This window comes from Microcoleus sp. B9-D4 (assembly GCF_036705105.1).
In the GTDB taxonomy this organism is placed as follows: domain Bacteria; phylum Cyanobacteriota; class Cyanobacteriia; order Cyanobacteriales; family Microcoleaceae; genus Microcoleus.
Window position 1 is genome coordinate 1 of sequence record NZ_JAUBTS010000047.1, and the last position, 57,671, is coordinate 57,671.

Here is a 57,671-nt window from a genome sequence, read left to right on the forward strand (position 1 = left end):
CCTGAAGTTTGTTCGCCATATTGGATTTCCTCTACTTTTACCCTATATTTTAGTGTACCTTCATAGTGAATTGGTATACTAAAGACGAGTATGTGAAGGTCAAAGGCGAAAAAAGCCCCTACGACGGTGATATAGCTTACTGGGCTGCAAGAACTGGAGAGCATCCTGAGTTGCCTAAACGGAAATCAATTCTGCTCAAGCAACAAAGACAAAGATGTATTCATTGTGGGTTATACATCACCGATGTACTGGATACGGAAGTCCACCATAAGGACAAAAATCACAAAAACAATTCATGGGTAAACCTTGAACTTGTACACACAATCTGTCACGACCAGATACACGGTAACTACACATATGAAAGAAATCACGCTGAAGGGAAACAACGGCAGGTTGGAATCTACGGAGTATTGATAGATGAATTTCCGTTCTATATCTAGCCCCCAAAGAGGAGATAGGCAAACGCCACACTCCCCCCTAAACCTGAATAACGGCAAGAGGCTTGCTATGACAAAGCGTCCACAGTTGAGGAGCCGTGTGAAAGGAAATCTTTCAAGCACGGTTTTGAAGACCAGCGGGGGAGGTGACAAACCCGCTGAGTTCAACCCATCTCGTCACCGTACCAAAACCCAGATTCACAAAGGTTTCCAAACAGGCGATATCGTTAAAGCGACCGTTACCTCTGGGAAAAAAATAGGCTTTTACGTTGGGCGGGTTCTTTGTCGAGCAAGTGGTAGTTTCGATATCGCTACGGCGACCGGAAGAGTTGCGGGCATTAGTCACAAATACTGCACACATATTCACAAAAAAGATGGTTATAGCTATAGCTATTGATTTGGTAATTAAAGGGGTATTGAACCCCCTTAATTACCACTCCTATCCCTCCCCATGTCTAAAGCCAGGGGCTTCTCGGAGGTTCTGGTGAGAGTGTTGCACTGGCAAGAAATTTACTGAGATTTGCGAGAGTTTGTAGCATCACAATTGAGATCACCCGATTAATTTCGCGACTCGCAAAGCAGAGGTAATGGCTCCTTCGTGCAAACCATCCCCCAAATAAGCTCCCGCATGATAAGTGTTGTTCTCGCCATTAGTCTCTATAACTTCATCTCGATATCCAAAAGACTCGACAGTGTACAGCGGCGTGTGATGTTTCTGAATGTGAATAATGTGCTGTTGGGCGATCGACTCCTCCAATTGAAATGCTAAACTGTACTCTGGTGGCGATGAGATGCCGCAAAGCTGATTCAAGCTCGCATTATATCCCCATCCCTTGTCCGTCTCGAAAAAATCAAATTCTGATAACTTGCGGATACCGTAGCGATCGTACATTGATGTATCCGAATGCAGTACAGTGGTTGCATAATTGGCTTTCCACGCCGAAAACCGCTTCGTTTCCGCCTCCGTCGGGTCAGACAATAGCCTCATCACTTGGTCTGGTGGCATCGCAAAAACCACCTTATCAAATTCCTGGATTTCCCCATCAGAAAGCACAATTTTTACAGCATCCGCACTTCTAAAAATATTGGCAATTTCCACATTTAGCCGTATATCCCCCTTAAACCGCTCCAAAATCTTTTCAATGTAAGAATACACCCCGCCTTTAATTCTCACCCAGTTGACCGAGCCATATTCGCGTAGAACAGGCATCGCTAATTCTGCCGGGAAATTGTCGAGCAATTCAAACGGTATCGAGTAGCTGTACATCGTCAGCAACTTCAGCCAATAATTGCGGACGCACGAGCTTTTCAAAGACTCAGAAAGCGGCACATCGTAGAAATCATGCTGTTTAGCAAACCGCATTTTTAAAATAAATCCCGCCGAACGAGCGTAGAGACTATCAAGTCGCAAATACTCGATCAGGCGTTGGATTCCGGTGAAATTCTTTTGGATAGATACCGCCGACAAAAAGTGGGTGCCATCTTTAAAAAACAGCGCGGAACCAATCTGCACTGGTTCTAATTCAACGCCTAGCTCCTGCATAAAAGCCGCGAAATTGTAAAACACAGTGGGAAATTCCAGCACGCCATTTTCTAATATTTCATTGCACTCCGATTGATTGGGTACAACATTTTTGTTCAGCGTCCGAATGTGTCCGCCTAAAATCGGCTGACTTTCCAACACAGTGACGTGATGCCCCTGTTTATCGAGCCAGTAGGCTGCTGCCATACCACTGGCTCCGCCCCCAACAATTGCAATTCTCATAGTTCACTCCTAGATTGATAGAATGGAACATTAATCATCGAATGCTTAAGAGCTGTTGGAGAAACGATCCGATCCCCCCTAACCCCCCTTCTTAAGGGGGGGACAAGAACCTTTTTCTAGCTTTCTCTCGTTGCCAGGTTGGATGTGATGCCCTTTTTATTTTTTAGTCTGCGGAGGCAGACTTCGTTTCTGTAGTAGCGATTTCAATCGCCGAGTAACCAATTCCTCCTAGCCTAAAATCGCATCGCCGGATAAACGTTGATAAAGCAGCGCCCCCGTCCAAAATGTCGGTGCAAAGCCTGGATAGCCCGAAGAGGCGTTGCAGAAATAGAAATTGTTGAGGGATGTTTCATGATTTAGTCGAGCGACCCCCATGTTGCGCGGCGTCAGACTGGAACCGTAGGAATTACCGTTAGGACACCAACAGAAGCGCTCGTTAGTCGTCGGACTTCCGGTAACATGAAAGACCATGTGTTTGCGGAAATTCGGAACATAGTGTTTTTCAACTACATCTAAAATCGAGTCCAGAATCTCTTGTTTCTTCTGTCTGTAAGCTTTGCGATCCGTCTCCCAAAGCTGTTTAAAATAGCTGTAATTAGCAACAGTCAGAAATTCGACAATTTGACAATCTTCTGGACAATCCCGCCGCGCTTGGGTCAGTAAAGTTGGCGTTGTAATTGCAAAGCTCGGACGAGAAAAATCATTTTGCTCATACATTTGAGCAAAAGCTTCATTTAGATCCAAGTGTTCCGAATGAAACGTATTCCACTTGCCAAATCCATAGTCTCGGAGATCGATATCTTTGACAACGCAGTACACCATGTAGTTAGAGGCAGAATACTCATAGTTGAGTTTCCGCCGCACTTTTTTAGAGAACAGTTCCTCTCCAATCATCTTGGCTGCTCTTTTCGGGTCTAGGTTGCAAATTACGTTTTCCCCCGTGAATTCATGGGTTTGATGCGTGGTCAAATCCATCGCTTCAACTCCCGTTACTGTTCTGTTTGTTAGCCTAAAGTTCGTGACTTCATGGTTTAGTAGAACTTTTCCCCCGTTGGATTCAATGACATTAACTAAAGAATTGATGACATCTTCAAAATGCTGCGTCGGGTAAAATGCGCCTTCTTGATAGCCTCTAAACAAGGCAATCCAAGCATAGAAAGAAAGCTGATTTGGAGGCAGCAAAAAGTCCGGCCATTGCAGGGCTAATAAGGTTTGGGCGGCTTGCGGGAGTTGGAACTTGTCGAAAACGTCCTGAAGTGTACTATTGAGGTGTTGGACAGCACAGAATACGTCACCGAAATTTTTGAGCAATTCAATTGGTTTGACCGGAGGAGCGAGTTTTCTGAGTCCGTTGCCGGTTTTCTCGACTTCGTTGACGAATTGGCGAATTCTCTCGCCCGCTTCGGGAAACAGCGCCGACAATCTGCGGATCAGTTCCTCTGGTTCCGAGGGAATATCGAGCGCATACCCAGGCATCCTCATGTGGTCGAAGCCATTCGGATCGTACCGTTCAAAGGTGACATCTCGATCGAGACCGAGTTTTTTGAGAACTCGATTGACTGTATGTCCTTCGCCGCAGTCCCAAACGTAGTGGAATTGGGCATTAAACGTGTATTTGTTGGCCATCGTAAAGGTGTGACCAAAACCTCCCGGATGTTCGTGAGCTTCGAGGATGTGTACGGTTTTGCCGGAGTTGGCCATCAAAGCTCCGAAAACCAGTGCTGATAAACCACTGCCGACGATGAGGTAATCTGTTTTCATGGTAAATTTCCTCGATCGATTGAATCGGGCGATCGTTGTCTATTTAAACTAACTCTCAATTCTGAGAAAATTCTGAAGTCCAGCAACAATTTTTTGAGGCGCGCTGGTTTTATGATTGTATTAAAGTCTGATTGCGGTTGCTGTTAAGCTTAATTAACCTGTTGTGGATAGAACTTATAGCTGCGGAGGCGGACTGGAAATCCCGCCCCACAAGAGAAGAAACCGGGTTTATACCTTTGTTGGTAACTCTTAAGGCATAGAGTAGCCTACCTAATTAGGACGATTTTAATTAGAGGCGCGCTCGCTTATTTGTGAGGCACAATCACATCAAAAAAAGCATCTTCCAAATCATAACCAAACATCTGCGACATCGCCATCAACTTCGATTTACTGGGGATTCCCTGCTGATTCAACCAATCAGTCAACACAAAAATTTTGTTCATCAAAAACATTTCCAAAGCTTCAGGATTGTACTGAATACCTTGGGTGCGGTGGAACTGGTGCGGCACCAACATCGCGGCATAGCGCGCCAATTCTCCTGCTTTCCAATCCAGCAAAAATGGCAGCCAAGGATAACAAGCATCCAAGCGAATAAACCACAGCCGCACTTCCGGAATTTCCGAAATTTCTCGCGGATCTAACTCTTCGCGCGGATACTCAATTTCAAATTGTAGCTGTTGTTCGTTTTGGGCGATCGCTCCTGCGGCCAGCCACTTTTCAATCGCAGTCCGCACCGGAGACAAATCTAAACTGTTTATGCGATCGGCATCTATCGCTATCATAATACTCATAAAATGTCAACCCATTTTAATTTTTAGATTAATCCCACAGATGAATCCGGGAGGCCAGTACCCAATTGCTTGATTGTCAACTGTCTACCATTTAGTTATCATACCACCAGCTATAAATATTTTAGCTCACTCATGACTACCAACTAATGACTAATGACTAATGACTAATGACTAATCACCCATTTTTCCCAAACTTACTATCTTGCAAAGAATTACCAATCCCCTGGATAATTCCCCGCCCGATCAAACCAATTCCCCGCCCTATAACCTGAGTCAAAAAGTAAACAACCCCAGCACCCAACAGCGAAATAACCGCGCGAACTCTAGGTGCGATCGCATCCCTGGTTTCCAGCAGCAAAGTCAAGGCTAACTGCCACCCAGACAACTGTGCTAGCTCCAGATTTCTCGGAGCATAAATAGAAATTTTCTTAATTCCAGAATCGCCCAAAACAAACAGCCAAAACCTGCTTTCAAAAATAGCTTTCGGTTCTACAAAATAGCTATCCCAGCGATATCTCCACGACAAATTATTCCGAAACCGCTCAATTTCTCGTGTCGAAATCAACTTACCATCGTAAAAAATTTGCTTGATTTCTTCAATATTCGCCAAATTATTTAGTAGAGGCTGTACCACTCCGCTAGCAACTTGAATTGCCAAATTTTCTAACAAAGCTTCAGCTCGCTGCATTGCTTCCGGGCTGCCAGCAATACAAGAAATATTGTCAACTGTTAGAGGAATTTCAAATAGCAAATGTGCCAAAAAATCAACTGTCATCGGTATTTTATCAAGGATTTCTGCTGCAACTACATCAGCATCTGCCAGCAGTATCGGCACAACTTCTACGCTACTGCCTGCCAAGAGATAAGCAGCGCTTCCCTGTTGACTTTCTGCCACTTTCAAGATTGTTTTACTGCCATCTAAAACCTGATTTTCTCCTGTTTGCAGTGTATAGTATCTGCCAAAAAAATCTATGATTGTCGCCAGCCACAAATCCCGTAAAATAGCAGGCATTTTTTGCGACAATTGAGTTTGCTGCACTTGCGAAAAGCGCAATTCCTCCAGCAAATCCTTTAACTTCCGCAGGATGGAACTCATCAATTCACGCTTTTTTGGCGATCGCAAAATATCGATTTCCAAAGGCAAGCCAGTCAAATTCACCAAATCAAACTGCAATTTAGCCGCCACCGAATCAAACAAGCTACCTTGCCAATTAGTTGCAACCACCAAAGATTCAGTGGAAACTTGGAAATTCGCTAATTGCGATGGAGAATTATTTAACAAATTCTCGCCTCTAATTTCTGCTTTCTCCCCTCTGCCTTCTCCCCTCTGCTTTCTGCCTTCTGCTTTCTCCCCTGTTCCTTCTTCCTTCTTCCTTCTTCCTTCTTCCTTCTTCCTTCTTCCTTCTTCCTTCTCCCCTTTTCCTTCAAATAATAACTGACTGACAATCCAGCGAGCAGCCAGCAATTCTCTGCGGCGTCCGCTGAGTACAACCCCATCTAAAATAGATGGCAAATCTGTGGGTTCTGCGGCTCTGATATCTTGTAAATCAGCTTGAACAACCGCCAAAGTTGCATCTATTTCCCGTAGTCCAGAAAGACAAAAATAAGCCAGCATTTTTTTGTGTACTGGCGTATCAACAGTCGAATTATCTGCATTTTTATCTGCATTTTTATCTGCAATTGCTGCGGAGTTTTCTCCTGTTTGAACCACCGCTGCATTATTTAGTTCTATTTCCCCGTTAGTTGCTGTATCTGTCGGGCAATAAGTGCCACCAGATGCCACCGCGCGAATAGCTTCGATTGTCAGGGAAATATCTCTACCTTTAGGACAATAGCCATTCGCGCCCGCCGCCTGTACCTTGGCCAACAGATCCGGTGTCAGCGGCCCGCCTAGCAGCAACAGAGGCAGATTGGGGTACAAAGTTTTGAGTTCGCGACAAAATCCCAGCGCCTCTATTTGACCCGATCGCAAATTTAGGGTTTCAACAGCCAAAATTACCAAATCTGCGGGCTTCTTGGCTGCTCCAGAGTCGATCAAGCGAGCTTCTAGAACTCGCAAACCCTCGGTTGCCGTTGAAACCTCTGCAACAACTTGCAAGTCTGGATACTGCTCGCAAGCGACTCGCAGCCCCAGCCGGAAAATGGGGTCGCCCTCGATCGTCAGCACTTGGAAATTACTCACTTGATTTTAGATTTGAGATTTTAGAGACCGATCGCGCGAAAACCCAATTACTCGGGGATCAAATTAGCATCAGGAGGCCCAGCCGATTCAGGAATCGAGGGCGGCGCGGGTTCTGGAGCCGGAGCCGGAGGAGGAGGTTCCGGAGCCGGAGCCGGGGCCTCTTCTCTAGCGGGCGGATAGTAAGGTTCCGGCTCTCTAGCGGGCGGATAGTAAGGTTCCGGTTCCGGCTCCCTCGCGGGCGGATAGTAAGGTTCCGGCTCGGGAGCAGGCGGATTGTAAGGTTCGGGAGCCGGGGCCTCTTCTCTCGCAGGCGGATAGTAAGGCTCTGGCTCTGGCGCGTACTCCTCCTGGCGAGGAGCTGGCGCGTACTCCTCCTGGCGAGGAGCTGGCGCGTACTCCTCCTGGCGAGGAGCTGGCGCGTACTCCTCTGCTGGAGCCGGCGCGTACTCGCGAGCGGGTTCCGGCGGCGGCGCACTGTTTGCTCTGAGTTCAGCACTCCAGCGCCCGATCGCCCCTGCTGCCTCTGAATACAGCGCCCTACCGTAACCGATTTGGGAAGCCGTATCGATCGCCGCTCCTAGACTGCCTTGAGATGCCAATTCCGCAGCGCGATCGAGAATCGGTCGGTCTTGAGCCACTTGCAGTTCGCTCACCCACTGATAGACATTATCCTGAGCTTTCGCGTACAAAGTCCTACCGCTCTTAATTTGCGAAGCTTTTTCAATAGCCGCACTAAGTTTTCCTTGCTTCGCCAGGGCGATCGCTTCATCCAAAAAAGGCTGATCTTGAATAACTTCTATGCGTTTCGTCCACTGAGCCAGCAGAGTTTGCGCTTCTATCCTGCGGGGGCGGTTTTGAGCGATCAGGAGTAGCTGAGCCATACCGCCCTTGAGTCCTTCCACCGTCTGCGCTTGGGCCAACTGCTTCGCCAGAGTCAGAAAAGATTGGTCTTCTATCCGCTCAATTTCCCGGCGCCAAGAAGCCACTAAAGTTTGAGCGTGAATCCGCCGCGGCTGCTTAAGTCCGATAGTTTGCGCTTGCTCGATCGCGAGTCCAAACGTCCCTATCTGACCGAAACTAGCGATCGTGCTCGCCACTTGCAGCCGCAGCAAATCTTGAAACTGCACCTGCAAATTTTCAATTTGAACTTGAGCTTGCTTGTACAGAGGGCGACCAGGAGCTATTTGGCTAGCAGCCCCCTGCCCTTCAAGCAAGCTAAAAATGTGTTGTGGCAGCGGAGTTGATATCGACTGGTTCCAAGTCACTGCCTGAGCTCTACCCAACTGCATCAAATCTTGAGCTTCCGCAAATAGTAGCGAATCCTGTGGCACAACTGAAGCAGCCTCGATCGCCCCCGGCAGGTCTTTCGCCCCCAACCGCTTAGTAGCCATTGCCAGCAAAGTCCGGCTCCAGCCCTCAATTTCCTTCTCAGCTTTAGCGCGGGCAAAAAGCTGCGAGTCTATTTTGCGAGCCAGGACGATCGCCTCAGCGAACTTTTGCGGAGTTCCGTCCTTCGCCAAATCTCTAGCCTCTTGCAAGCGTTGCCAGCCGTTTCTTTCCAAAGAAATCTGCTGGATCAGCTCGTTGTACCGCTTCTGACTCCAGAAAACATTTTCCAGCTTGAACAAAGCTTGAGCATAATCCCAAGCCTTCCTTAAATCCTCACTTTTCAAAGCTTCTAGGGCTGTATCGTAGAGTTTTTGGCCCTCCTGCCAATTTTTTTCCCAAGCAGTCACAGCCTCCTCTACCTCTGGGTAAGACGGACTGGTTTTCGGAATTTTCGCCACAATCTCCAGAGCGCCTTTCAAATCGCCCAGTTCAATTTTTGCCCTGGCAAATCCCAGAATGGCTTTCGACCATTCCCCTATCAAATGTTGACCTTGCGAGTATAGCGGATGTTCTTTCGGCCAAGCCTGCACCAATGCCATTGCCGATTCTAGCTGTTCTAGCTTGCCCGACTTAGCAGCTTGTTGAGCGCAGTAAAGTCGCTCTCCGTCCGCCGCCAGCGGCGACAGTTGCTGGCAATTCGGCGGTGGCGGCATCGTCAGCAACCACAGAAATGCAGCGGCACCGGTTACTCCAAATCCCACCAGGAGACTCAGCCAGATAAGCTGCCACTGCCAAAAAGTTCTTTTTCCCTCGGTCGGCCCGGCCGTTACGAAGGAACTCGCATCGCCTGTCGCCTCTGCACTGAACTGTGCCGTCGGTTTAGGGGATGGGTTGTATTGCGGTGGTGTGTGGAATTGGTCAGATTGTCGTCTCGCCATTACTTCAGCCTGTCCTGTAATGCGCACTCTTCACGTGACACTCCCACATCAAATCATAGATTGTGATGTCGGCTTCTAACTCCTGTTAAGGAGATCGAGAACTTCCTTCAAGGTACTGGCCATCTTTCCCTCTACGGCGTTTTATAGTGAGGTTTGTGTCTGGCCCCACTGGTTGCTTCCGAGTATTTTAGGCTCTTGAGGCACGTAAATCATACCAGTTATCAAACAGTTATTGACAGATTCCGGGGCCGTTTAGCAGAAAAAACAGTATAAAGCCCCCGTCAGTCCATCAATTTTAGATTTTAGATTTTAGATTTTAGATTTGACTCCGCAGATGAATTGGGGTAAGGATTAACTACCAGCCGGGAAGTCCCGGGCGTATATTTAGAGGGGATTAATCTGAGCGCTCGGCCCCGTACCCCGTTGGGAATTACGCCCGCGTGATGAAAGGCTCGTCGGGTTTCGGTACCCAAACCGACAATTATTCTTTTATACCCCAAGATGCTCGGGAAATACTCTGATACTATATTAGCAAGTGGGGGTGGAACTACCTCACTATAAAAAGCATGAGAAAAAAAGGAAAAAGAAGCCTGCGGTCTAACTGTACTCAGTTGACCGTCAGGTTTGTTCACACTAAGGTCTTATATTAAATCCGGGTCAGAAATTTCCTTATCAGACTCAGCATTTGAAACCGCCACTACACCAACTTTCGTCTCCTCCAAGCCGATTAAAAATAAAGGGGCACTACAGCCGGATTTGGTCTACACTTTACGTGTAGCGGGTAGAAATGATTTTTTGGGTATAGTCGTAAATTTTATTCTCGATCGCCAAACTTGTCGATCGAGTTTCATTTTTATGTTTTCATTTTTTTTCTACTGTGCCGAATTCCGGCGCGCTACGGCAAAAAAACCGATCGAACCCAGCAAAATACTTAAATCATTTATACCACCGATCGGCCCAGCACAAAGATCGGTTTTGCTTCCAACAGCCGCTGCTTTATCCGTTACGAAGCCTTTGGCGTATCGCTGACACTCGATGCTTGGGTGGCGGACTCGGCCGATCGATATCCGTAGAAATCTATCCGGTAGTCTACAATTTTGACACCCGTTTGCTCTTGGATTAGCTCGATCAAGTCGATCGGCAATTCCACATGAACGTCCAGAATCTGAGCCGTATCAAGACAATTGACGTGAGAGTGAGAGTCGCTGACATTGCCGTACAAGCGTCCCTCGGAGCGTTCTATGCACTCAATAATCCCTGCTCTCGACAAAGCTTCTAGATTTTGATACACAGAAGTATGCCCGATCGAATGCGCTTGTTTGTTGAGGCGATCGTAAATTTCGCGAGCCGAGAGGTGTTCTTTTGCCTCCCACAAAAGTTCTAGAATAAATCGACGCTGGCGGCTCAAGCGCATTCCCATCGCCTGACAGCGGTTTAAAGCATCTTCTAATGAACGAATTGGTTTCACAGCTACCGCCTTCTAAAGCCTGCTCGATTTTTAATTCTGGTACAATATTGCACGCCTACATATCCACTAATTCTAACGCAGGCTTGCCCAACAGTAGAAGGTAGAGGGCAAAAATATCGAGTGAGTGAATTTTTTCGAGTTGCTGCTCAACTCCGGCTGCCAGCACCCCCAGACAATTATCCGCCTCACAAATATTGCTTTGATTCTATCTTCTACTGCAACACCTCCTAGTTCGAGGATTTGATGGCGTTAACCAGTAACTTGGCGATTTCCGAGAGTTGCTTTTTGTTGAAAGTTTTGAGCAAAAGCTTGACTACGGCCTTCGGTTCGGCGGGAAGTGCGACTTGCTTCGACGCTGCGGCTGGGGCTGCTGGGGCGCTTGGCTCTGCAGGTTTTGGGCTTGCTGCCAAAAGTAGCAAATTTTTACTCGGAACGATCGTCTTGACTTTCCCCACTTGTACTAAATCGCCAGCTTCCTTGAGTTCTTTGATAATCAGCGGAGCTAAGACTTTATAAGAGTTTTTGGGATTAACGATCGCCGCTCTAGCTGTTTTAACTAAATTTTGCCAAGTCTCAATTTTACCTCCCAACTTATAGAGGCGAACGCACACAGCAGTCAACTCAGAGCGACTAGCAGCCGATTCTTTCTGCTTGAACACCTGCAACATTTCTTTGAGTAAAGTCATCACTTCAACAGCAAAATTCGCCGGCACAGCGCCCGCTGTTGGAGCGACGGGCGTACCAGACCCAGCAGCAGCCTGCACTTTGCCCGACGCCAATTTATCGAGATGAGTTTCCAGTTGAGCAAAAACAGGCATCACCTGCTGCACGAGTTTTTCTCCCTCCTCATTCCTCAAGCCGAAAGGCCCCTCCAGTCGCCCCAGCAAGTCCTTAAGCGTATCAACTCCCTTTAAAAATAGGGATTCTGCCGTTTGGTCAACCTGCTTGACGGGCCCGTCCTTGAGCACCTTAAAACAATCTTCCAAGCGGTGAGCGGTTGTTTTAATACTATCTAAGCCAAGCATAGCCGCCCCTCCTTTCACGGAATGGGCGGCTCGAAACATCTCTTGGACGCTTTCGGGGTCTTTCATCGTGGACTTTAAATCCACTAAACCATTTTCTAGAGTATCGAGGTGCTCCTTAGCCTCCTCTATAAACAAACGCATAATTCGGTCTTGCTGATCTGACACGACAGTCCTCCTAACAATCTGTGCACCCTCCAGAAAGCACCCTCTTCGCGGGAGAAAACACGACTCCTGCCAAAAGTCGGAAGCTCCCATGCAAAACATTCTAGCCTGCCTCAGCTAGCAGACTCAAAATACTGGTGTCAGGGCAATCTTAGCTCTAAAACTGGTGCGGTGGAGATTGAGCCTAGAGTTCTGAGGGAGTATCTGGAGCGACTTCAATACCCATTCCTTGTTTCATCATCTGCTGAGCCGTAATCAAGTCGCTTAACTCCTTGACTTCGACGCCGATGTCTTGGCAAGCCTTTTTCAATTCCCGCTCGAAGGTGTTGAGGTCGCTTCCGTAGCCGCAGAGCTTCGCGGCTGTGGCGATTCCTTGTTGGGCGTTAGCTTTGGCGCAGTCGATCAATTCAATGCCTTTGAGCGGTTGGGAGGATGCCATAATTTCAAGCCACAATTTATCTTTTCTCCCACTGTACCTAGAACGTTGAGGTCGATCGATCTATCGAAAGGCATGAAAAATTCTGCCTGTGCTGCGTGTTGCCAATTCATAGTTAATTTTTGGGATTGCCTGCCAAGATAGCAGTAGTTTAGATTTTCTAACCCTGACTGTGCCTAAATTACAGTAGATTATTGTGAAAAATGTTTCCCAATCTAAAATGCACTGGGTCTGGAGCGTCCGGCACCGCGTGTTTGTGTCTTTTCTCTTTGCTATGGCAGTTGCTGTGTTGCTGCCACCTGACTATCTCCCCCTGACTCGGACGCTGTGCATTTGGAACGCGGGCGCGGTCAGTTTTCTGATTTTGACTTGGATGCTGATGCTGCAAGGCACTCCCGAAATGATGCGCCACCACGCTCAGCAGTTGGATGCTGGCCGCTTAACAATCTTAAGTACGATCGTGGCCGCGGCTTGTGCTAGCTTGTTAGCCATCTTCTTCCTGCTGCGCGATACCAAAGGCTTGTCCCCGAATTTGCTATTTCTGCACTTGGGGCTTTCTGTCCTCACAATTGTTGGGTCTTGGATGCAGGTACACACTATCTTCACGATGCACTATGCCCGCAGCTACTACAAAAACCGCAGCAAGCAGCACGGCAGTTACTTGCAGGCGGGGGGTTTGGATTTTCCGGGCGACGAGGAACCTGACTACAAAGATTTTTTATATTTCTCTTTTGGTATTGGCATGACTTGCCAAGTTGCAGACGTGCAGATCACTTCTCGTTCCACGAGGTATCTCGTGCTTTTTCACAGCGTGCTGTCGTTCTTTTTTAACACCGCTATTCTGGCTATGAGCGTCAATATTATTGCGGGATTGAGTTGAGATGATTCTGTCGCAGCGGAAAGTTTCACGCTAATAATAGTTCGACTGCTTAGATTAGATCGGGGCGGTCTATCCAAGTTATCTGTCCGAGTTGAGTATTTTAATAAAGTCCTGCTATCATTGGGATGGAGAACTAAGTATCATGGTTTAGGTGAGTTTTACAGTGAGTAAGAAGAAACGGAAGAAAGAGAAAACCTCTGCCCAAGCCAATAATAAAAACCAGTCTAAAGGTTTTGCCACTTGTCGCGTCGAAAAAGAATTTACTGGATTCACTTATCACAAGATGTCATCACCGTTGGAGGGAATGACTGAAGACGAAAGAGTTGAATTTATTAAGAAATTAGGTGAAAACTTCGAGCAACAATTTGAGACCTCTTTTGAAACATTGCAAAAACAAATTTTTCAGGTTGAGCCTTGTTCTTTACTATCGTTTTTTGCCTACTACGATTTAACTACTTCACCCGGTATAAATCGTGAATGGACTGAAAAAAATCCAATCCTTCAACATCATGTAGAATTTCTACAAGGTCTTCTTCTTCAGCATTCACAAGATTCATTTGATTTCAGACCAGCTCTACCACAAGACTTTGTTGAATTTCGCCAACTGGTTCAGGATGTCACACGGGGATTTAACATGAAATCTTTATCCATAGCAGATCCATCGACAACCATAGAGCAGCATCAGAAGCTTATCACAGTAGAAGGGATCAGGGCAGATACTCAAGCTGTACGTAACTGGGGATATCCGCAACAAGTTAAGCGGATTGTTTCGGATTTATTCTCAAGCCTGGATGATACGATCGAGCAAAGAATTGGAGTTCGAGTTGGTTGTTTAGTTGAAATGTGGTTCCAAATACTCGATATTGTTGAGTACAGAATTAATCAGCATCGGAATTTAACTCTGCCTTCACTCCGAGCCAAAAGTATCAAAATTGCTATCAAAAAATATTATCAAGCTTTTCCCGATCTTACTTCATCTCCAGAAGACCTCTCAGCCTATGTTCAAGAGGAAGGTTTAACTCTTGACGGCTTAAGAGCTATTATTTTCAGTCAAAGTGATCTACGACTAAAACATATTTACACATTAACACTCGATACGTTTGTAGATGCTTACCCAAAAGCTGTTAATCCAGAAGCATTAAAAGATGTCCTGAATGCCTGGTCGCTATCTTTCGGAGATTTATCAGACTGGAATCCAGAACATTTATTTCTTGGCAATCCTGTTTGGCAGAAACCTCTCATCAAGCTTGAGGTTGGAACTTATTTCTGCCCAGTAATAACACTATTCTCCAATTATTTCATAGATATTATGGAAGCTATTATTAAACCTCATGCTGAAATTTATAAAAAATATGAAGAGCGTAGGGGAAAATTTTTGGAGCAAGAGATTTATCAGCTTTTCCAAAAAGCTTTCCCATCTGCCAAGGTTTATCAAGGTAGCGAATGGTTCGATCCTACAACCAAGCAGACTTTTGAAACTGACCTTCTGGTTTTACTCGACTCTTATTTGCTAGTTGTGGAGGCTAAATCAGGTAGAGTGACTGAAGCGACAAAGCGTGGGGCATTTGAGAGCCTAAAGAAGATTGTCAAAAAATTAATGGTAGAACCATCCATTCAATCGAAAAGATTTTGTGATTACCTGATAAAAAATCCAGGTTTGCATCAGTTGAAGAATCGCAAAGGCGAATTAAATGAAGTTGACTGTTCCCAAGTACGTGAGGTGGTTCGATTGAGTATTACTTTAGAGTCATTAGGTACTCTTTTTTGTCGTTCAACCGATCTGAAACAAGCGGGTTTAATTGCATCTGATCTTGAAATGTCTCCAACTATGTCTCTTGCTGATCTCGAAATTATCTTGGAAATTTTGGAGGGAAGTTGTGAGAAACTACACTACTTAGTGCGGCGAGCCGAATTTGAGAAAAATGCTGATTATAATGGCGATGAGATTGATTTGCTTGCGTTCTATCTTGATACAGGGTTTAATATCTTAAATACTGAGTTCGCTCAACAGCGTCTTCGCTTACGTGGACTGTCAAACATTTTTAATCCATTTTTTCTGAGAGAATTACCTAAAAGTGAAACTCCTAAACCGAAGCCTAAATTAACACATTGGTGGAGAAGCATTATCCAGCATATTGAAGCACAGCAGCCTGAGCGTTGGACTGAAATTGGTTGTGTACTTCTCAATTTTACTCATGATGAGCAAATAAAGTTTGAAGAACAGTTCAAACGAATTAAAAAAATTGTCAATAAGTTTTGGCAACTACCCGATCACAATAATACTTGTATATTCATTAGTGAAGCAAGTCCCGATCGCGCCGTAGTGGCTGGCTTCGCCTATAAGCGTATTGATGAAGAAAAAATAAATCACATAATGAGAAATACTCTGGATGAAGCTAGGAGCATTTCTCCTGTCAGCCGAGTTGTGGTTATTGGGGTAGATGTTGAGCAAAATGATTATCCATACAGTGTAGCTGCCTGGGATCTCAGTGAAGATGAGAATGCTTTTTAGTAAATGGACAATTGACAAGGGAAAATATAGTTTGAAAGCTCGAAACTTGAAAAGTGTAGACCGCAATCGAAGAATCCCGCCACAACGAACGGTTGAGCGATTTTGGTGTGGATGCAGAGTTTAGTAGTCGCTGAACGCAATCATTATTCCGTTATCAGCAATATTGGCTTCAAGGGTTGTTGCTGATTTCGACGATCGCCTCTCCTTGACGCAATCGTTCTATTGCATCAGGTAAAGTGGCAGTTAACAATTGTCGCAGGTTACGGTTTGTTACATTGCCACAGGTCAACCACAAAATTTGAGGGGGCGCTCCTAATCGACATACCAAATCGATGAAGTCGCTGTCTTTGGTCATAATCACAGCTTTTTCGGCTTGTGCTGATTCAAAAATTTCGGTATCTTGGGCATCTCGCAGTTGAATATCTCGCAACGCAACCGCTTCTAAATTAAAGTTATCTGTCAGCCAATTTGCGAGAGTTGGTGGCAGTTGAGCATCGATCCATATCTTCATGCCGTCAGTCTTGGGAAATCGGTACGTCGTGCAGCAAACACTAAGCAAGCTTGAATATCTGCAAGCTCCAAGTCAGGGAAATCTTCTAAAATCTCAGTAACGCTGACGTTCTCAGCCAGCATTTCTAGGATGTCCGTGACTCGAATTCGCATTCCTCGAATGCAGGGACGACCACCACACTGACCGGGGGTTTGGGTAATGCGAGTTAACAAGCCAGTCGTTGAGTTCATCAGGGGTTGCCTGTAAGTTGCTTTGTTCGTCTCCATCTTACTGAGTAATCATCTCGAAAGCAGGTTTTTGCGTAAGTCCTCATATTTATTGACAAAGCGAAGTCATTACGAGTATGATTAAGCAATAAGCAAAACAGACCAACGCCATGAGGATCGAAGAAATACCCCTCAACCAGATTCGCCGCCCCCTGCCGCGAGTCAACGACCAAACTAAAGTCGCCGCCCTCATGGAATCCATCCGCGAGGTAGGTTTAAACGAACCCATCGACGTGCTAGAAGTAGATGGTCAGTATTACGGATTTTCCGGTTGCCATCGGTACGAAGCTTGCCAGCGTCTCGGTTTAGAAACTATCCGCTGTAAAATACGCCGAGCTCCCCGTGCGGTGTTGCAGATGCACCTAGCCTGAGCCTCTCAACAGAAATTCATGACAGGCAAATATTCGATCGACCATCACTAATAACAAGCTAAAAACCTATGACTACCAACAACCACAAACAACATCTTTACCCCACCCGCATCGATATGTCAGCCGCCACCCGCTCTCAAGTAGTGGGGCTGCTCAACGCCACGCTAGCAACGACTCTGGACTTAAAAACTCAAGTCAAGCAAGCTCACTGGAACGTCAAAGGCATGGACTTCTACCAGTTGCACTTGCTATTTGACGAAATGGCAACAGAACTCGAAGAATACATCGATTTGGTTGCCGAACGGGTCACAGCTTTGGGCGGTTTGGCTGTAGGAACAGCCCGCACAGCCGCCGCAGATTCGATCCTGCCAGAATTTCCTTTCGACATTTTAGATGGGAAAGAGTACGTGACGGCTTTGGCCGATCGCTACGCACCCTACGCCCAACACCTGCGAGTCGCCATCGACAAAGCAGACGAACTCGGCGATGCCGATACAGCGGATCTTTACACCGAAATTTCGCGGACAATTGACAAGCGTTTGTGGTTCCTAGAAGCGCATTTGCAAGGTTCTGCGACAACTGCAACAGCCACCGCTGCAAAAGTTGCCGTCAAATAGCCACAAAAAAATTGTGGGGTAGGCGCAGGAACCCGCCCCACAGATGTATTTCCTTAAGGCTCGTGACAGTTTACGATCGAGAATATGTCCATTTATTAATTTGGATGAGTTTTTCGTGACTGCCAATATTCCAGATTATGCTCCTCAACTGCAACGCCTGATGGAACAGGCGGGGCTTTCGAGCGATCGAGAACTCAGCCAAAAAGCAGGAGTTTCCGAGATCCAGCTAAGTCGCCTGCGTCGCGGCTTAGCCCTCCAAACCAGAGCCGACATCCTGCTCAAAATTAGTCAAGCTTTGCAAATTTCCTTAACCGAACTGCTCACAACCTTGACGCCAAACTATGTAGAGTTAGAAAAGGCACCACCGACAGCCCTAGAACAAGAATATCAGCGCCTGCAAGCTTCGATCGAACAGCAGCGAGAATCTTTGATGCAGGAATTCCAGCTATCTAGCGTGCAAATTTTAGAATCTTGGATGTTGCAGTGGCCGACTGCTGCGAGCAAAGCTCAGGAAAATCACAACTTGCGGGCTCAGAAACTACTGCCCTTGCTGCGGCCAGTCGAGCAGTTATTGGAGCATTGGGGGATAGAGTCGATCGCCCCAGTCGGAGCCGAGATTCCCTACAACCCCCAACAGCACCAGCTCATGGAAGGAACAGCCGAGCCCGGAGAACCCGTCAAAGTCCGCTACACAGGGTACAGACAAGGCGACAAACTGCTCTACCGCGCCAAAGTTAGCTCAGTTTGATTAATACCAGAAGGCATTCGGCAGAACAAAGATTGTCCCTCTCTCAAAATTCACTCCAGGCGAAGCGCTGCGACTGCGATCGGCGTTACGATCCGCGACGAGCACCATCTTTTGCACTCAAAACTATTCTCCCGCTCTCAGGCTTTGGCGCTTTCCCCTCCCTTATATCGTTTCCGGTTGCATCGGAATCATAAAATCGAGTCAACAGTTAATACTCAACCATTGAGTTTTTCCACCCCTCCTTCAACAGTCAACAGTCAACAGTCAACAGTCAACAGTCAACAGTCAACAGTCAACAATCACGGACGATGCCAGCGGAATTGATATTATTTGGATCGGAGTCCATCTCGCAGCTATACTAGCGTAGTCTGGTTAGTAATTCTGATATTCCCACCGCAAAATATGAGTCCTGTAGTTAAAATTATTCAGCCCTCTGGCATTTTAGACGGCACCAAGGCAAGTCAATTCCGCCAAGAGATTAGCGACCTAGTGGAAGCGGGAGCCGATGTGGTATTGATAGACTTCACTGATGTGACATTTATGGATAGTTCTGGTTTAGGCGCTTTAGTATTGGCGCTCAAAACAGTCCGGGCCGCTGGGAGTCAATTAGTTGTCTGTTCTATCAACGAGCAAATCCGCATCTTATTTGAACTCACCAGCATGGATCGAGTTTTCGAGATATTTCAAACCCGCGATGCTTTTAATAGCAAAATTCTCTCAACTAACTAAATCTTTGGGCTGCTGCCTTCTTGCTATTTGGTCGCAGATGCAATGCAAGAAGTCAGCTAGCCAAAGTTTACCTTGAGTAAAGACCAATCATCATCAAAAACTGCTTTAGCGTTCAACTTTTGAATGTAGTTCAAAACCAGCTCTAACTGGTCGGCACTTGCACCGTTGTAAGCTGCTAACAGGTCGATGAAAGGGTCAAGCCCCCAGATATTGCCGTCAGGTTGGTGAATCTCGTATACCCCGTCGCTAAAGATGTAGAGAGTGCTCAAATCCTCGACATCGCAGCAATTATCGACATAGGGGGCGTCGGGGAACATCCCGACCGGCATTCCGGGGGTTTTTAATCGCTGGATTTTAGCAGTGCTCGCAGGCGACTGGGAAATCAACACGGCTGGTGGATGGCCGGCGCTGGCATAAACTAGCTGGCGAGAAATGCGGTTGTAAACGCCGTACCAGATGGTGAAATACTTGTCATTTTGGTAGCTCATCTGGAAGGTGGTGTTCAGGGCGCGCAAAACGTCGCTGGGTTTGTAGTAGTCTATGTTGGGGAGCGTGCGCGATCGCAGCAAATTCAGCACGGCCACCGAAGGCAGCGCCGCCCGCAAACCGTGACCGGCTACGTCGAGCAAGTAAATCGCCAAATAATCGGCATCTAGCCAGTTGTAGTCGAAGCAATCTCCCCCCAACTGCCGGGAGGGAATGAATTTTGCTTCGATGCTGAAAGGTTCCTTCATCGGATCTGGCAGCAGCGATTGCACGTACTCGGCGGCCTCGGCTAATTCTGCTTCCAGACTTTGCTTGGCTATTTTCAAATCTCGGCTGAGTTGGTGCAGCCTCAATCCTGCGCGTACTCTTGCCTGTAATTCGTTGAGTTCGATCGGCTTTGAGATAAAATCGTCGGCACCGGCGTCGAGGCCTTTGACTCGATCGGCGATCGAACCCAAAGAAGTCAACAAAAAGAATTGTGTAGTTGACAGATCCGGATCTGCCTTAACTCGACGGCAGACATCGATGCCGGTCAAGCGCGGCATGATCCAATCGCAAATTATCAAGGCCGGACGCAATTTTTGCGCCTGGGCTACACCGTCTTCGCCATTGCTTGCTACTGTTACTTCGTAACCCTGTTTTTTCAGGGTTCTTCTCAGCAGTTCTTGAACAGCCGTATCATCGTCAATAACCAGAATTTGAAACATGGGCACTTAGGTACTACAAGTTTTTCAAGGTCTGGGGGTCATTTAAAATATATCCTGTCAGCGCCCTTGTCTGAGATTGAGTATAGTTGATTGACATCGCTTTCGAGGTAATTGCTTTTGAGGGCGGGTCGTTGAGTTCAATTTACGTTAAAATTTGATAGAAATTTGGCGCGATCGAACTTCACTCAGTTTATACTCAGAATATAAATTTTTATAGACTTTTATTTGCTACAGGCGCTGGTTGACATGAAAGTGCTATTTATGGTATAGTGGCTAACCGATTAGTGGATTAGACATCGATCGACGGCCCACCAAAGCTAGTATCCTCAAACTACCATTGAATTTTGCCGCCGTTATACTTTGTCTCGTTGTATTTTATCTGGTTGTATTTTGTCTCGTTGTATTTTGCCCACCGGCCGATGAAGAACTTGTGTGGTGAGCGTGATTGAATTAAAGGGTTCCGAAAAGTTGCCGATGCTAAAAAAAGCGGATCTTCAAGTCAATACAGGTCTGAATGGATTAAGCTGGGTTTTGTCGTGGTTTGCACAATTGTACGACTCGCGAATTCCTACAAGTGTGTGGATCAGGTGTCAGTTGGCTTTGGCTGAGGGCTTTACGAATGCGGTGCGTCACGCCCACAAGGGCAAACCAGCGGATTTGCCTGTTGACATTCAGGTGGCGGTATTCGCTGAATCTTTAGAGATTAAAATTTGGGACTCGGGCGATCCGTTTGATTTAGAGAAAAAAATCAAAGATATTTCGGAAAAAGTCGATGTTCACTCTCCGGGCGGGCGGGGCCTAAAATTGATCAAAGACATCGCAGACAGTATTAGTTACGAGAGAATGGCTGATGGACGGAACTGTTTGTCGATGGTCAAAAATTATTCGCCCTGTATCGACGATCGAAAATAACACTAAAATTTTTGGCGTTGCACATTTAGGGTATGCTCAAAATATCTAGTCAACTAACAAAACGTATGATTTGTCCCGACTGTCAGTCCACCAATATCAATAAAAATGGCTTAAAAGTAGGTAAACAAAACCATATTTGTTCAGATTGCCCTCGGCAATTTAATAGATGTTTATTCTGACGCCCGGTTATCCTCAAGAGGGAAAAAAGCAGTGTCTCCATATCTACCTAGAAGCAAATGGGTTTCGGCGGATAGAACGTCTGACTGGGGTTTCTCATAATACACTACTTATTAATTGGGTTAAAGAGGCCCGAAACAGCTTATCAACCGAACCCGATTAGGATGAAATTCCCGAAATAGCCCAGATAGATGAATTACAGACTTACGCCGGTAAAAAAAAATGCATAGGGCTGTGGACAGTTGTAAACAAAGCAATAGCTGGGATTATCGATTGGGTAATTGGTTCCCGAAGTGCAGAAACATTTAAACCGTTATGGCAGATTGTTAAAGGGTGGAAGTGTGTTTTTATGTAACAGATGGCTATGTAGTTGCTCCCCAGTTTATTGAGGATGCTGACCATATAGTAACCAAAACATATATGACACGAATCTAAGGAGAAAATACCATATTGAGACATGATCTAGCTTGTTTACATAGAAAAACTTTATGTTACTCCCAATCAGTAGAAATGTTAAACCTATCGGTGAGGCTGGTTGTTTACTATCTAAAACAGAAAACTGTACCCCTAACTTTCTGTATCATACCATAAATGTGCAACGCCATTAAATTTACCTTCGAGCGTGCTACTTAATGTTTTGTTACATACTTATGAATTTTCCCACCGACTTACTTAATGGCTAATGGCTAATAGCTAATGGCTCGCTAAAAAAATGCTATATTACCGCTCAGAGCGCTGTTCGCAATTAGCTATTAGCAAGCTCGCAACGCCCAATATAAGTAGCAACTTGCGTTATTTATGTCCGCATACTTATGTTTAAGGCAACTTTAAGTTTAATTCTTGCAAAGTCTCAGATTGGGCGTTAATCGTAATTGTATTAGGGACAGATTTACCGTTGACTTTTAACTCATAAGTTCCTTGTCGCAACTGTTCTAGATAGTAAACCCCAGCACTATTAGTAACAGATATAACGGATGACTTAGATGTGGTAGAAATGGATTCTACCCGTGCGCCAGCAAGCGGTTTTCCTTCTGCATCCGTAACGACTCCACCAACAGTATAAGAGGGTTGAAGCGGAATTATAATGGGTGTGTAGCTTCCTGCAACGGCTTCAACGGCAAAAGCATTAACCGAAGGTTGAAAGTCAGGAGGAAACCCGGCGGGTTCTAATTCTACACGATAAGTTCCAGGGGGAAGACGCAGGACAAATCCATCCTTCTTAATATCGAGTTCCCCAGGTTTCACGACCTCGTTGTTGACAATGAGAAACTCCGAGTTATCTGTATATATTTCTTCATTTCTATCCCGTTTTCCATTGCTGTTGCGATCGTAAAAAGGTCGAACTAACAAACCCCCTTCAGTGCGTAGGCGTTCCAATCGGCGATCGCCTGGACTAATTCCCTGTTGAAAACCCAGACTAGAAACCAATTGAATACTGAAACGACCTTGATCCGAAGTCAGGGAAACTCCCTCATAACGTGCCTGTAACAAAATACCCGGTAAAATACTCGTTCCCGTCGTCGCATAAATTCCCGATCCTCGAGAACCCATTCTATACCCTAATTCCGTTTGCCAAAGATTCTCCCCGTACCTAGTGCGAGTTGGCGATCTATAACTCCAGTAAGCCGTTAGCAAATTAGCATTGTTCGAGGAACTGAGAGTTTGGTAATTTAGAAATAAAGATTGGTAACGATTAAGTTGGTATGATAACTGAGAGAAAGTGCTGACAGTATTTCCTCGGTGGGTAAAGTATAACTTATCTAAACTTTGAGCCAGACTCCAACTCAACTGACGATCTGTATTAACACTCACTATGGCAAGGGTTGAGGAATTAGCACCACCAGCCGAGTATTGAATATTAAAATTTGCACCTTGGTCTGAAGTGCCATTAGTTAAAAATCTAAACTGAGGTGAGATTTGCCAATCAAGGTTATAGCGAATCGAATTTAAATCGCTACTCACTCTGGCATAAAAATTTGGATAATCATCCCAGATTGCATCGACATTAACATCTATGTTATTTCCGATTAAGCCAGAAAAAACCGCTCTGAAAGGAGAACCACTAGGCTGATAAAATATCTCTCCCAAACCATTAAACGATGAGTCATAAACACCACCCACACCAACAGTTAAATCTTGGGTCAGTCCCCACCTTTGCACTATTCCTGCGTTAAATTGCCTAAACTCGCCCAGAAAATCATTCGTATCTAATCGACGTTGCCATCCGCCAGAAATAACCCGTGCGGATGTTCCTGCGGGCAATTGTTCCGGTAATATCCTAAAGCGAGCGTCTTCAATTCGCGGTTGGGCACTCAGGAGTCCACCCGGATACAGTAACACTTGGTAGTTTGTGCCAATTTGTCTGCCGACGGGAACATTATCAAAGCGGTAAGTTCCTGAAGCATCAACTAACTGCTCGGCAATTACGTCTCTACTATAGATATTGCTCACCAGACGCGCTAAAGTTCCTGGTTCAGCACGACCTATAACGGTGGCGGCGATCCCCTCTGGTTGTAAGCGCTGGGTCGGATTTGCACCGCCACTCCCATAGATGGGGAAAGGAGAAAACCCCTGACGTTGAATGGTGGTAAATCCCCAAAAGTCATTCCCACTTCGACTGCGCCAAAAAGTCGGTTGAGAACCGAAATAATAATCACTCTTATCTGTTTGTCTAAGAATTTGTAGTTCTGATAATTGCCAAGTTTGATTATCTGTTAAGTTGGGTTGATTAATCCCCACAAACCAGCTACTATCCAATATTGTACCAACAGCCGATAAAGTTCCCTGATTCGTCAAATTAGAGCCTTCTGTCCTACTCCGGCTGTCTGTCCCGCTCAGATTTACGCGCTGTTCTACCTGACTCACTGTTAAATTTGGGGCAGAGATTTTGGGCAAACCTTCTAATATTACAGGTTGTCGCTCTCTCCGGTTAGTAGTTGAATTTCTTACTTCCGGTACATCAAAAACAATAGCATATTCACGGCTGTCAAATTTCGCTTCTATTCCGAAAATATCTTTAATCTCTTTAATGGAAAGCACTAAACCCAATTCGGGATCGTTGCGAATTTGATTGAGGTTGAGCCGAACAATTTTAAATGGTGATCGCAACTCAACTTCATTATCAGATATAACTTTAGAGGTAAATTTTAAGGCTTCCAGGACAGCCTCATAAGGAATTAGCCAATTTTTAAAATCGATCGCTTCCGTATCCGTGACTTTTCCTCGCACTAAACTCCCCGGATTGACATTGCGATTTCCGACATTTAATCCGATAATAAAAGTCGTAGAATCTGTTAAATTGTTTGAGGCAGGCTTTGTTTCAGGTGATGGGGTTAGGACTGGCTCTGGTTGGATATTTTCCGGGGGTGCAATGGTTGGAGTTGATGTTATTTGGTCTTTTTGTGGTTGCGGATATTCTTGAGTTGAAGGAGTTTCATTTGGCGTTGTAGTCGGGGCTATTTCTGCTAAAATTAAGCTAGCCTTGAAGCCAGCATCACTCATTAAAATGAGGAGAACTAAATTCAGAAAGTAGAATATTTTGAGAGGTACTTTCAGCATGGCAGGATTGGGGTCTATTGATGCGATAACTGCTATTTTTGCTAAATTAGATGCACCCTTTAACATCTATACCCGCGTGCTATTGAGTCAGGCAGAAAATTTTGATGCCTGACGCATGACCCCCCACACGGGTAATCTATTCAATTGCTAATTGTTGTAAGTAATAGTCTCTAGTTGAGTGTCCATCGAGTGATACCAGAAACCCTGGTTCTCGGGCTTCTCAATAAAATTAGGGTTTTCTCTATCCAAGAAACCCGCTTTCTTCCCTCGGCTCTCTAGGAGCGTTTATGGAACAGTAAACTTCACACTAAAAGGAATTTTATTAGTGCGGTTGACCCCCCATCCCAAATTCCCAGACAGTTGATATTCTCCCGGTTCTAATTTATTAGCATAATCAACAGTCAGATAACGCTCCGCTTCAGTAATGACAGTGCTATCTATGCCTCTGCCCTTGTAAATCTCTTGCTCTCCCTTTTTAATCGTCCACTCGCCCTCAAGAATGGCACTGGCTTTTCCGGTGTTGCGAACCAAGAGTTGAACTTGATTGGATTGAGGATTATATCTAGCACTAATTACACTCAGATTGTGGGAAATGTTGCCCTTGCGAACATAGACAGCAACTCCCACCTGGGGAACAATTGCCGTTCTGAAGGTGACACCAGTCGTTGTATTTGTTTCTTCCTGCATTATCGCTTCTAAATTTTCTGTGAACAGCATGGCGCGATATTCACCATCAGGTAAACTGGGAGGAAAGCGCACAACAAAGCGGATTCTGCGCTCATCCGAACCAGGGACTTGCAGTTCTCTGGGCGAAAATTGCAGATAGGGAGTCAAATCTTGAGGACTGGATTCTAAAAGTTGAAACCCTTTTTCTGCATCGTAGGTAAAGGGGGCGCTATAAACACGGGCGCGAAATTCTTTGGCATCTCCATTCCGAACCGTAATTGTTCCTTGGGCTTGACCCCGTTGAACTTGAGTTTCAATTACCTGTGGGGAAATACCAATGTCGGCTCTAGCAGCAGTTCCCCATAATAAAAAGCTAGATAGCAAAATACTCCTCAAGGAGGATAGGGCGATAAACCCGGTTTTTTCGGATATCTTTAACTGTGAAAACCACGATTTTCCAGTAAAGCCTGGTCTGTTTGTGTAACTGCTCATAGGGGATAAAATAAAGTTCTTTGAAGCAAGTTTCATGCTTGATTTGTCTAATAGACTTCTCCTAACAAGCAGGTTTTGAACAGGCATCCTGCCTGTTCCACAATAATTATGGGAGATGTCTAACACACGCTGATTTGAAATATCCTGGGAAAAGGATTGGAGCTGGAAGCAAAGCATCCAATCCTGTCCCAAAAATTAAGATAACTAGCTTTGAGAATCCTGACTTGATTCAGAAGGTAGGCTTCTTATTCACTCGGCTCTAGTTAGGAGTAGCGGTGAGAGTGACGCGATACGTATAAGTTCCAGTAGGCACTGCTCCGGCGCCAGCGCTATTAAGACCAGTAATCATACCGACTCTCAAAACACGGTTGGTATTAGCAGGAATCGTTAAAGCAGTAGTTGGTTTGAGCCAGCCACTATTATTGAAAGGAGCACCAGCGGATGATGTGAAGGCGTTGGCGGTTGCATCGTAAACAACAGCCTGCTTAGCAGTGTCAACAAAGGTAGGAGGTGCCGCTAACCGAACAGGGGCAGCTACAGATAGAGCGCCACCAGAAGTACAGTTCACTGTTGTTTGACCCGCAGTACCAGTAGTACCAATAGTAGTGCCAGTACTGGCTTCAACCCAGGGGTTGTTGGGTATAGCAGCCAAAGTACCGGGTGTAGTACCAGTAAACGTACAAGTCCCTGTAATATTACCGCCGAATTGAACATCCTGTGGTACTGCTTGGGCTCCGGCTTGGGAGGCGAAAGCCACCGCACTGAGAACCGCTAGACCGCTAACTAAAGCAAGACGACGTATCATCATTTTTGAACTCCAGGGTTGGTTTTATTGTGTTCTATTAGTTAGACGTTTCCCGAAGGCGATTTGTGAATTTTTCAGTCTTTAGATAGATAAAATCTCTAACCTTTGAGGGATGACGCGGTTCGAGGGAGGATTTGACCAATTCCTGCTACGCAGTCCATCTCTTCCTGAAAATCTAGATTGGCGAAACCAGGGATGCCGAATTTTTCCATGCCAAATTCCGCCTAGCGCCATATCGCGCCCAGCGCCAGTCATAGAGAAAGCGGGAATATAGGGGATTGCAGCTCGCGGCAGCATTAATGCCGCCTGCACGCCAATAGCTTTTGGTTTCCCAAGACTCAGAAAGCAATCGGCTGTAAAAACTGATTTAAAGCGATTTTCTGCCTGCCTATTTTTCAGATGGAAGAAAGCCAGCCGCCACTGTCTGCCCATATCCTCCTGTACAGTAGAAAAGGCGATGCAGAAGACGCACCGTTGCGCGATATGCCTCCTGCACCCTGGCGCGATCGCATTTCGCGCGATCGAACATCGATCGAGTATGGGTTTTCTCTGTTGAGAAACTGGGAATACAGCCGATTGCAGTCGCTGATGGTACAACAGCCCTGTGCGGGCTGCATTAATGATGCCTGCACACCAAGAGCTTTTTGGCTTTCCCAAGACTCAGAAAGCAATCGGCTGTAGGCGTTAGGCGCGATCGCTTTTTCGCTGTCATTCCCCAGACTATTAGCCAATATCCGTAGGGGCGAATAATCCTTCGCGCTTAGATGCAAAACACACACCGCCGCTTCTTGCTTTTCCTCACGGGCAACAATTTCTCTTTCTTTTATCTCCCCATCCGATTTAGGATTCACTAAAACCGGCTCTTGAACTTCCCCATCGGCAACAATTTCTCTTTCTTCTATCTCCTCTGTAACAGGTTTTTTTTCAACAAAATTCTGAGACTTTTTCCCTTTTGCAGACTGAGGAGAAACCCTGGACTTAGGATTAGACAAATCAGAGTCAGTCCCATCTTCCCCGAAATTTTCATTGAACCGCTGACGCAAAATTGCCCGCGCCTGGGAAATGCGCTTGCGGACGTTATCGTAGGATATAGCAAGCTGTTCTGCAATATCTGGATAAGATAGCCCTGATTCAAAATGGAGAATAAAAGTCTCGCGCAATCTATCTGGCAACTCATCTATTGCCCCACGAAAAAATAATTTTAGTTCGCGCTGCATAGCAGCGCGAACTGGTGTTTCTTCTTGGCTAATTAATTCGGTTTGGTTTCCTATAGCAATGGTGTCTAAACTGTCAACTCCTAGTGCACCCCTGTTGCGCTCTTGATGGATATCGGCGCAGAGGTTATAAGTCAGTTTGGTTAACCAAGCCTTAAAGTTTTTGATATCATCCGTACAATCTCTTAGTTTCTCCCAAGCTTTCAGCATCGCGCGACTGAGGGCATCTTCAGCATCGGTTGGATTGCCCATCCACTTGCGAGAGCAACGGTAAAGATAATCTTGATTATCCTGCCATAATTTCCAAAAAGCTGAATCTATATCTTGAGTGCATGAGGAAGGGATTGATGCAGAATTACAACTTAACATCTCTGGAGCCTGAAACTCTAGGGGGACAAACAACTTGCGATTAATTTAGGCGGTAATTTACCTAGCCTCGGATGCACCTATCACTATGTTGACTCATCACTCAGGCTAAAGTAAAGTCGGAAAAGTCGGATCTTTCAAGTCGGAAAAGTCGGAAAAGTCGGATCATCGCCGCTATGAGTGCATAGCTAAGACATCCCTTGGCAGTTTTAGGACTTACGCCAACGGATTTTTAACACTATCGGTAGCGCTAAAGGGAAACCTAAGCACTACAGATAGAGTTTATGCGTCATTTGTAAATTTAATATCGCCAAGCTAAAATCTGAACTTTAAGATTTGAAATCTTTTGACAGAGGATTAAGCCACAGCAGAATTGTCCGTTTTAATTCATTTAATTCTCGATACACTTCTTGTTTGACCCATTGCCCGATCGCGTCGAAGGGCGTAAAAATTTGACCCACAGGCCAGCTAACATCTTGACCCAAGGGCGTTTGATGGTTGCCCGCCAGAGTCTGAACTGTAATCATGTCGGGAAATCGTGCTTTTAGCAGTTTGGTCAACAGCAGGGTTTGGTCGATGTTGTCGCCGTTAAATTTGACTAAAAGATTGCGCCGGATTTGATAGCTATCTTGGACGAGGCGATTAGTCTCTTGCGGGGAGGGGGTAAACTCAACGTTAAAGACGGGGGAAATTTGCTCGACGATCGGGATTGCTTCGGATGCCGCATAATTGTTGAAAGAAATCAGAATATTGCCTGCCCTTTCTATGTCAAATACAGAACCGATCAGCAAGTGCAGTTTGCATCCCATGCTGTGTCCCATCCCGTAAACGGGGAGATAGGAAGATTTGAGCAATTTAGTGGCCCGCAGGCGATCGAGGGCATTTTCAAATTTGTTGAGGACATCGCGGGCGATCGCAATATGATCCAAAGTATTGACAAACGGCGTTGCTACTACAACATATCCTTGATTCCCCAAAGCTTCTAACAGCCAGGGATAGGTGAGTTGGGGTGCTGTCGCCACAAATGCGCCGCCGAGAAAATGCACGATCGCGATCGGTCTTGAAGGAATTAATACCCAATTGCCAGAAATTTCTTGCCAGTCCATAAATTCAATCTAATTCCCAATAAAAAGGCGATCGTCCTCTGAAGGTAGAAGGCCGAATGTTTTATAAATTTTTGCTTTTATTTTCGGCCTCAAAAAGGGGTTTGCTACCCATTTTTTTATTCCAAAAACTTTCCTTTTTACTTATACATTATTTATTCTAACTGTTGTGGGGGCAAATAGCACGGCTGGCGATCGCTGCTATTTTCGCCCTGTATAGGGTTGAAGCTGGCGGCCGAATAACTCAAGGCTGACATCCGATCGCGACTTTCACAAATTTTTATATTGTGTCCCATCGCACGGCTGCAAGCCGCTGTAGCTGGTATTGCCGGTAATTGACCCGACAGGATATTAACAGTCAAATACGGCTCAAAACCCCTATATTGCGTATTAATCAGCCCCTGGGCGATCGGCTTCGATTCGGCTTTATTGGCAGCACCTAATTTCTTGACTAAACCCGCATACAACTATAAGATCGTTTAGGACAGCCCCCCGATTTCAGACGATCGCTGGGGGTTTAATTCTGCCGAAGTACCAATACCTTCTGCGGTTTGATGACTCAACTTTTCCTGAGTCTTCATCCATTTCCACTTGTGCACAGTAGCTTGAGGATTGAGCACTGTGGTAGCCACGCCGTAAACAATAGTAGGCAAAACCTCCCGATTTAACCAACTTTGTCCCAGCTTTCTCATGTAGTGCAGTGCCAAAACTTCTCGAAATTTGTTCAGCCTTTGCAAAAGTGGCAAATTCTTAAAACATAACTCTTCGTACTCGTGGAGCGATAACTCTTTTTCTCCCCGCAAGCGCCGCAGTTGGTTTTCTTTGACACAATCAGAAGCTATGCGCTTTTTGAACCAGTGCTTATCTGTGAGAGAGTTCCCTCTAATCCGATAATTTCCCAAAGGTTCTGTCGCCGCTAGCAAGCCATACTTTTGAGCAAGTTTGGTAAATAACTCTGTATCTTCTCCTACCTGCCAATCTTCTGCAAACCCGCCTTCTTTGAGAAGAATGGAACGATGGACTACAACAGAAGAGGGGAAAACCCAAGGACTTTCGCCTGTCTCCTTAATCGCCTGCATTTCTGCTTTAGTTGTAGGATAGGTGGGAATGTAACTCAACTTATTGCCACGCTTGTCTAAATACCGCAAAGCGTGAGCCACAGCTTTGACTTCGGGATTGTCTGCGAGCATCTTCAAACAAACTTCTAACTTATTGGGTTCCCAGGTATCGTCGCTGTCGATAAACGCTACATACTCACATGTGGCGCGATATATCATTAAATTTCTCGACTTAGAAACCCCGTAATTTTGGGGATTCCTGAAGTATTGAATTCTCGAATCTTGCTCGACCAGCTTAGCAGCAACTTTGTCAGTAGCGTCAGTAGAGCAGTCATCAACAATTAAAATTTCTAGATTATTGTGGGTACCATTGAGGACGGAGGCAACTGTCTCGGCCAGAGTGTCGGCAGCATTGAATGCAGGAATGATTACACTGACTTTTTGGCTGTTCATAACTTGCATTAAGGTGTGGTTTGGTAGTTATTCGCCGAAGTATAGTATCGAAGCAGACACTCTGACTCATTTACGTGCAAGTACCTGTAGTCAGAAAACTTGCCTAGGTACTGCCAATATAACAGGTTTACCGACCTCAGTGGTATCTACCATAAGGAGGGGACAGCCGTTAGCAGCCGGAGTGCAGACTATTATTTGGCGGGCAATTTTTCTGACACAAAGGCTACGGGTGCGAGGGATTGAGGGTTTTTTTCGGGGACTGGAGTTGTCATAAATTCGATCGCATCTTTTTGCTTTAATAGGACTTAGCCAGAAAAACCCTGTCTCACGCAAAATGATTGTTTTGATAACTATACAGATCCCCAAAAAACGGCTTTCTGACTCAGTTTGATTCGGGTTGATCGCTGAGCATAATAAGGTTTTTAGTGAGTCCGGGGCGGGCTAGTCTTAACTCAAATTCCTGAATAAAAAACCTCATCACAATTATTTAATAAAATTTGCTAGCAAGAGTGAATAAATCCTCTTTTATTGATTAACTACCCGTCTAAAAAAAGTCAAAAAACGGCTCTAATAATTCTGCAATAGCAATCGTCGCATCATTTGTAAATTTCTTACTCCCTCCCCTTGGGTTCGGGGAGGGCTGGGGTGGGGTCAAAAATTTACGACTCCTGCAAGGATTGCTATATGTGTTGCATTACCATAGCCATCACCTAAAATACTGATTATTTTGCTGTTGCTTAATCAGGCTCTGAAACAAAAATAATTTGAAAATTCAGAAGCTTTGTGAATCCGGGTTTATATGATTTGCATTTTGAGTTTTTCCTACCATAAATCAGCAACGGCGTTTTTCTATGTTTATCAGCTTTTTTGACATCGGTATTTTATCAAAAAAGATGCTTTTTCAAACGTGTTTAATTATTAAATGGCCATAAGCTGTCCCTCATTTCTCTCTTCCTTTTGTACCGCGAGAGCCTCCCAGGGTCAAATCGTTTTCCCGTCTGCCCTAACAGGTAATTTATCTGCGGTTGAACTCAGTAGCGTTAGGTCTTAGCGAAGACGATCGTAGAATTATACTATAAAAAATCCTCGCCTCACCCGTAAAAAATGTTGCCAAATTTCTTGAGTAAAGTGCGAATTTATAGTTGTTACCTCACAGTCTTGGTGTTGGGTGGCTGCCAGCAGCAGCTACAGCCAAAGTTGCAGCAACAGCGCAGCAAACAGGGGATGGCAGTTTCAGCTCACCCCCTGGCGAGCGCTGCGGGGCTGGCCGTGCTGCAACAGGGCGGCAATGCAGTGGATGCCGCGGCTGCTACGGCTTTGGCGATTTCGGTCGTGGAGCCTTTTTCGGCGGGTATCGGTGGCGGGGGTTTTTTGCTGCTGCGGCGGGCCCAAACGGGTACTGTGCAAGCGCTGGATTTCCGGGAACGAGCTCCGAAACGGGCGGCGCGGGATATGTACCTCGACAAGCAAGGCAAGGTGCGCCAAAGGGCAAGTCTGGACGGGCATTTGGCGGCGGGTATTCCGGGTACTGTTGCTGGACTTTATACGGTGCACCGCGAGTATGGTAAGTTGCCTTGGGCTGCGGTGGTGGCGCCGGCGATCGCCCTGGCTGAAAATGGCTTTCCGGTAAGTTCGCGGTTTACCACGGCTACCGGGCGACGACAGGATGTGCTCAAAAAAAACCGGGCGGCGCGGGAGGTTTTTACTCGTGGTGGCATTTTATACCAGCCGGGTGAGCTTTTGGTGCAGCGGGATTTGGCGCGGACTTTGCGGCAGATTGCTGAAAACCCGCAGAGTTTTTATACCGGGGACATTGCGCGGGCGATCGCCGCCGACATGGCTAAAAATGGCGGCATTATCACTCTCGAAGATTTGAAAAACTATACGCCGATTTGGCGAAATCCGATTTGTGGCAACTTTCGCACTTACGAAATTTGCGCGATGTCGCCTCCTTCTTCCGGCGGCGTTCATTTGTTGCAAATCTTAAATATTCTGGGAGATTCGGATCTCAAGAGGTTGGGGAGGCAAAGTCCAGATACTTTGCACTTGCTGGCGGAGAGCATGAGGATTGCTTATGCCGATCGGGCTGAGTATTTGGGCGACCCGGATTTTGTGAGTGTACCGGTCAAAGCTCTGACTAGCAGCAATTATGCCAAATTGAGACGATCGCAAATCCAAATGTCAAAAGCCAGACCCTCCAGCGAGGTAAAGGCTGTTGACGCTGAAACTTTGAACCGTCTCCTGTGGGAGTCTCCCGAAACTACCCACCTAACGGTAGTTGACAAAGAGCGCAATGTGGTATCTTTGACGTTTACAGTGAATGGCGGTTTTGGGGCTGGAGTCGTGGCCGCGGGTACGGGAATTTTGCTCAACAACGAGATGGATGATTTTGCAGCGGCGCCGGGAGTGCCGAACTTGTTTGGTTTGGTGGGATCAGAGGCAAATTCCATCGCCCCAGGGAAAACTCCTTTATCGAGCATGACGCCTGTTATCGTGACAGAAAATGGCAAATTTCGCCTCGCTGCGGGGGCTCCCGGAGGCAGCACGATTATTACTACGGTGTTGCAAATTGTGCTGAACGTGTTGGTTTACGACATGAATGTCGGCGAGGCTGTGTCTGCACCTAGAATTCATCACCAATGGCAGCCCGATCGCCTGATGGTGGAACGGGGAGGTTTTGAGGCTGCGACGCTTTCGGAGTTGTGGCGGCGGGGACACCAGATTGTCCAAGGTGACGGCTGGGGCAATGCCAATGCGATCGTCCTGACTGCGGATGGTTGGTTGGAAGGGGCTGCCGATCGGCGCGGGGAAGGAGAAGCAAGGGGGTTTTAGTCATCAGTCAGTCGATTAGAGATTTTAGATTTTAGACTTCGGCGAGCCGTCGATTCGCGCGATCGTCGAACGATTTTAGATTTACTCCACAGATGAATCTGGGATATTGAACTAGTGTCAAAAATTTTGATGTCTCTACGACAGGAATCGGGGGCTTGTATAGGTTTTTTGGGGGAGGTCATGAGTCATGAGTCCTTAGTCATTAGCTATTAGTCATTAGTCCTTAGTCATTAGCTATTAGTCATTAGTCCTTAGTCATTTTGGAGAGCGCCAACGGTATCAAAACCAGGTTTTTTGGGCTGACCTTGCGTAAGTCATGAAATTATTAGTCTGTGTACGTGTATTTTTGCATCCGTATTTTGGCGCTGAGGTTTATAGGCTGACTAATTGCCAAGAACTACCAAAAAGAATAACCACAGAAAGCGTATATACACTTATGTGTAAAGTTATTGTAAAGGCACTAGACATTGATACTTATATAATGTAAAAATTAAGTTGTGCAGAGAATCAGGTTTGTATCTTCCAGGAAAAATTTATGATAATTACTCACAAAATTGCTGCCTTAACAGCTACATTAACTACTGCTCTGAGTTTGTTGGCAGCGCCAGCAATGGCATTTTCGGTAGGGGCAACTAATAACACTGAGACTTTAAAAAATAATTTATTGGGGGCTAATACAGCCGGGTTGAGTAATTTCTCTGTTTCAATTAGGGGTAATTCGGCTGCTTTTGGTACTTTCACTAATGACCCCTTCGGTTTGACATCAGGTGTTGTTCTGAGCACTGGTAAAGTCGCCGATATACCGGGTCAGAATCGGAAAGATAACTTCACGATCAAAAACAGCGATTTAAGCACGGACTTTGGGCCTGAAGGTGAACAGGGGGATGTGACTCAGCTAAACCTCAGCTTTTTTGCTGATAGCACGGTTCAAAAGTTGTTCTTTGAATATGTATTTGCTTCTGAGGAGTTTCCTGAGTTCGGCGCTTATGAAGAATATAATGACGATTTTGAACTGCTGCTGAACGGCATTAATTTGGCAAAATTGAGCGACGGAAAAACAGTTACGATTAATAATCTTGTTCCAGATCCATATAATCGCTCTACATATCACCCAGACTATATTGACAACCCAAGTTGGACAGGTATTGCTGCTAATATCGTTAAGCTCGACGGTTTTACTAAAGTTTTAGGTTTTGAGGGTTTGCTCAAGCAAAATCAGACGAATGTTCTCAGCATCCGCATTAAAGATGTGGGCGATGGCTATTTAGATTCTGCTGTATTTATTAAAGGCGGTTCTGTGGGGACGGTTCAACCTGAGCCGGTTCCCGAACCGATGACTGTGGGGGGTTTGATGGCGGGAGGCGCTATGCTGGCTGCTGGACGAAAGTTACGCAATCGCCGTGGCGGAAGTAATTAATAAGGGAGGGAAGAGGGAAGAGGGAAGAAGGAAGAGGGAAGAGGGAAGAGGGAAGAGGGAAGAAGGAAAAACAGAACAGGAACCATTTTGGCGGTTGCTGTAATATGAATCTCGATTAGCCGTGTTGGAGACAGAAAGGGGGTTTGATGAAGGAAAAGACCTCGTTGCAGTTCAAGAACCGGGTAAAAAAACTGGGTTTGTGCGATCGCGATCGCGTAATATCATGTCAAGTAATTTAAGCATTATGGGTACGCAGCGAGGAATGCAAGTCCTCATAGAATTCTGACGACGAATGTCCTCACTACGAACCAATTTTATTGCGGTTGTTCTAGCGGACAGAATATAAGTTTTTATCCCAAATTCGCAAAGGGCGGATTTTTTTGTATTTGGAGTTGCAGCAAATATTGCGGGTAAAACCCGCGTCTACAACCACTGACTAAAAACTCAATAATTTAGCTATGAACAGTACCATCGGGTAAGATTGTACCTGTTAATGTAGTCCGGGTAAGTTTGACCATAACTCGATCGCCGTAACCGATTTTCGCTCCTGTTAAGTCAGCACCGCTCAAGTCAGCGCCGCTCAAATCCGCTCCGATTAAGTTGCTTTCTCTCAAGTTGGCATTGATCAAACAAGCTCCTAACAAATTAGCCCGGAACAAGTTTGCTTGGTGCAAATTCGCGCCTGTGAGATTGACGTTGTGTAGAAAAGCATCACTTAAGTCGGCTTCACTCAGGTTTGCATTGCTCAAGTTTCTTCCTGAAAAATCCTTTTCTTTTAAGGAAGCTCCTTTGAAGTTGGAACCGCTCAAATCGGGAGCTTGCGGCCCAGCTTGGCGGTAAGACTGAGATGGCGGTGGCTGCGATTGGTAGCGGGACGCCTCTGAATAGGGCCCAGCAGGGTTTCCCCCATAGTTTCCCGCATAATTTCCAGGATATTTTCCTGAAGAGGGTTCAGAAGAGTACCGGGGTTCTTTTGGGTTGGCCGGTGGTGGCTGGGTGTTTTGGTGCTGGGTGTTTGGATACTGAGTATTTCTGTACGGATTGTTTGGGTACTGAGTGTTTTGGTACTGAGTATTGGGTTGCTGAGTGTTTTGGTACTGAGTATTGGGTTGCTGAGCGTTTTGGTACTGAGTGTTTTGGTACTGAGTATTGGGTTGCTGAGCGTTTTGGTACTGAGTGTTTTGTTGCTGAGTGTTTCTGTACTGAGTATTTTGTTGCTGGGTATTTTGTTGCTGAGCGTTTTGTTGCTGGGTAGTTTGTTGCTGAGTGTTTCTGTACTGAGCGTTTTGTTGCTGAGTATTTTGTTGCTGAGTATTTCTGTACTGAGCGTTTTGTTGCTGGGTGTTTTGTTGCTGAGTGTTTCTGTACTGAGCGTTTTGTTGCTGGGTGTTTTGGTGCTGGGTGTGTTTGTGCTGGGTGTTTTGTTGCTGGGTGTGTTTGTGCTGAGTATGTTTGTGCTGAACGTTCTGATTCTGACCTCTTGGTTGAATCGATCGCAATTGTTCGCGAGCTTGATTAATTTCCTTAATCTTCTCTTCAGCTTTCTGTAGTAGTCTGGGATTGTCTTTGGGGATGCGATCGGGGTGCCAAATGAACGCTAAATCCTTGTAGGCTTGGCTAATTTCTTCTCTGGAAGCTCCCGGCAACAGTCCCAGCACTTTATAGTATTGGTCGAGGTCGTTCATTGTACCACCTTTCGCTTTAAGAAATTAGAAATTAAAAATTAAGATCGGAGCAAAAGCCGTTCTCAAAGCTTGCTTGTCCGATCGTACATTAGATGAACAATAACTCAGCTAAGCCGCTGCTGGCAAAAATTCTCGAATTCGCTGCAAGTATGTTGCGGCATCCTCCAGCATCGGAAAGTGAGCCGTATTCGGAATTATAACAAATTCTACTTTTTTGCTGAGGGAGGCTGCTTGCTCTCCCATGACGGCGGGGATAATTTGGTCAAATTCTCCGGCCACAAGCAGTGTGGGAACACTCAGCCGCGCAAATTCTTGGGGCATTTCCTCGGCTGCTCTTTTGCTGACGGCCGTCACCATTGTACCTATAGCAGCTTCCTCGTCTGCCATTAAAAAATCCTTGAGAAACGCCAGACTTACCTCTGTGGGCAGGGAACGGCGCAAAAACCTGGCCATAAATAGCCGATCGGCAAAAGGGATGGATGCCAGCCAAGATGGTCTAAATTTTACCACATAGCCACCGAATTTGTGAAAAGTTGTAAAGGCTTTTTCATCGTATTCAAAAATCCCGCTGCAAGTTAGAATTGCTTTTTCTACTTTTTCGGGGTAAAGGTTGAGAAATAAAGTAGCAATTGATGCTCCTGTGGAGTGAGCATTGAGAAAGACGCGGCTTAAATTCAGAGATTCTAATAATTCAGCTAAGTCGCGGGCGTAGGTTTCGAGTTCGTAGCTGGACTCAGGAGGCTCTTTTGGCAAGGGCGATCGACCAAAACCTCTCATATCGTAGAGCAAACAATCAAAATCATCAGCAATAGCCCGTGCCGTGCTTTCCCAGTAGCGCGCTGAACCCGCCCAGCCGTGCAGGAATACCATCACTGGTTTGCCGCTGGGTTGGGTACTGTTATCTGCCGTTATCCACTCGTAATAATGTTCTACACCGCGAATTGAAATGAAAGACATGATATTGATTTGGGTTTCTTAGATTTTAGATTTTAGATTTTAACTCATAATTGTTCACTAAATACCCAAATTCCCGACTTCTTAAAGAAGTCAGGAATCTCAAGACTACATCTATCAAAAAATCTGCGTTAATCTGCGTCAATCCGCCGACATCTGCGGTCGAAAATTACCAACATAGGAACCAATCATAAATCTTAAGCCGCAGAAGCAGCCAGCCAAAATAAGCCGTCTACTAAAAGCGTGCTTAACACCGCGCCGCTAAACGCGCGCCAGTGCAGTTGCGTGCCGCGCAAACTCAGCAAACCTACGGTTAGCAACACAGCGATTAGAACTAAAGCACAGCCTATGCCCCAAGGAGTTTCGATTTGACCGATCGCACTTTGAAAAATCGGCATAGCTAATTCCGGTTCCGCGTGCATAACTTGGCGCCAGTAGGGCATCAAGCCTGTTAAATAAAAATATAAATCGGTAATAGCAGTACCCAATAGGGAACCTAAATAAAAATAGCCGCCAACTTTTCCCCAAGATTTGCCCAAGCACCAAATAGCAAAAGGCAAGCCAATTGCTTCTATAGGTAGATGTAAAATTGGTTCCCATCTAAACCAGCCCCAATAGATAGAACCTGCCAGCCAACATCCGGCAAATCCTAATAATAAATCTCCCCAAAGTTGTGTTTTGGGGCGGAAAATGAGGATTAAACTCAGAACGAACCAGGGGATAGTTGATAGCAAACTGATGGTTGGATATAAACGCACTAACGGTGCTTGCACGAAGACTGGAATTGAGACTAAAAATGCTGAGGCACTAAAGATTAACCACTGTTTGAGGCTGTTTGTTGTGCCTGAAGTGACAGAATTGTCGAGGCGGGCGATGGTTGCAATAGGTGCGATCGCTGAGGATACTAAATTTAGATTAAACAACTGATTGGACTCCGTATTTTTTCAATAGGTGGACTAAGAATTTTGCTGCGGTTGTGGGTGCGACAGTCTCAATCCCGGCGGCGGTGTGGCTGACGTGCCAGCCTTTTGCCGTTTGGGGATCTCGCCATAAATCCAAATGTTCGATCGCGGGATCTGCATAAAAGCTTTCTCCACCGCCACCGAGAATTGCCGAACTCCAGTGCGTAAAGCGATCGTGGCTGATGCGGTGGATGGGAAAATTGCCCACCAGGGGTACTCCCCAACCGTCTAAGGCAAAAAATGCCCCGACTTTGCCGCCGATTTGCTGCCACATCCAAGCCGCCCCGATCGCCCCAGCTACTCCTGCCGAAAAGCTGACAAATACTAGACTTTCTCCTGCTAACTCTTGGCTGCACAAAAAGTGCAATATGTCAAGAGCTGAAAAAGGCGGATGTTTATGAGCGGGGAAAATCTTAACAGGGTAGGATGTTTGGGTATTTTGCCGGGGTTCTGCGTCTCCCCAAACTTCCGAAAGTCCCTCTAGGAAGCGATCGGTTAGTTTTGGGTCATGGACTCCGGGGCAAATTACCAGTCTCATCGTGCTTCAAGAAAATTAATTATGAGCTTAACATAACTTTACTTTATTGTACACCATAATTAATTATATGCTATGCAGGGGGATAGGATGTTAAACTAATAACAGAGTCGTGTTTGAAGGATATCCCCCCAAAATAAACGCTGGGAACGCTCCGAGACACCGAAACCGGAGGCAAGGTGAGAAAGTCTTAAGAAAACATAAAACTTAACGCCCTTTGTCCCAGACCCTGCGGCGTATTCTCTTGCCTTTCCTATCAGATTCCGATCCCCCCCAGCCCCCCTTAAGAAGGGGGGAGAAAGAGTCTCAAAGTCCCCCTTCTTAAGGGGGATTTAGGGGGATCTCCGGGGAGTCTAGAAACCGGGTTTCTGTTCGCAATTCTGATTCATCCTTCCTGCGACTCTGAAAATCATTGAAATTGAGGAATACAAAGTGGTTGCTTCTCCAGAAAAAATCGATTTCAAAACATCTGCAGCACCCGCAAGTAACGATCGGGTTGCTGTATTGCTGATGGGTTACGGCGAAGTCGAAAGCTACGACGATTTTGCCAACTACAACGAACAAGCTTTAAATTTGCTTACGGCAAAGTTTGCGCCAGTACCGCTTTGGATTTATCCGCCGCTGGCGAAGATTTTAGCAATCTTTGACTTGCACGAGTGGAGTCACCAACACGGTCAATTCGTTTCGCCGCACAATGCAATTTTTGAACAGCAGCGCGCCGGGATTGAAAAGAATTTACAGGAGAAATGGGGCGATAAAGTAAAAGTGTTCAAAGCTTTTAACTTTTGCGCGCCGTTTTTGCCGGAACAAGTAATCCCTCAAATTAAAGCAGAAGGATTTGACAAAATTCTGATTTATCCGCTGTTGGTAGTTGATTCTGTTTTCACCAGCGGCATTGCAGTCGAACAGGTGAATAAAGCTTTAGCACAAACCTTTGATGGTAAGGAACATTGGGTAAAAGGACAGCGCTACATTCCTTCTTTTTACGATGAACCTGCTTACATCCAGCTAATGGCGGATTTGGTAGAAGAGGAAATTAAGAACGATTTAGCTGTAGCGCATTTGCCTTCTCAGATTGGGATTGTGCTGATGAATCACGGTTGTCCGCACAAAGCGAAGGGCTTTACTTCGGGAATTGTGGAAAGTCAAGCTTTGTACGATCGCGTGCGGGAACGTTTGATGTATCGCTATCCTTTGATTTCGGTGGGTTGGCTGAATCACGACACACCCCTGATTGAATGGACGCAGCCGGATGCGACGTTGGCTGCGAAGAATTTGATCGATTTGGGTGCAACTGCGATCGTCTTTATGCCGATCGGATTTGCGACCGAAAATCACGAAACATTGTTAGATGTAGACCACATTATTGAGTCTTTGCAGAAACAGCGTAAAGGAGTTACTTACCGCAAATTGCCTTGCGTTAACGACCATCCAGAGTTTCTGAAAATGGCCGCCGAGTGGGCAAATCCGCAGATTGAAGCGTTGTTGAGTGAGACTGCGGTTGCTGTTAATCCGAGTTTGGCTGCGGCGCACCGCGAGCACAGTCATTCTCATGAAGGGCACGGGCATTCTCATGGCGGGCACGGGCATTCTCACGGGCACGGGCATTCTCACGGGCACGGGCATTCTCATGGGGAACACGGGCATAGTCACTAATAGGACTTGGGCCTGAGAGCTCAGAAACCGGGTTTTTTGCGAAGATACTGCATGGAAATGGCAGGTTTAGTGAAAAACCCGGTTTCTTTTGTTGGGGTGCGTAGGTCGAAATTTGGGCGAAAATGGCGATCGGCCTTTGTTTTTTTAGAGAAAGGGCGATCGCTTTTAAAATGAAAAATATATTGCTAGTAATCCAAATAATAGTTCATTTCAAATTCAAGAGTGGAAGCTCCTCCTTGACGTTTCCCAATACCGTACCTAAATTGACATACATTTCCTTGAAACTTTATCCAATTTTTTCCTGGATTAGAAAGTATATGAAAATCAACACCTGACCAATCATTGCTACCGCAATATTGTACATTGTAAAAAAATGCTATTGAATCACCTGCTTGGAAAGGGCTTAAAGGGTCTATATAAAATCCTCCTATTTGTCTAGCATTTCCTCTATCTCTTACAGGATATTGTCCAAAACCACATTCATCCTGACCTTCATTAAATTGGCAACGTCCTCTTTTTTGATCGCCTGATAAGCCCCAAGGATCTCTAGCAATAGATACAGGCGCAGTTACTAAAAAACCTAAAACAAGACAAGTTGAAACCAATAAAAACTTTGTACGCATTGTTTTGTAGAATTTAACTAGGATGTGTGAATTATTAAGTTTTTATACTAAGACATCATACAATCATGCTGAGCGGAGAGGAATTTAGTTCGCAGCATGATAAAAAGTTGTATTCTGTCAGATAAAATGTAAGATAATGTCATAAAAAATTAGATAAAATAGCTAAAAACCAACAGAGCCGAGAATTATGGAGCTTAAGGAAATTTTAAGATTTGCCGACGAGTTAGTGTTTTCCAAGACTGGAAACCACTTAGATGACCTGCAACAGGCTATCTTAAGGGAAACCTTCCAAGGTCAGAGATATGCAAAAATAGCACAAGACCGGAATTGTAGCGAAGGATACATTAGGGGTGTTGCTTCAGAGATGTGGAAAATATTTTCAGAGGTATTAGGACAAAACGTTAGTAAAACAAATGTTCGAGTAACACTAGAAAGGTCTTTACTAGCAAACATTTCATCTCCTTTCGGAAAAAATGTTTTACGAATTGGTGACATCAATATTTGTCCACAAACATCTCAATCTTCAAAAGTCGCGCAAAAACCCCAACAAACCCAAACCCAACCGCACATGGACTTAGGCGACGCACCAGAAATCTTCAACTTCTACGATCGCACTCCCCAACTCTCCACCCTCGAAACCTGGATATTACAGGATAAATCTCGCCTCATTGCACTTCTGGGAATCAACGGCATAGGCAAAACAACTCTTGCACTCCGACTCATAGAACAAATCAAAACCAACTTTGATTACGTAATTTATCGTAGTCTTCGCTTTTCCCCCACCCTCAATGCCACTCTCACCAATCTCCTGCAAATCTTCTCTGACAAAACAGATATCCCCCAAAACATCGAAACCCAAATATCCCAAATCCTCGACAACCTGCGGAAGCATCGCTGCCTGATTATCCTCGATGATGTACAAATGCTTTTTAGCAGCGGACAACTGGCGGGACAATATAAAACTGGATATGAAGATTATCAGCAATTTTTTAAACTAATCGCCGAAGTTTGCCACAACAGTTGCTCAATCTTGATTAGTTGGGAAAAAACGAGAGAAATTGCTAAATTAGAAAGAGTAAATAACTACGTGCATTCCTTAGTTTTGGGTAGCTTAGGCATCGCAACCAAAGAAATTCTGAAACAGCAGAACTTATCTGATGAGAATGCTTGGGAAACTTTGATTAATATTTATCAAGGAAATCCTCTCTGGTTAGAGTTAACCACCACGATTGTACAAGACTTGTTTGGTGGTAGTGTCTCCGAGTTTTTGCAATGCGACGCTGTGATTTTAAGCGAATCTCTGCAAGCACAATTAGATCAACAATTCCAGCGTCTAACGCAGCAGGAATTGGCAATAATGATTCAGCTTGCTAAGGAAAATGAACCCGTTTCTCTGCCGCAAATTTTCAACACAGTACAGTTATCGACATCAGACTTATTAAATGCCATGCAATCATTGGGGATGCGGTTATTTCTGGATGCGGAAGAGCAGGGTAAAACAACATTTTTTAGTCTCAATCCAGTTATGAAACAGTATGTTAAAAATCGATATTTTCAGCCCAACCACTAAAGTCGGGGCTTCGGAGCAATAGCCTACGAAAAACCAACGCCTTGTCAACCCTCTTCTTAATCGCTACAATGTAGATACTTTGTATATACATTCTTAAAAAAAGGGTGAATTCCTCAGAGTGATATTACTAGCTAGAGGCTCAGGCTATGGTTGTGACGATCGCAAAGTGGGGAAATAGTCTTGCTGTTAGGATTCTACAGCATTTAGCTAAAGAGATTAACTTAGCTGAGGATTCCCAAGTGCAACTTGTGTTGATAGATGGTAGGCTGACGATCGAGCCGATAACTCGTGGGCGGTATTCGCTTGAGGAGCTGATTGAGGCGCGCCAGAGAATCTTCATAATGAGATTGACAGTGGAGTTGCTGTGGGGAACAAAGTTTGGTGACAAAATCAAATCCTGGTGACGGTGCGAAGATTTGGAAAAAAACCCGGTTTCTTTGATTGTGCGCGAGAGTCCATAATTTGACAATTGACTATCCAGCTTTTACATTACCGACTTTTTCCTTAACTTGCCCTACTTCTGAATGGCTATCTCGCTGCAAAAACTCATCAAGCAACTCATAAAAACGATAAAATGCTCGTTCTTCATTGTTAGTATAAAACTCGATTATTCTTGCCCATGAACCTGATGTTGATACTTCATATCGCTTTTGCAACCAGGGTTGAAAGTCTCCATAAAATTCCATTTCCTTTGCTGTTGGTTCAAATCCCAACTCTTCTCTAGCCGTTCTATAACCGACTATAAACATAAAAAGATCGGTTGCAGAAGCCCGTCCGATATACATTCCTGGTTTTTTATGGATTTTACTCAATATCTCAAAAAGTCCGCTCATCTAAATACTCTCCTTTTTTCAACCACAAACACTTTTAGAAACTGTCTAATTCTTCAACTATAAACTCTCCTCTACGACAGGAAAAATCATTCACCCAATCTTCTCTAGACAGTCCCTCAGTTGACAAATTATCAAAAACTCGCCCACGTACTTCAACTCCGTAGTGAGTTCCATTCGTTGTAATAGACTCATTTGTACCACCCCACCTTTCTAAGCGTGTACTTAAGATAAATTCTTCTCTATACTTAGTTTTGAGCTTAAGTAACTTACCGGCAATTCCATTTTCTGCCAGCCATTTTAACACGGCTTTGGCACACTCGTCACATTTAAGGATATCGTACTGGCTGACGATCGCACCAATCTCTCGATAAATCTCCTCATCTGAAAAATCGCTCACTTTCCCTCACACCCTCTCAAATCTTCCATCAAAATCGATCGCATTCTCAGATTGCAAAGGACGCTCAATTTCATTTTTGATCGAGCATCACTTCATCATCCTCATCCAAGTCGAAATTCTCTGGAACTAATCGATCGAAGCTATTGCGGGTAGGAAGCTCAGGCAAATCTCCTAGCATAGCAACTGCTTCAGCAAGTAGATTAAGATTCTCTGGATCGGGGTGTTTTTGTGCCGCACGCACAGCCAAGATGACGATACGCAATCCTCCTCTCATGCGATCGACATCACGGGCTAGTCCATACATTGCTTGAAAGTCATTTTCCTCAATAATGCGGTACTGTCCTGTTTTTGTCTGGAGGGTAGCAATGACACCATTCGCGATCGAACTGAGTGCTTCTGCGCCCTGCAAACGAAACTTCTCAAACGATGTCCAATTTGCACCGCTTCGCAACCTAAATTTTTTATTTGTAATTTGCATAGTTTAACCTCTTTACTATATGCTAACGTAAACCCAACGAAAAAACAACGGCTATTAAATCCTAGCTTAAAATAATAGGACAGGATTTACGCACTCCGACTCCTCGAAACCGGGTTTTTGGTCGTTTCTGCGGCTGTAACGCGTCTTCTGGGCAAAAACCCGGTTTCTGACTACCCGTGCGTCCAGGACTATAAATAAACCCGCCCCGGCTATACTAATTGATTTGCGATCGCCCCAACCAACTTATCAATCTCTGCCTCAGTGGTAAAATAGTGAACGCAAGCCCGCACGCAATCAGGATTAAGAATTGTCCGCACCATAATCCCCTGTTTCTCCAACAAATCGACAAGCTTTTTGTGCGGCATCCCATTAGTTAATCGAAACGAAACCAAACCAGCTTCCGGCGCAGATTTTCGCAAACATTCCACATCGGGAAGTTCCGACAAACGCTCCCAGAGATACTTACTCAAACGGCAAATTTCTGCATACCTTTCCTCGATCGTACCCCATTCATGTTGCAGGGCGATCGCACTCCGCAAACCCGCATACAAAGGATAAGCCGAAGTCGCAATTTCATAGCGCTGCGATCCAGACTTCCACCCAAGGACTTTAGCATTAGCATCCGTCACAATTCCCCGCCAACCGATAAACACCGGATGCAAATCTGCCAAAGCTTCCGCACTCACATAAAGCCCCCCCAAACCTTCCGGGCCGCACCACCATTTATGACCCGTAAAAGCATAAAAATCAACCCCAGATTCAATCAAATTTAAAGGCAAAACCCCCACAGATTGAGCAGCATCAACTAATACTCTAACTTTGTGCTTCTTGGCAGACAAATCCTCTTGTCTCCCCCCTTGAATCAGGGACAAATCCTCTTGCCCATCCCCTTGAACCAGGGAAAACTCCTCTTGTCCCCCCCCTTGGCAAGGGGGGGTTAGGGGGGGTTCATGACACACTTTCACAATCTCAGCCAGAGGCAAAACTTGGCCAGTATTCCACAAAATGTGACTGATAACGAACAAGCGAGTATTTGGCCGCAAACTATCAGCAATCACCGCCACCGGATCGCCCTCATTCAAAGTAGCCGCCAACGGACAAATCGAAACCTCAATGTTGAAACGGCGCTGAAGTTCCATTACACTAGCTACAATGCCGTGGTGCTCGCAGTCAGAAAGCAGCAAATGGTCGCCTGCTTTCCAGTCAATGCCCCACAGCGCAATATTGCAGCCGACGGTGACATCTTCAGTTAGGGCGATGGTTTCAGGAGGTACCGTCAACTCAGATGCGATCGCACGTCGCGTCAGCATCGCCTCCTGAACCACCCAAGCCCCCACTTCCGCCGAAAACGGCCCGCCAAGTTGCACCCGTTTGTAAGCCTCATAAATCGCCTCTAAAGCAGGCTCAGGCAGCGGCCCTTGTCCGCCGTAGTTAAAATAAGCTTTATTGGTCAAAGCAGGGAATTGTTGCCGGTGATTGTCCTTTGTCATTTTTTTTGGGGAATTATTGATAGCGTTAATATTGAATAACTAATGCTGTGAATTTTATACCTTTTGCCTGATACTCTATGCCTTGCGAATACTAAATGTTAATAACTGACAAACTACTACTTTCTTATCAGCGATGCCATCTCCGAGCATTTTTAGACACCTGCGGAGACTGGAAACAACAAGACCCCCCCAGCGACTTTCTGCTGAAACTGATGCGCGACAGCGCGACATACCAGCAGCAAGCTTTGGAAAACGAGACTTACCAACAACCATATTATCCTAGAGGGGATTGGGAAGCCGGCGCGGCCGCTACATTGAGTTTAATGCAGCAAGGGGTCGATCGCATTTACCGAGGAGTTCTGATCCAGGGCGAATTCCGCCAAACCAACGGCGCCACAACTTCTCTGGTAGGAATTGACGGTCAATATTTCCCAGAATTTGGCGAAATCCCCGAAACCCCCGTTCATCTTTCATCCTCCAATCTTCCCTCTTCAAACATTACCCTTATCGGCCGCCCCCATTTATTAATCAAACAGCCGGGACAATCAAAATTTGGCGATTGGAGTTATATTACTGCGGATATTTGGCTTAGCAAGCGACCAAAACTAGAGTATCAAATTATCGCAGCTTTTCACGCCCAAGTTTTAGCTTCCGTGCAGGAAACAAAGCCCGAGACTGCGTGGCTGATGCTGCGAAAAAAAGGGCTGTACTCGGTGAATCTCGACCAGCGAACTCCTCAGATGTTCGAGATTTTAGATGATTGCATTCGGATGATAGAAAATCGGGATAAACCAGAGGTGTTCATTTCCCGGCAAAAGTGCAATCTTTGCGGTTGGTATACTATCTGTCACGCCGAAGCCGAATCTATTAAACATCTTTCGTTATTGCCGGGAGTTACTGCCAGCCGTTATGCTAGACTAAAAACTCTCGGAATTACTGATGTAAAAGCTCTCGCTAATGCTAGTTCCGAACTGCTAGCTGAGTATCCAGAATTCCCCGATAGAGTTGCTTTTGATGTGGTGCAGCAAGCTGAATCGCACTTGCTAAATCAACCGCTGTTGCGGCAAGAAGGAAGTTCGGCAACGGATTTTGTAACGGATGTAACGGATAGAAGTTCGGCAACGGATTTTGTAACGGATGTAACGGATAGAAGTTCGGCAACGGATTTTGTACGGGATTTAACAAATTTAACGGATGTAGGTGTGAGGAAAGAAAGAATAAGGGAAGAGGCAGAAGTTGCCGAGAAGAGTTTAGCAACAGTTAATCTTGTTCTGGGAAACACTACAAAAAATAAACCTGCGACATCTTCTATACCTGCGCCAATTCTCCGCAAGAAACCAATTCCCTATTCCCAATCTGTCTTTTTGCCGATCGCCCCAATCGAACTCTACTTTGATATTGAAGCGGAACCCGAGTTAAACTTAGATTACCTCCACGGAGTCTTAGTTGTTGACAGGTACAACAATACGAAAAAATTTCACGGTTTTTTAGCAGAATCAGCAGCAGAGGAAGGTGCAATATGGGAGCAATTTTTAGAATTAATGTGGGCTTATCCTATTGCTCCGATTTTCCATTTTTGCGACTACGAAGTCAAGACTTTTAAGCGACTGGCTAAACTTTACAATACTCCAGCTTATTTGTGGAAACCCGTGCTGAAACGGTTTGTAGATATTCACAAACAAGTGACGCAAAAGGCGATTATGCCCGTGGAAAGTTACGCACTCAAACCAATTGCCCGCTGGCTGGGTTTTGATTGGCGAGATGCTAAGGCTAATGGTGCTCAGTGCGTCTGCTGGTACGACGATTGGCTCAAAACTGGCGATCGATCGCTCTTGGAGGCGATCGTCCGCTACAATGAGGACGACTGTCGTGCTACTTATGTGGTTAAAGATTGGTTGACCAATTTTTTGCTAAATCATGAGCCGTGATTTTCAGATTTAATGAACCGCGAAGACGCGAAGGGCGCGAAAGAAGAAAGGGAAGAGGAAGGTAGGTAATAATGTATTTAGTGGTAAAATGCGAAGGCTAGCAAAAGCAACTATATTTATTGTCTGTTTTTTGATGGCAGCAACTGTTGCTATTTGGGTAAACCAATCAGCGCAATCTTTCGCTGTTACGAAAATAGATTTTATCGGCAGAGCAATATTTCCTACAGGTTCTCCGTTTCAGGGGACGGAAATTGGCGGACTTTCGGGCATTACTTATGATGCCGAAAAACAAGTTTATTATGCCATTTCTGATGACCGTAGCAGCAAGGCTCCGGCGCGCTTCTATTCTCTCAAAATCAACTTGCAATCTGGTAAACTGGAAAAAGAGCAAATTACTTTTGCTGGTGTCACTACTTTATTAGATGAAAACGGCAAAGGTTTTCCTGAATTAAGTTTAGATCCGGAAGGGATAGCTTTTACTGGCAATAGCGTGTTTGTTTCTTCTGAGGGAGATGTCGATCGCCAAATAAATCCTTTTATCAAAGAGTTCTCCCTCGATGGTAAACTCCTGAAAACGCTGGCAATTCCTGAACTGTTTTTGCCGGATGACAAAGGCACTAAAGGAATCCGCAACAATCTCGCTTTTGAAAGTTTAACTTTAACGCCCGATCGCAAGTATCTATTCACCGCTACCGAAAACGCCTTGGTTCAAGATGGCGCCGCAGTTTCCCTGGAAACCGGGAGTCCGTGCCGGATTTTGCGCTACGATGCGGTGAGCGGCAATCCCGAAGCATCGTTTCTCTACATCACCGAACCGCTACCGGCTGGTGCGAATCCTGTGGGAAAATTAACTAGCAACGGTTTAGTGGATTTGTTGGCGATCGACGATAACCGCTTGCTGAGTTTAGAGCGTGCTTTCTCCCTGGAAACCGGCACAACTATCAGAATTTTTGAGATTTCTCTGGAAAAGGGCGATCGTATTGAAGCACTCGAAAGCCTCAAAAGCCGTCTCAGCGAGGTTTCTCCCGCTCAAAAACGCCTGCTGCTGGATTTGGAAACCCTGAAAATTCCCCTAGACAACATTGAGGGGTTGACATTTGGCCCCGCCCTGGCGGATGCTAGCAGAGGTCTGATTTTGGTGAGCGACAACAACTTCAGTCCGCTGCAAGAGACTCAAATTTTGGGCTTCCAAATAAAAGTTCAAAAAACCTCTTGACAAAAGGTGAAGTTATAGGCATAATAGAAATTGTGCCTGAAAAAACGGCAAAACGAGGGACAGTAGTTCAATTGGTTAGAGCACCGCCCTGTCACGGCGGAAGTTGCGGGTTCGAGCCCCGTCTGTCCCGTTCCCTCGAAAGTAGAAGTTCTAAAATAAAAATTTTAGGGTTTTGGTATTTTATGAATTAAGTAAGGAGGAGGGAAGTTTGACAGTTACCCTCATTAACTCCTCCCCAGAAAAAACGACGCAACGGGTGGTATTATCTAATATCAGTTGGCATACTTACCAAAGCTTGTTAGCAGAAGCCGGAGACAAGAGAGCCTCGCGGTTTTCTTATTCTCAAGGAGTCTTAGAAATAATCATGCCATCCGACTTGCATGAAACTATTAACTGTTTGCTCAAACGGATTGTTACAGCTTTGACTGAGGAGTTGGACTTGAAGATTAAGGGATTTGGTTCTACAACTCTCAACCGTGAAGATTTAGAACAAGGTGCAGAACCAGATTCATGTTTTTATATCCAAAATGTCGATCGCATTCTAGGGAGAAGGCTTGAAATCTCAACCGACCCTCCCCCAGACTTGGTAATTGAAGTTGATATTACCAGTCCTTCTTCTAATCGATTTGTAGTTTACACACAGCTAGAAATTCCTGAAGTTTGGCGGTATCGGACACAAACTGTACAAATTTATCAATTGCAAAATCGGGAATATATTGCCTGCGATCGCAGTCCGACATTTCCCATCCTTTCTGTAGCAATGCTCAATCAATTCTTGCAGATGGCAGAAACTCAAGATGACAATGCCATAATTCGGTCTTTGCGTCAATGGGCAAACGAGCAGTTACGATCGCCCGAAAATGAGCAATAATACTAAACTTAATTTAACTAATTCCTTTCTCCCACGGACGATCGACTCCCAGCAGCGCTCAAAGGTGTGAGGAAATAAAGGGTCGGGCGATCTGATATGTCAAAACCAGGACGATGGGCACGAGAATCGGAATCGCCACTAGCAGTCCCCATTTGCCAAACCTAAGTTTTTGACCGTCCGATTTGAACAAGAAAATCACAGCGGCAATTCCCATAAGTATCCAGAGACCACCGAAGCCCATGAAGACTGTATAGCCTGCATCTTGCATTTTTTTTGACCTTTAATAGTAGTCCATGTTTAATGTTAGTTGCAGCCTGTTTCTGCTGACATCTTCTGATAGGTCGATCGCACTTATTAAATATGACTCATTTTGAGTTGGGTTGGCAGCGGCCCTGACTTTCGCACTCGATCCGCTGAGTTCGATCGCTCATAATAGTTGCTAAATCCGGCCTTCCCGTCAGCTTCAGCCGCCAGTGGGCCCAAATTCCGTACAGCCAATTGGCGATCGCCCCGATCGCTGGTAACTTAGTCACAGCATAAACCCAGCCCATACCTAAAATCTCGTAGGTGCGGCGAAAAACCTCCACATTTTTAATTGCCGTACCGTCGGGTAATATCGCGTGAATCCGCCCCATCGCCGTTTCGTAGTCGATTCCGCCGTGGGCCTCCGGGTTGTAGCTATCATCCGCGATATCCACAAACGACACTAAACCTCGCCCCGCGTCCTGTTTTTTTAAGAAATTAACCTCCCGCACGCACAGAGGACATTCACCGTCGTACAGCAACTCAATCTGCCAAGCAGGCGCAGACTCGGGTGAGGGCGCAACAGATTCGGAAAACTCGGTTTTAGCAGCAGACATAGGGAAATATATTTTAATGTCGTCGATCGCACACAAACATTTTACAAGCATCAATACTTATCAGGTGCGCCTTGGGTACTCCTAAAGCAGTTATTTGTGCTGTGAAAAATAGTCCCAAAGGTCAATCCAGTCTTGGCCACCCGCAAGCTATTATCATCAAGATGCCCTCTCCTGCCTTGCCGGAGACTTTCGCCCGATCGCCCGATAGTCGTCGAATATCAAACAATTCGAGGCAAAGCACCTGCCAAGCACAACTGTTAATTCGGCAACCAAATATAATAAAATTTAAAGTCTTAAACATCAGCTATTCCCCCAACCAGCAAATTGCCCCCAATCTAAAAGCAAAAATCTACATGAATGTCAGAGTCCGTCTAGCCCCCAGTCCCACCGGAAACCTACACATCGGTACCGCCAGAACCGCCGTATTCAACTGGCTGTTTGCCCGCAACCAAGGCGGCAAATTCATCCTGCGGGTAGAAGACACAGACGTTGAACGTTCTAAAAGCGAATACACCGATAACATCCTCGAAGGCCTCACCTGGCTGGGTATGGAGTGGGACGAAGGCCCGAGTTTTCAGTCGCAGCGTCTGGAAATATACCGCCAAGCAGTCCAAACCCTTCTCGACAATGGACTCGCCTACCGCTGCTACACCACGTCGGAAGAACTCGACGAAATGCGGGAAGCACAAAAAGCCAACAAACAAGCCCCCCGCTACGACAACCGGCACCGCAACTTGACAAGCAAACAGCGCGCAGCTTTTGAAGGCGAAGGGCGACAAGCTGTGATTCGGTTTATCATCGACGACGATCGCACCATCGCTTGGAACGACATGGTACGCGACACCGTAACCTGGAAAGGTAGCGACCTCGGCGGCGATATGGTAATTGCCCGTGCATCCAGCGGCGGCGTCATCGGCCAACCCCTCTACAACCTCGCCGTAGTTGTCGATGACATCGACATGGGCATCACCCACGTCATCCGCGGCGAAGATCACATCGGCAATACTCCGAAACAAATATTGCTCTACGAAGCTTTGGGCGCGACAATTCCAGAATTTGCCCACACGCCACTGATTTTAAACTCCCAAGGGCAAAAGCTTTCTAAACGCGACGGCGTAACCTCGATTTCTGACTTCAAAGATATGGGCTACGTCCCCGAAGCTTTAGTTAATTACATGACTTTGCTCGGTTGGACTCCGCCGGATTCAACGCAGGAAATATTTACACTGTCGGAAGCAGCAGAATTATTTACATTCTATCGAGTCAACAAAGCCGGTGCAAAATTTGATTGGGATAAACTCAATTGGCTGAACAGTCAATACCTGCACAAAATGCCAGTGCCGCAATTGACAGATTTGCTGATACCTTATTGGTGGCAGAAAGGCGGTTATGAGTTTGACTTGGAGGCAGACCGCCCCTGGCTCGAACAAATAGCTGCTTTAATCGGCCCGAGTCTCGTTCGCTTAACCGATGCTGTGGATATGTGTAAGGTTTTCTTCTCCACCACGGTGGAATACGAAGAAGAAGCACTCGCACAATTGCAGCAAACAGGGGCTGCACAGGCTTTACAAGCAGTTGTAGAAGCGATGGAAAGTCATTCGTCCCTGACATCAGCGGAAGCTCAGAAAATCACTAAAAAGCTCAGTAAAGAGAAAAATCTTAACAAAGGGCTAATTATGCGATCGCTCAGAGCCGCTCTGACAGGTGCAATGCACGGCCCCGACCTGATAGAATCTTGGGTAATCCTTCACCAGCGAGGAACGGCTAAAACCCGTTTGCTTGATGCCATTAGCAACTTGAATGGGCCTGCTGTTGGTGTCGCGGACGAAACTCCTACCCCAAAACAACCACACGCAGAAACAGTCGCCGAAAGTTCTGCGACAGAACAGTCAGCAGTGGAGGTTTCAAAAGTCGAAACACCGACTCTTGAAACAGTCGAAACCCCGGTTGTTGAACCATCAGCAGCAGAGGTTTCAGAAGTGGAAAAACTTGCGATCGAAACAGTCGAAACGCCGACTGTCGAACAAGCAGTGGAAGTTACAGCAGTCGAAATACCGACTACAGAAACAGGCGAAGTGTCGGCTCTTGAACCAACCGACGGGGAGGTTGCAGCAGTCGAAATACCGGCTCTTGAAACAGTCGCAGCAGCAGTTGAAATACCTGCCGCCAACCAGCAAAAAACTATTGCGAGTGGAGAAATGACTTCATCAAACGAACCAGAAACAACCGTTATCATCACCGAAATTCCTGCCGGAAATGAAGCAGACAGTTCAAGCGGTACAACAAAAGTCATAATTACCGAAGAACCGCCAAGTCAGACCCAGCAGATCAAAGAACAAATTATCTCAATTTTGTCTGAGTTTCCAGCTTACATTGGCAGCTTTTACGAGCAGTACAAAAGTCCCCTGACTGTTATCGGTGTAATTGTAGCCTCGATTGTCTCTTTGAAAGTGCTTTTGGGCGTAATAGACGAACTCAACGACATCCCCCTGCTAGCACCCACATTCGAGCTAATTGGTATCGGATACACCGGGTGGTTTATCTACCGCTATTTGCTGCGATCGTCCAATCGGCAACAATTAGCTCAAGAAATTCAAGCATTGAAAGAACAAGTTTTCGGCAAAAAATCCTAAACTTTTGCTGTAATTTGTTTAATTTGTACCCGACACTGACAATTTTAAATAAGTTGTCAGTGTCGGGTTTTTTTTGTAGGAATGGGCGATTATTTTGGCAATGGGCGATTGAAATCGTGGAGTTTACGGGAACACCAACCAAGTCTGCCTATGCGGACTAATGGTTAATGGCTAATTCTTTGGTCGAGTGCGCCACCAGACGATCGCAGCAGATCCAAGGGCGATCGCACAACTCAAAACAAAGGAAAATACAAACGGATGCCACAGGATTAAGGGTGCGGGGACGTGGTTTTGTCGCAGCGTCTCGAAGAGTTTGTCTGTGCCGCTGGAGGCTGCAATTCCTCCGGCTGCTAAACCGACGCCGATCGCCTGTATTGTTCTTTCTAGGCGATCGTCTCGGTTTTTCTCTGCTAATTCGCTTTTGCGGAGTTCTATTTGATTGGCGCGATCGCTCCTCGCTTGTTCTATTTCTACTATCCCTCGGATTGAGGCGATCGCCTGTTCGATTAAGCCTGTTCCGTGTCGGAAATATCCTAAGTCGCCTGCTATTTGCGATCGCATATATGGCGCGGTTTTTCTACTGAAGTGATTTAATATTGATAGTTCTTCCTTATCGGTTTCTACTTTAGCATAGATTTGATCTAATTTCTCAGCGTAATTGTTAAGATTTATCGCAATTGTATTGCCGTAATCTTCTAATTTTGTCAGCCCTTGAGTGTAAGTCAGTGCTGTTTTCAGTAGCTTTTTCAACTCGTCCTTAAATTCCTGTAAATTGTCGGTAGTCAAGGCGCTGTCTAGTTCATCTATTCGCTGCTGCAACCAATTAACATTATCCTCCACTTGTCGGTAAAAATCAAACAGTATGCGGTGAATTTGCCTGCTGTTGTGAAAGGCTTTAATAATTTTAGTGCGGTAGTAAAACAAGTCTACTATTTCCCGCTGGTAAGTACCAAGCTTATCTTCGGATGCTTCGCTGTTGGGAAACCAGACAAGCAAGTGCCGATAATTAGCAGTTTGCTTGATTAAACCGTACTCAAAAATCGGACTCCCAAATAACTGGCCGGCGCGGTTAAAAGGAGGGCGATATTTTTCGGGAAGTAAAGCGTTACAGCATTTGTTAGCTAGAGATTGGAGGGTTTCGAGACTTGGTGGTTGTGGTTGCGGGGGTAATTTAGCAGTAATTAGAATTGTTTCACCTAAAAACTCTTCCCCGGTAACGATTCCTAATAAATTTTCGGGGTTAAATGTACTCAGCCATTGCGGGGAAACTTCCTCTACAAAACTATCAGGGAAACCGACATTCAACCACAGGGCATAGCTGTCTCCTATTTTGATGGGTACAGCAAAGCCGCTGACATCTAATTGAGTTTGATTGTAGCTGACTTTAGTATTAAAATCCAAGCTGATGTCAGGCAACAAATCAACCGATAAATTAGATTGTTCTTCGGAAAATTTGAGAAGGGGTTTGAGTTTTTGGGATGTAAAGCTTTCCAAAAAATCATCGCCCCAATTCCAGAGGGGATTATCTCTGCCACTAGCATCGCCGATTAGGTGAAAGGCAAAAGCGTAGACATTAGGATTTAAAAGTTTTTCAATTTCATTCATTTTCAGGCTTCTCAGATTGTATCCGCTTTTCTAAAGATTCTAGCAGCCGTGGAAATAGGCGGGGAAACTGATTTTCTGAAATATTTTCGTCTCCTTGCGGTTGACTGGGTTTAGGGATAACTTTGCCCCTGGTGGCGACGGCTTCCAATGCTTTGGTAATTTCGGGATAGTCGATACACCAATTGCTCAGTATTTTAGAAATTGCTTGATTTGATTCATTTTCGGCAGCCGCAATATCTTTTTCAAGGGTCTTTAATGCTTCTGTGGCTGCTTCGGAAAATAAATTGGGACTGGCTTTCAAGACTACTAGAAATGAATTAATGATTTTTTCTGGCTTCATGGCTGAATTTATGTCTTGTAATTTATAATATTGTCATTTTACCATATTCACAAAGGACACGGCAATGCCATGTCCTGATTGCCCTGTTCTAATTGCCGTGTGACGGATTGTTAAAGGGTCGGCACATTGCATTGTTAAATGGGAAGGAAACGGCAATGCCGTTTCCTACAAAAATTCATTGTTTCGCTGAGGAATCTATTGCCCAATCGCACAAAAAGCCGCCCAGAAGTGGGGAGATTGGTAACGTTTCTTTTCTGGTCTTTGACCAAATTCAATAGAATTTTGCATTTCCTCTTTCCTTTCATCTGAAATTAATTTACAATTTGCAACCCAATCTACCAAATCTTGCACAGTTGCCTCCTTTAGCCACAACTGAGACTCCCGCAAAGCAATCGCCACAGGCGGGCGAGTTTCAGACAGGAAAATTTCATAAAATTTAATCATCAAAATCGCCGTAGATACATCATTGACAGCCCACAAAGTGCTAATTACACTCGTGGCCCCGGCATAGAAAAAACCGCTAGGCAATCCGATATACTCATCAGTGTTATCTCTAATATCCGTTAACCCAGTTTCGCAGGCGGAAAGCGTAACTAAACTGCACTTACTCAGCCGCAAATTAAAGATTTCTTCCAGCGTCAGACATTCGGCGATGTCGAAGGTTTCGCCTCTGCGGGAACGAATATAACTTTTTTCCTCCGAGTTAACGTTATCGGTGGCAATTTTTGCCCCAGCTAAGATTAAAGCAGATTTCCGGGGGTCGAGAAAGTCGAAAAATCCGTGACAGGAAAAGTGGGCGATGTCGGCATTCTGCAACGCTTCAAGCTGTTGCTGCAATCCTGTCTTACTTGCCTTTTCCCGAATCAAAACTTCGGCAGGATTAAAGGATTTGGCAATTGCTTCAACTTCGATATCGGTGAAGTCTAAATCTTCTGTCGGGTTTTGAATGGCAAACAATCTTGTCGGTGATGACTCTTCCCCAGTCGGATTTACCCGCTGAGATAATTGTAATAGCTGACAACTGGGAGTATATCTCACGCCACCTGGGAAAAGTTCGAGGAGAGTTCCAGTTTCTTCTACATTCTGCCTTAGCCTTCGGCTGGTTAATGCGTGAAGTGGCAACAAGTGCAAATATCGGAAGGGAACTAATATCAATCGCTGGCAATTTTCTGGGAGGCGAGAAATAATTTCATCAATGTGCAAGATTTCTCCTAATTTTTCCAGGCGGGTTTCTAGCTGGTTTTTCCAGTTATCATATTTTTTATCATCTTTGATGTCGTCGATATACTCCTGCTGAAACTTTTCTAATTCTTCTAAATCTGTATCAGAAGATTGCCAGACATCGGGTTGGGTGGAGTCGTGGGTAATAATAAAAACTTTACAGCCATTAACGGTAATGTACCATTCCAAAATTGCCTCATCTTCACCTAACAGACTGCGAATTTCCTGAAAACTAATCCGCTGTACATTTTCCGGAAGGCTGCGGGCCTTGTGAAACAATTCTACTAGGTTTCTGGTTTTGCTGCGTTCAATGTATTCTAGGGCGGCGGTTTTGTTTGTCATTTCTAGGCAAACTTCCACCATTAGATGATAAATTCTATTGTATTTTTCGGCTAATTTCTGTCTGTCTGCTTCGCCGCCGATAATAATTTCACTCCGCATTGATTCGACTGTATTAATGGCGGTGTTAAGGATATTGTAAGCTTCTGGGAGTTTGGAATTCAGCCAGTAGGCAAGTCCGAGATTATATAAAGTTTCAGCATTATTGATCGAAAAAGCCTCACGGGTGCGAACTTCCAAAGATGCCTTATAAGCCACGATCGCCAGTTCCAAATTCTCAGCTTTTCCCCCTCTAATTCTG

General features: G+C 45.4%; 51 protein-coding genes, 1 tRNA gene and 3 pseudogenes (1 of these 55 running past the window's edge). 21 read left to right on the plus strand and 34 right to left on the minus strand.

Translation table 11 applies throughout. From position 1 onward, the window contains the following. Nucleotides 1–606: 606 nt before the first annotated feature. Nucleotides 607–834 (plus strand): annotated as a pseudogene (locus QUB24_RS23485) (RNA-guided endonuclease IscB); the annotation flags it as partial. Between the two features lie 153 nt (nt 835–987). On the opposite strand, the gene QUB24_RS23490 reads toward QUB24_RS23485, so the two are convergent. The 9 genes from QUB24_RS23490 to QUB24_RS23530 form a co-directional block, all read right to left on the minus strand. Beyond that, on the minus strand, nt 988–2,202 hold the full coding sequence (locus QUB24_RS23490; protein WP_333155889.1) for an FAD-dependent oxidoreductase: 1,215 nt from the start codon (nt 2,200–2,202) through the stop codon (nt 988–990). Between the two features lie 228 nt (nt 2,203–2,430). Continuing rightward, on the minus strand, nt 2,431–3,963 hold the full coding sequence (locus tag QUB24_RS23495) for an NAD(P)/FAD-dependent oxidoreductase (protein WP_333155890.1): 1,533 nt from the start codon (nt 3,961–3,963) through the stop codon (nt 2,431–2,433). Nucleotides 3,964–4,268: 305 nt separating this feature from the next. Further along, entirely contained in the window at nt 4,269–4,754 is a 486-nt protein-coding gene (locus tag QUB24_RS23500) for a CRR6 family NdhI maturation factor (protein ID WP_333155891.1), read from the minus strand. 175 nt (nt 4,755–4,929) lie between these two features. Then, nucleotides 4,930–6,936 carry a DUF3685 domain-containing protein gene (locus tag QUB24_RS23505; RefSeq protein WP_333155892.1) on the minus strand — a complete coding sequence of 669 codons (2,007 nt, stop codon included), beginning with the start codon at nt 6,934–6,936 and terminating at the stop codon, nt 4,930–4,932. Between the two features lie 47 nt (nt 6,937–6,983). Then, the gene (locus QUB24_RS23510; protein WP_333155893.1) at nt 6,984–9,203 is read right to left on the minus strand and encodes a hypothetical protein; all 2,220 of its coding nucleotides are present in this window, start codon (nt 9,201–9,203) and stop codon (nt 6,984–6,986) included. A gap of 1,003 nt (nt 9,204–10,206) precedes the next feature. Beyond that, nucleotides 10,207–10,671: a Fur family transcriptional regulator gene (locus QUB24_RS23515; protein WP_333155895.1), complete on the minus strand. Its 465-nt coding sequence runs from the start codon at nt 10,669–10,671 to the stop codon at nt 10,207–10,209. Nucleotides 10,672–10,898: 227 nt separating this feature from the next. Continuing rightward, complete coding sequence (locus QUB24_RS23520) at nt 10,899–11,960, minus strand: Hpt domain-containing protein (protein WP_333155897.1); 1,062 nt, start codon at nt 11,958–11,960, stop codon at nt 10,899–10,901. An 82-nt stretch (nt 11,961–12,042) separates the two neighbouring features. Further along, a complete protein-coding gene (locus QUB24_RS23525; protein ID WP_190733539.1) occupies nt 12,043–12,297 on the minus strand; it encodes a hypothetical protein in 255 nt (84 codons plus the stop codon). Then, on the minus strand, nt 12,261–12,407 hold the full coding sequence (locus tag QUB24_RS23530; RefSeq protein ID WP_333155898.1) for a hypothetical protein: 147 nt from the start codon (nt 12,405–12,407) through the stop codon (nt 12,261–12,263). The genes QUB24_RS23525 and QUB24_RS23530 overlap by 37 nt, the downstream gene beginning before the upstream one ends. 107 nt (nt 12,408–12,514) lie before the next feature. Here QUB24_RS23530 and QUB24_RS23535 point away from each other — a divergent pair, with 107 nt between their 5' ends. Then, entirely contained in the window at nt 12,515–13,174 is a 660-nt protein-coding gene (locus QUB24_RS23535) for a DUF1345 domain-containing protein (RefSeq protein ID WP_333155899.1), read from the plus strand. 163 nt (nt 13,175–13,337) lie between these two features. After that, nucleotides 13,338–15,686: a hypothetical protein gene (locus QUB24_RS23540; RefSeq protein ID WP_333155901.1), complete on the plus strand. Its 2,349-nt coding sequence runs from the start codon at nt 13,338–13,340 to the stop codon at nt 15,684–15,686. 169 nt (nt 15,687–15,855) lie between these two features. Here the strand turns inward: QUB24_RS23540 and QUB24_RS23545 are convergent, their stop codons facing one another. Beyond that, nucleotides 15,856–16,197 carry a DUF5615 family PIN-like protein gene (locus tag QUB24_RS23545; RefSeq protein ID WP_333155903.1) on the minus strand — a complete coding sequence of 114 codons (342 nt, stop codon included), beginning with the start codon at nt 16,195–16,197 and terminating at the stop codon, nt 15,856–15,858. After that, complete coding sequence (locus QUB24_RS23550) at nt 16,194–16,427, minus strand: DUF433 domain-containing protein (protein WP_333155904.1); 234 nt, start codon at nt 16,425–16,427, stop codon at nt 16,194–16,196. Before QUB24_RS23550 ends, QUB24_RS23545 begins: the two co-directional genes overlap by 4 nt. Nucleotides 16,428–16,573: 146 nt before the next feature. On the opposite strand from QUB24_RS23550, the gene QUB24_RS23555 reads away from it, so the two are divergent. From QUB24_RS23555 to QUB24_RS23570, 4 genes are all read left to right on the plus strand, one after another. Next, a complete protein-coding gene (locus tag QUB24_RS23555) occupies nt 16,574–16,834 on the plus strand; it encodes a sulfiredoxin (protein ID WP_333041516.1) in 261 nt (86 codons plus the stop codon). Nucleotides 16,835–16,902: 68 nt separating this feature from the next. Then, complete coding sequence (gene dps, locus QUB24_RS23560; RefSeq protein WP_333155906.1) at nt 16,903–17,451, plus strand: DNA starvation/stationary phase protection protein Dps; 549 nt, start codon at nt 16,903–16,905, stop codon at nt 17,449–17,451. A 43-nt stretch (nt 17,452–17,494) separates the two neighbouring features. Continuing rightward, complete coding sequence (locus tag QUB24_RS23565; RefSeq protein ID WP_333155907.1) at nt 17,495–18,199, plus strand: helix-turn-helix domain-containing protein; 705 nt, start codon at nt 17,495–17,497, stop codon at nt 18,197–18,199. A gap of 402 nt (nt 18,200–18,601) precedes the next feature. Further along, on the plus strand, nt 18,602–18,928 hold the full coding sequence (locus QUB24_RS23570) for an STAS domain-containing protein (RefSeq protein WP_041623653.1): 327 nt from the start codon (nt 18,602–18,604) through the stop codon (nt 18,926–18,928). A 56-nt stretch (nt 18,929–18,984) separates the two neighbouring features. Here the strand turns inward: QUB24_RS23570 and QUB24_RS23575 are convergent, their stop codons facing one another. Beyond that, nucleotides 18,985–20,121: a SpoIIE family protein phosphatase gene (locus QUB24_RS23575; RefSeq protein ID WP_333155908.1), complete on the minus strand. Its 1,137-nt coding sequence runs from the start codon at nt 20,119–20,121 to the stop codon at nt 18,985–18,987. A gap of 432 nt (nt 20,122–20,553) precedes the next feature. On the opposite strand from QUB24_RS23575, the gene QUB24_RS23580 reads away from it, so the two are divergent. Together QUB24_RS23580 and QUB24_RS23585 are read left to right on the plus strand one after the other, a co-directional pair. Next, complete coding sequence (locus tag QUB24_RS23580; RefSeq protein WP_333155910.1) at nt 20,554–21,033, plus strand: ATP-binding protein; 480 nt, start codon at nt 20,554–20,556, stop codon at nt 21,031–21,033. Nucleotides 21,034–21,098: 65 nt separating this feature from the next. Then, nucleotides 21,099–21,801, plus strand: a pseudogene (locus QUB24_RS23585) (IS1 family transposase). A 225-nt stretch (nt 21,802–22,026) separates the two neighbouring features. Here the strand turns inward: QUB24_RS23585 and QUB24_RS23590 are convergent. The 8 genes from QUB24_RS23590 to QUB24_RS23625 form a co-directional block, all read right to left on the minus strand. Then, the gene (locus tag QUB24_RS23590) at nt 22,027–24,834 is read right to left on the minus strand and encodes a carboxypeptidase regulatory-like domain-containing protein (RefSeq protein ID WP_333155912.1); all 2,808 of its coding nucleotides are present in this window, start codon (nt 24,832–24,834) and stop codon (nt 22,027–22,029) included. Nucleotides 24,835–25,053: 219 nt separating this feature from the next. Then, the gene (locus tag QUB24_RS23595; RefSeq protein ID WP_333155914.1) at nt 25,054–25,926 is read right to left on the minus strand and encodes a P pilus assembly protein, chaperone PapD; all 873 of its coding nucleotides are present in this window, start codon (nt 25,924–25,926) and stop codon (nt 25,054–25,056) included. Between the two features lie 259 nt (nt 25,927–26,185). Continuing rightward, on the minus strand, nt 26,186–26,734 hold the full coding sequence (locus QUB24_RS23600; RefSeq protein WP_333155915.1) for a hypothetical protein: 549 nt from the start codon (nt 26,732–26,734) through the stop codon (nt 26,186–26,188). 78 nt (nt 26,735–26,812) lie between these two features. Further along, a complete protein-coding gene (locus QUB24_RS23605) occupies nt 26,813–27,163 on the minus strand; it encodes a hypothetical protein (protein ID WP_333155917.1) in 351 nt (116 codons plus the stop codon). Further along, complete coding sequence (locus QUB24_RS23610; RefSeq protein WP_333155918.1) at nt 27,127–28,314, minus strand: sigma-70 family RNA polymerase sigma factor; 1,188 nt, start codon at nt 28,312–28,314, stop codon at nt 27,127–27,129. The genes QUB24_RS23605 and QUB24_RS23610 overlap by 37 nt, the downstream gene beginning before the upstream one ends. 326 nt (nt 28,315–28,640) lie before the next feature. Next, the gene (locus QUB24_RS23615; protein WP_333155919.1) at nt 28,641–29,417 is read right to left on the minus strand and encodes a DUF1350 family protein; all 777 of its coding nucleotides are present in this window, start codon (nt 29,415–29,417) and stop codon (nt 28,641–28,643) included. Between the two features lie 152 nt (nt 29,418–29,569). Continuing rightward, complete coding sequence (locus QUB24_RS23620) at nt 29,570–29,881, minus strand: hypothetical protein (RefSeq protein WP_333155921.1); 312 nt, start codon at nt 29,879–29,881, stop codon at nt 29,570–29,572. 12 nt (nt 29,882–29,893) lie between these two features. Next, nucleotides 29,894–30,934, minus strand: a complete 1,041-nt coding sequence (locus QUB24_RS23625) for a glycosyltransferase family 2 protein (protein WP_333155923.1) — start codon at nt 30,932–30,934, stop codon at nt 29,894–29,896. Nucleotides 30,935–32,029: 1,095 nt separating this feature from the next. Here QUB24_RS23625 and ggt point away from each other — a divergent pair. From ggt to QUB24_RS23640, 3 genes are all read left to right on the plus strand, one after another. Continuing rightward, nucleotides 32,030–33,757: a gamma-glutamyltransferase gene (gene ggt / locus QUB24_RS23630; RefSeq protein WP_333155925.1), complete on the plus strand. Its 1,728-nt coding sequence runs from the start codon at nt 32,030–32,032 to the stop codon at nt 33,755–33,757. 535 nt (nt 33,758–34,292) lie between these two features. Beyond that, complete coding sequence (locus QUB24_RS23635; protein WP_333155926.1) at nt 34,293–35,174, plus strand: choice-of-anchor L family PEP-CTERM protein; 882 nt, start codon at nt 34,293–34,295, stop codon at nt 35,172–35,174. 121 nt (nt 35,175–35,295) lie between these two features. After that, on the plus strand, nt 35,296–35,460 hold the full coding sequence (locus QUB24_RS23640; protein WP_333155928.1) for a hypothetical protein: 165 nt from the start codon (nt 35,296–35,298) through the stop codon (nt 35,458–35,460). 166 nt (nt 35,461–35,626) lie between these two features. Here QUB24_RS23640 and QUB24_RS23645 read toward each other — a convergent pair whose 3' ends face one another. From QUB24_RS23645 to QUB24_RS23660, 4 genes are all read right to left on the minus strand, one after another. Beyond that, on the minus strand, nt 35,627–36,859 hold the full coding sequence (locus QUB24_RS23645) for a pentapeptide repeat-containing protein (protein ID WP_333155929.1): 1,233 nt from the start codon (nt 36,857–36,859) through the stop codon (nt 35,627–35,629). 108 nt (nt 36,860–36,967) lie between these two features. Further along, nucleotides 36,968–37,816 carry an alpha/beta hydrolase gene (locus QUB24_RS23650; RefSeq protein ID WP_333155931.1) on the minus strand — a complete coding sequence of 283 codons (849 nt, stop codon included), beginning with the start codon at nt 37,814–37,816 and terminating at the stop codon, nt 36,968–36,970. Nucleotides 37,817–38,010: 194 nt separating this feature from the next. Further along, nucleotides 38,011–38,736, minus strand: a complete 726-nt coding sequence (locus tag QUB24_RS23655; RefSeq protein WP_333155932.1) for a DUF3120 domain-containing protein — start codon at nt 38,734–38,736, stop codon at nt 38,011–38,013. Further along, complete coding sequence (locus QUB24_RS23660; RefSeq protein ID WP_333155934.1) at nt 38,729–39,313, minus strand: hypothetical protein; 585 nt, start codon at nt 39,311–39,313, stop codon at nt 38,729–38,731. The genes QUB24_RS23655 and QUB24_RS23660 overlap by 8 nt, the downstream gene beginning before the upstream one ends. 429 nt (nt 39,314–39,742) lie before the next feature. Here QUB24_RS23660 and QUB24_RS23665 point away from each other — a divergent pair, with 429 nt between their 5' ends. Further along, nucleotides 39,743–40,966, plus strand: a complete 1,224-nt coding sequence (locus QUB24_RS23665; RefSeq protein WP_333155936.1) for a ferrochelatase — start codon at nt 39,743–39,745, stop codon at nt 40,964–40,966. Nucleotides 40,967–41,151: 185 nt separating this feature from the next. On the opposite strand, the gene QUB24_RS23670 is transcribed toward QUB24_RS23665, so the two are convergent. Beyond that, entirely contained in the window at nt 41,152–41,589 is a 438-nt protein-coding gene (locus tag QUB24_RS23670; RefSeq protein WP_333155937.1) for a hypothetical protein, read from the minus strand. A gap of 187 nt (nt 41,590–41,776) precedes the next feature. On the opposite strand from QUB24_RS23670, the gene QUB24_RS23675 reads away from it, so the two are divergent. Together QUB24_RS23675 and QUB24_RS23680 are read left to right on the plus strand one after the other, a co-directional pair. Beyond that, the gene (locus QUB24_RS23675; protein WP_333155938.1) at nt 41,777–43,159 is read left to right on the plus strand and encodes an ATP-binding protein; all 1,383 of its coding nucleotides are present in this window, start codon (nt 41,777–41,779) and stop codon (nt 43,157–43,159) included. 146 nt (nt 43,160–43,305) lie between these two features. Next, nucleotides 43,306–43,563, plus strand: coding sequence for an AbrB/MazE/SpoVT family DNA-binding domain-containing protein (locus tag QUB24_RS23680; RefSeq protein WP_333155939.1), 258 nt, complete (start codon nt 43,306–43,308; stop codon nt 43,561–43,563). Nucleotides 43,564–43,632: 69 nt separating this feature from the next. Here the strand turns inward: QUB24_RS23680 and QUB24_RS23685 are convergent, their stop codons facing one another. From QUB24_RS23685 to QUB24_RS23700, 4 genes are all read right to left on the minus strand, one after another. Further along, nucleotides 43,633–43,992, minus strand: coding sequence for a hypothetical protein (locus tag QUB24_RS23685; RefSeq protein ID WP_333155940.1), 360 nt, complete (start codon nt 43,990–43,992; stop codon nt 43,633–43,635). 34 nt (nt 43,993–44,026) lie between these two features. Further along, nucleotides 44,027–44,389 (minus strand): papain fold toxin domain-containing protein, encoded by a 363-nt coding sequence (locus QUB24_RS23690; RefSeq protein ID WP_333155941.1) that lies wholly within the window; start codon nt 44,387–44,389, stop codon nt 44,027–44,029. 70 nt (nt 44,390–44,459) lie between these two features. Beyond that, the gene (locus QUB24_RS23695; RefSeq protein ID WP_333155942.1) at nt 44,460–44,867 is read right to left on the minus strand and encodes a hypothetical protein; all 408 of its coding nucleotides are present in this window, start codon (nt 44,865–44,867) and stop codon (nt 44,460–44,462) included. Nucleotides 44,868–45,076: 209 nt separating this feature from the next. Beyond that, the gene (locus tag QUB24_RS23700) at nt 45,077–46,357 is read right to left on the minus strand and encodes an aminotransferase class V-fold PLP-dependent enzyme (protein WP_333155944.1); all 1,281 of its coding nucleotides are present in this window, start codon (nt 46,355–46,357) and stop codon (nt 45,077–45,079) included. A gap of 95 nt (nt 46,358–46,452) precedes the next feature. On the opposite strand from QUB24_RS23700, the gene QUB24_RS23705 reads away from it, so the two are divergent. The 4 genes from QUB24_RS23705 to QUB24_RS23720 all read left to right on the plus strand — a co-directional run bounded on the left by QUB24_RS23705 (nt 46,453) and on the right by QUB24_RS23720 (nt 50,372). Continuing rightward, nucleotides 46,453–48,285, plus strand: coding sequence for a TM0106 family RecB-like putative nuclease (locus QUB24_RS23705; protein ID WP_333155945.1), 1,833 nt, complete (start codon nt 46,453–46,455; stop codon nt 48,283–48,285). Nucleotides 48,286–48,373: 88 nt separating this feature from the next. Next, on the plus strand, nt 48,374–49,501 hold the full coding sequence (locus QUB24_RS23710; RefSeq protein ID WP_333155946.1) for an esterase-like activity of phytase family protein: 1,128 nt from the start codon (nt 48,374–48,376) through the stop codon (nt 49,499–49,501). A 56-nt stretch (nt 49,502–49,557) separates the two neighbouring features. Continuing rightward, nucleotides 49,558–49,631, plus strand: a tRNA-Asp gene (locus QUB24_RS23715). A gap of 78 nt (nt 49,632–49,709) precedes the next feature. Then, nucleotides 49,710–50,372, plus strand: a complete 663-nt coding sequence (locus tag QUB24_RS23720; protein WP_333155947.1) for a Uma2 family endonuclease — start codon at nt 49,710–49,712, stop codon at nt 50,370–50,372. A gap of 58 nt (nt 50,373–50,430) precedes the next feature. Here the strand turns inward: QUB24_RS23720 and QUB24_RS23725 are convergent, their stop codons facing one another. Together QUB24_RS23725 and QUB24_RS23730 are read right to left on the minus strand one after the other, a co-directional pair. Continuing rightward, complete coding sequence (locus QUB24_RS23725) at nt 50,431–50,640, minus strand: hypothetical protein (RefSeq protein WP_006632034.1); 210 nt, start codon at nt 50,638–50,640, stop codon at nt 50,431–50,433. Between the two features lie 97 nt (nt 50,641–50,737). After that, on the minus strand, nt 50,738–51,232 hold the full coding sequence (locus tag QUB24_RS23730; protein ID WP_333155948.1) for a DUF393 domain-containing protein: 495 nt from the start codon (nt 51,230–51,232) through the stop codon (nt 50,738–50,740). Nucleotides 51,233–51,585: 353 nt separating this feature from the next. Between QUB24_RS23730 and gltX the strand changes: the two are divergent. Both gltX and QUB24_RS23740 read left to right on the plus strand, forming a co-directional pair. Next, nucleotides 51,586–53,028, plus strand: a pseudogene (gltX, locus tag QUB24_RS23735) (glutamate--tRNA ligase); the annotation flags it as partial. 402 nt (nt 53,029–53,430) lie between these two features. Then, complete coding sequence (locus QUB24_RS23740; protein ID WP_333155953.1) at nt 53,431–53,865, plus strand: CAAD domain-containing protein; 435 nt, start codon at nt 53,431–53,433, stop codon at nt 53,863–53,865. 171 nt (nt 53,866–54,036) lie between these two features. Here QUB24_RS23740 and QUB24_RS23745 read toward each other — a convergent pair whose 3' ends face one another. From QUB24_RS23745 to QUB24_RS23755, 3 genes are all read right to left on the minus strand, one after another. Beyond that, complete coding sequence (locus tag QUB24_RS23745; RefSeq protein WP_333155950.1) at nt 54,037–55,470, minus strand: hypothetical protein; 1,434 nt, start codon at nt 55,468–55,470, stop codon at nt 54,037–54,039. Then, nucleotides 55,463–55,810, minus strand: a complete 348-nt coding sequence (locus QUB24_RS23750) for a hypothetical protein (protein ID WP_333155951.1) — start codon at nt 55,808–55,810, stop codon at nt 55,463–55,465. The genes QUB24_RS23745 and QUB24_RS23750 overlap by 8 nt, the downstream gene beginning before the upstream one ends. 195 nt (nt 55,811–56,005) lie before the next feature. After that, the coding region annotated (locus QUB24_RS23755) for a CHAT domain-containing tetratricopeptide repeat protein (protein WP_333155952.1) crosses the window boundary (this coding region is incomplete at its 5' end): on the minus strand, nt 56,006–57,671 show 1,666 of its 1,956 nt. Its footprint extends 290 nt past the window's final position.

Excerpts from the sequence above, each read along its gene's own strand:
- QUB24_RS23490 (WP_333155889.1), bottom strand. The coding sequence starts at position 2,202 with ATGAGAATTGCAATTGTTGGGGGCGGAGCCAGTGGTATGGCAGCAGCC.
- QUB24_RS23495 (WP_333155890.1), bottom strand. The coding sequence starts at position 3,963 with ATGAAAACAGATTACCTCATCGTCGGCAGTGGTTTATCAGCACTGGTT.
- QUB24_RS23500 (WP_333155891.1), bottom strand. The coding sequence starts at position 4,754 with ATGAGTATTATGATAGCGATAGATGCCGATCGCATAAACAGTTTAGAT.
- QUB24_RS23510 (WP_333155893.1), bottom strand. The coding sequence starts at position 9,203 with ATGGCGAGACGACAATCTGACCAATTCCACACACCACCGCAATACAAC.
- QUB24_RS23520 (WP_333155897.1), bottom strand. The coding sequence starts at position 11,960 with ATGTTTTGCATGGGAGCTTCCGACTTTTGGCAGGAGTCGTGTTTTCTC.
- QUB24_RS23525 (WP_190733539.1), bottom strand. The coding sequence starts at position 12,297 with ATGGCATCCTCCCAACCGCTCAAAGGCATTGAATTGATCGACTGCGCC.
- QUB24_RS23530 (WP_333155898.1), bottom strand. The coding sequence starts at position 12,407 with ATGAATTGGCAACACGCAGCACAGGCAGAATTTTTCATGCCTTTCGAT.
- QUB24_RS23535 (WP_333155899.1), top strand. The coding sequence starts at position 12,515 with ATGCACTGGGTCTGGAGCGTCCGGCACCGCGTGTTTGTGTCTTTTCTC.
- QUB24_RS23545 (WP_333155903.1), bottom strand. The coding sequence starts at position 16,197 with ATGAAGATATGGATCGATGCTCAACTGCCACCAACTCTCGCAAATTGG.
- QUB24_RS23550 (WP_333155904.1), bottom strand. The coding sequence starts at position 16,427 with ATGAACTCAACGACTGGCTTGTTAACTCGCATTACCCAAACCCCCGGT.
- QUB24_RS23555 (WP_333041516.1), top strand. The coding sequence starts at position 16,574 with ATGAGGATCGAAGAAATACCCCTCAACCAGATTCGCCGCCCCCTGCCG.
- dps (WP_333155906.1), top strand. The coding sequence starts at position 16,903 with ATGACTACCAACAACCACAAACAACATCTTTACCCCACCCGCATCGAT.
- QUB24_RS23565 (WP_333155907.1), top strand. The coding sequence starts at position 17,495 with ATGTATTTCCTTAAGGCTCGTGACAGTTTACGATCGAGAATATGTCCA.
- QUB24_RS23570 (WP_041623653.1), top strand. The coding sequence starts at position 18,602 with ATGAGTCCTGTAGTTAAAATTATTCAGCCCTCTGGCATTTTAGACGGC.
- QUB24_RS23575 (WP_333155908.1), bottom strand. The coding sequence starts at position 20,121 with ATGTTTCAAATTCTGGTTATTGACGATGATACGGCTGTTCAAGAACTG.
- QUB24_RS23590 (WP_333155912.1), bottom strand. The coding sequence starts at position 24,834 with ATGTTAAAGGGTGCATCTAATTTAGCAAAAATAGCAGTTATCGCATCA.
- QUB24_RS23595 (WP_333155914.1), bottom strand. The coding sequence starts at position 25,926 with ATGAGCAGTTACACAAACAGACCAGGCTTTACTGGAAAATCGTGGTTT.
- QUB24_RS23600 (WP_333155915.1), bottom strand. The coding sequence starts at position 26,734 with ATGATGATACGTCGTCTTGCTTTAGTTAGCGGTCTAGCGGTTCTCAGT.
- QUB24_RS23605 (WP_333155917.1), bottom strand. The coding sequence starts at position 27,163 with ATGGGCAGACAGTGGCGGCTGGCTTTCTTCCATCTGAAAAATAGGCAG.
- QUB24_RS23610 (WP_333155918.1), bottom strand. The coding sequence starts at position 28,314 with ATGTTAAGTTGTAATTCTGCATCAATCCCTTCCTCATGCACTCAAGAT.
- QUB24_RS23615 (WP_333155919.1), bottom strand. The coding sequence starts at position 29,417 with ATGGACTGGCAAGAAATTTCTGGCAATTGGGTATTAATTCCTTCAAGA.
- QUB24_RS23625 (WP_333155923.1), bottom strand. The coding sequence starts at position 30,934 with ATGCAAGTTATGAACAGCCAAAAAGTCAGTGTAATCATTCCTGCATTC.
- ggt (WP_333155925.1), top strand. The coding sequence starts at position 32,030 with ATGTTGCCAAATTTCTTGAGTAAAGTGCGAATTTATAGTTGTTACCTC.
- QUB24_RS23635 (WP_333155926.1), top strand. The coding sequence starts at position 34,293 with ATGATAATTACTCACAAAATTGCTGCCTTAACAGCTACATTAACTACT.
- QUB24_RS23645 (WP_333155929.1), bottom strand. The coding sequence starts at position 36,859 with ATGAACGACCTCGACCAATACTATAAAGTGCTGGGACTGTTGCCGGGA.
- QUB24_RS23650 (WP_333155931.1), bottom strand. The coding sequence starts at position 37,816 with ATGTCTTTCATTTCAATTCGCGGTGTAGAACATTATTACGAGTGGATA.
- QUB24_RS23660 (WP_333155934.1), bottom strand. The coding sequence starts at position 39,313 with ATGAGACTGGTAATTTGCCCCGGAGTCCATGACCCAAAACTAACCGAT.
- QUB24_RS23670 (WP_333155937.1), bottom strand. The coding sequence starts at position 41,589 with ATGCGTACAAAGTTTTTATTGGTTTCAACTTGTCTTGTTTTAGGTTTT.
- QUB24_RS23675 (WP_333155938.1), top strand. The coding sequence starts at position 41,777 with ATGGAGCTTAAGGAAATTTTAAGATTTGCCGACGAGTTAGTGTTTTCC.
- QUB24_RS23680 (WP_333155939.1), top strand. The coding sequence starts at position 43,306 with ATGGTTGTGACGATCGCAAAGTGGGGAAATAGTCTTGCTGTTAGGATT.
- QUB24_RS23685 (WP_333155940.1), bottom strand. The coding sequence starts at position 43,992 with ATGAGCGGACTTTTTGAGATATTGAGTAAAATCCATAAAAAACCAGGA.
- QUB24_RS23695 (WP_333155942.1), bottom strand. The coding sequence starts at position 44,867 with ATGCAAATTACAAATAAAAAATTTAGGTTGCGAAGCGGTGCAAATTGG.
- QUB24_RS23700 (WP_333155944.1), bottom strand. The coding sequence starts at position 46,357 with ATGACAAAGGACAATCACCGGCAACAATTCCCTGCTTTGACCAATAAA.
- QUB24_RS23705 (WP_333155945.1), top strand. The coding sequence starts at position 46,453 with ATGTTAATAACTGACAAACTACTACTTTCTTATCAGCGATGCCATCTC.
- QUB24_RS23710 (WP_333155946.1), top strand. The coding sequence starts at position 48,374 with ATGCGAAGGCTAGCAAAAGCAACTATATTTATTGTCTGTTTTTTGATG.
- QUB24_RS23725 (WP_006632034.1), bottom strand. The coding sequence starts at position 50,640 with ATGCAAGATGCAGGCTATACAGTCTTCATGGGCTTCGGTGGTCTCTGG.
- QUB24_RS23730 (WP_333155948.1), bottom strand. The coding sequence starts at position 51,232 with ATGTCTGCTGCTAAAACCGAGTTTTCCGAATCTGTTGCGCCCTCACCC.
- QUB24_RS23740 (WP_333155953.1), top strand. The coding sequence starts at position 53,431 with ATGACTTCATCAAACGAACCAGAAACAACCGTTATCATCACCGAAATT.
- QUB24_RS23745 (WP_333155950.1), bottom strand. The coding sequence starts at position 55,470 with ATGAATGAAATTGAAAAACTTTTAAATCCTAATGTCTACGCTTTTGCC.
- QUB24_RS23750 (WP_333155951.1), bottom strand. The coding sequence starts at position 55,810 with ATGAAGCCAGAAAAAATCATTAATTCATTTCTAGTAGTCTTGAAAGCC.